The organism is Megamonas sp. (assembly GCF_986095205.1).
Map to the genome: position 1 here is coordinate 1 of NZ_CFQVBI010000072.1, position 57,671 is coordinate 57,671.

Annotated in this window: 58 protein-coding genes, 1 tRNA gene and 1 riboswitch (1 of these 60 running past the window's edge); of the genes, 23 read left to right on the top strand and 36 right to left on the bottom strand. The window is 32.6% G+C overall.

The features are described from left to right. Positions 1-223 precede the first annotated feature (223 nt). Together AC5LAX_RS10620 and AC5LAX_RS10625 are read right to left on the bottom strand one after the other, a co-directional pair. Positions 224-499 (bottom strand): FadR/GntR family transcriptional regulator, encoded by a 276-nt coding sequence (locus tag AC5LAX_RS10620; RefSeq protein WP_240921536.1) that lies wholly within the window; start codon positions 497-499, stop codon positions 224-226. Between the two features lie 38 nt (positions 500-537). Continuing rightward, positions 538-924, bottom strand: a complete 387-nt coding sequence (locus tag AC5LAX_RS10625; RefSeq protein WP_117585228.1) for a FadR/GntR family transcriptional regulator — start codon at positions 922-924, stop codon at positions 538-540. 261 nt (positions 925-1,185) lie between these two features. Here AC5LAX_RS10625 and AC5LAX_RS10630 point away from each other — a divergent pair, with 261 nt between their 5' ends. From AC5LAX_RS10630 to garR, 5 genes are all read left to right on the top strand, one after another. After that, complete coding sequence (locus AC5LAX_RS10630; protein ID WP_117585227.1) at positions 1,186-2,019, top strand: transketolase; 834 nt, start codon at positions 1,186-1,188, stop codon at positions 2,017-2,019. Continuing rightward, positions 2,019-2,957 (top strand): transketolase family protein, encoded by a 939-nt coding sequence (locus AC5LAX_RS10635; RefSeq protein ID WP_117585226.1) that lies wholly within the window; start codon positions 2,019-2,021, stop codon positions 2,955-2,957. The genes AC5LAX_RS10630 and AC5LAX_RS10635 overlap by 1 nt, the downstream gene beginning before the upstream one ends. A gap of 141 nt (positions 2,958-3,098) precedes the next feature. After that, on the top strand, positions 3,099-3,857 hold the full coding sequence (locus AC5LAX_RS10640; protein ID WP_117585225.1) for an SDR family NAD(P)-dependent oxidoreductase: 759 nt from the start codon (positions 3,099-3,101) through the stop codon (positions 3,855-3,857). Positions 3,858-3,982: 125 nt separating this feature from the next. After that, positions 3,983-5,284: an MFS transporter gene (locus AC5LAX_RS10645; RefSeq protein ID WP_167625126.1), complete on the top strand. Its 1,302-nt coding sequence runs from the start codon at positions 3,983-3,985 to the stop codon at positions 5,282-5,284. Positions 5,285-5,324: 40 nt separating this feature from the next. Next, complete coding sequence (gene garR, locus AC5LAX_RS10650; RefSeq protein WP_117585223.1) at positions 5,325-6,212, top strand: 2-hydroxy-3-oxopropionate reductase; 888 nt, start codon at positions 5,325-5,327, stop codon at positions 6,210-6,212. Positions 6,213-6,327: 115 nt separating this feature from the next. On the opposite strand, the gene AC5LAX_RS10655 is transcribed toward garR, so the two are convergent. Further along, positions 6,328-7,023 carry a FadR/GntR family transcriptional regulator gene (locus AC5LAX_RS10655; RefSeq protein ID WP_117585222.1) on the bottom strand — a complete coding sequence of 232 codons (696 nt, stop codon included), beginning with the start codon at positions 7,021-7,023 and terminating at the stop codon, positions 6,328-6,330. A 207-nt stretch (positions 7,024-7,230) separates the two neighbouring features. On the opposite strand from AC5LAX_RS10655, the gene AC5LAX_RS10660 reads away from it, so the two are divergent. The 6 genes from AC5LAX_RS10660 (at position 7,231) to AC5LAX_RS10685 (ending at position 13,999) form a co-directional block, all read left to right on the top strand. Then, on the top strand, positions 7,231-8,880 hold the full coding sequence (locus AC5LAX_RS10660; RefSeq protein ID WP_288909311.1) for a phospholipid carrier-dependent glycosyltransferase: 1,650 nt from the start codon (positions 7,231-7,233) through the stop codon (positions 8,878-8,880). A gap of 28 nt (positions 8,881-8,908) precedes the next feature. After that, a complete protein-coding gene (locus AC5LAX_RS10665; RefSeq protein WP_117585220.1) occupies positions 8,909-10,075 on the top strand; it encodes a DegT/DnrJ/EryC1/StrS family aminotransferase in 1,167 nt (388 codons plus the stop codon). Between the two features lie 10 nt (positions 10,076-10,085). Further along, complete coding sequence (locus AC5LAX_RS10670) at positions 10,086-11,039, top strand: glycosyltransferase (protein ID WP_115152269.1); 954 nt, start codon at positions 10,086-10,088, stop codon at positions 11,037-11,039. Then, on the top strand, positions 11,032-11,949 hold the full coding sequence (locus tag AC5LAX_RS10675) for a formyltransferase (RefSeq protein ID WP_117585219.1): 918 nt from the start codon (positions 11,032-11,034) through the stop codon (positions 11,947-11,949). Before AC5LAX_RS10670 ends, AC5LAX_RS10675 begins: the two co-directional genes overlap by 8 nt. 37 nt (positions 11,950-11,986) lie before the next feature. Beyond that, the gene (locus tag AC5LAX_RS10680; protein WP_022228438.1) at positions 11,987-13,018 is read left to right on the top strand and encodes a bifunctional UDP-4-keto-pentose/UDP-xylose synthase; all 1,032 of its coding nucleotides are present in this window, start codon (positions 11,987-11,989) and stop codon (positions 13,016-13,018) included. An 87-nt stretch (positions 13,019-13,105) separates the two neighbouring features. Further along, the gene (locus AC5LAX_RS10685) at positions 13,106-13,999 is read left to right on the top strand and encodes a 4-deoxy-4-formamido-L-arabinose-phosphoundecaprenol deformylase (protein ID WP_117585218.1); all 894 of its coding nucleotides are present in this window, start codon (positions 13,106-13,108) and stop codon (positions 13,997-13,999) included. A gap of 53 nt (positions 14,000-14,052) precedes the next feature. Here AC5LAX_RS10685 and AC5LAX_RS10690 read toward each other — a convergent pair whose 3' ends face one another. After that, the gene (locus AC5LAX_RS10690; protein ID WP_288909310.1) at positions 14,053-14,619 is read right to left on the bottom strand and encodes a 6-carboxytetrahydropterin synthase; all 567 of its coding nucleotides are present in this window, start codon (positions 14,617-14,619) and stop codon (positions 14,053-14,055) included. Positions 14,620-14,891: 272 nt separating this feature from the next. Here AC5LAX_RS10690 and AC5LAX_RS10695 point away from each other — a divergent pair, with 272 nt between their 5' ends. Next, positions 14,892-15,743 (top strand): HAD-IIB family hydrolase, encoded by an 852-nt coding sequence (locus AC5LAX_RS10695; protein ID WP_117464480.1) that lies wholly within the window; start codon positions 14,892-14,894, stop codon positions 15,741-15,743. A 58-nt stretch (positions 15,744-15,801) separates the two neighbouring features. Here the strand turns inward: AC5LAX_RS10695 and AC5LAX_RS10700 are convergent, their stop codons facing one another. Then, positions 15,802-16,989, bottom strand: coding sequence for a MalY/PatB family protein (locus AC5LAX_RS10700; protein ID WP_204921596.1), 1,188 nt, complete (start codon positions 16,987-16,989; stop codon positions 15,802-15,804). A 205-nt stretch (positions 16,990-17,194) separates the two neighbouring features. On the opposite strand from AC5LAX_RS10700, the gene cbiM reads away from it, so the two are divergent. Both cbiM and AC5LAX_RS10710 read left to right on the top strand, forming a co-directional pair. After that, positions 17,195-18,190, top strand: a complete 996-nt coding sequence (cbiM, locus tag AC5LAX_RS10705; RefSeq protein WP_288909309.1) for a cobalt transporter CbiM — start codon at positions 17,195-17,197, stop codon at positions 18,188-18,190. Then, the gene (locus AC5LAX_RS10710) at positions 18,168-18,950 is read left to right on the top strand and encodes an ATP-binding cassette domain-containing protein (protein ID WP_288909308.1); all 783 of its coding nucleotides are present in this window, start codon (positions 18,168-18,170) and stop codon (positions 18,948-18,950) included. Before cbiM ends, AC5LAX_RS10710 begins: the two co-directional genes overlap by 23 nt. 51 nt (positions 18,951-19,001) lie before the next feature. Here the strand turns inward: AC5LAX_RS10710 and nirJ2 are convergent, their stop codons facing one another. The 6 genes from nirJ2 to AC5LAX_RS10740 form a co-directional block, all read right to left on the bottom strand. Then, positions 19,002-19,988, bottom strand: a complete 987-nt coding sequence (nirJ2, locus tag AC5LAX_RS10715) for a putative heme d1 biosynthesis radical SAM protein NirJ2 (protein WP_008539413.1) — start codon at positions 19,986-19,988, stop codon at positions 19,002-19,004. Next, positions 19,988-21,178: a putative heme d1 biosynthesis radical SAM protein NirJ1 gene (nirJ1, locus tag AC5LAX_RS10720; protein ID WP_288909307.1), complete on the bottom strand. Its 1,191-nt coding sequence runs from the start codon at positions 21,176-21,178 to the stop codon at positions 19,988-19,990. Before nirJ1 ends, nirJ2 begins: the two co-directional genes overlap by 1 nt. A 228-nt stretch (positions 21,179-21,406) precedes the next feature. Then, positions 21,407-22,357 carry an HTH domain-containing protein gene (locus tag AC5LAX_RS10725; RefSeq protein WP_117585211.1) on the bottom strand — a complete coding sequence of 317 codons (951 nt, stop codon included), beginning with the start codon at positions 22,355-22,357 and terminating at the stop codon, positions 21,407-21,409. 90 nt (positions 22,358-22,447) lie between these two features. Continuing rightward, positions 22,448-23,014, bottom strand: coding sequence for a chromate transporter (locus AC5LAX_RS10730; protein WP_008539410.1), 567 nt, complete (start codon positions 23,012-23,014; stop codon positions 22,448-22,450). 43 nt (positions 23,015-23,057) lie between these two features. After that, complete coding sequence (locus tag AC5LAX_RS10735; protein WP_115152279.1) at positions 23,058-23,615, bottom strand: chromate transporter; 558 nt, start codon at positions 23,613-23,615, stop codon at positions 23,058-23,060. Positions 23,616-23,704: 89 nt separating this feature from the next. Beyond that, the gene (locus AC5LAX_RS10740; RefSeq protein WP_117585210.1) at positions 23,705-24,700 is read right to left on the bottom strand and encodes an asparaginase; all 996 of its coding nucleotides are present in this window, start codon (positions 24,698-24,700) and stop codon (positions 23,705-23,707) included. Positions 24,701-24,845: 145 nt separating this feature from the next. Here AC5LAX_RS10740 and AC5LAX_RS10745 point away from each other — a divergent pair, with 145 nt between their 5' ends. Together AC5LAX_RS10745 and cobO are read left to right on the top strand one after the other, a co-directional pair. Beyond that, positions 24,846-25,826 (top strand): cobalamin biosynthesis protein, encoded by a 981-nt coding sequence (locus AC5LAX_RS10745; RefSeq protein WP_117585209.1) that lies wholly within the window; start codon positions 24,846-24,848, stop codon positions 25,824-25,826. Between the two features lie 25 nt (positions 25,827-25,851). Further along, entirely contained in the window at positions 25,852-26,391 is a 540-nt protein-coding gene (cobO, locus tag AC5LAX_RS10750) for a cob(I)yrinic acid a,c-diamide adenosyltransferase (protein ID WP_117585208.1), read from the top strand. A gap of 52 nt (positions 26,392-26,443) precedes the next feature. Here cobO and AC5LAX_RS10755 read toward each other — a convergent pair whose 3' ends face one another. The 9 genes from AC5LAX_RS10755 to AC5LAX_RS10795 form a co-directional block, all read right to left on the bottom strand. Beyond that, positions 26,444-27,181 (bottom strand): ABC transporter permease, encoded by a 738-nt coding sequence (locus tag AC5LAX_RS10755; RefSeq protein ID WP_018998882.1) that lies wholly within the window; start codon positions 27,179-27,181, stop codon positions 26,444-26,446. Positions 27,182-27,183: 2 nt separating this feature from the next. Beyond that, complete coding sequence (locus AC5LAX_RS10760; protein WP_008539403.1) at positions 27,184-28,047, bottom strand: ABC transporter ATP-binding protein; 864 nt, start codon at positions 28,045-28,047, stop codon at positions 27,184-27,186. Positions 28,048-28,066: 19 nt separating this feature from the next. Beyond that, entirely contained in the window at positions 28,067-28,861 is a 795-nt protein-coding gene (locus AC5LAX_RS10765; protein ID WP_288909306.1) for an ABC transporter ATP-binding protein, read from the bottom strand. A 1-nt stretch (position 28,862) separates the two neighbouring features. Next, complete coding sequence (locus tag AC5LAX_RS10770; protein ID WP_018998885.1) at positions 28,863-29,888, bottom strand: FecCD family ABC transporter permease; 1,026 nt, start codon at positions 29,886-29,888, stop codon at positions 28,863-28,865. Positions 29,889-29,900: 12 nt separating this feature from the next. Further along, positions 29,901-30,863: an ABC transporter substrate-binding protein gene (locus tag AC5LAX_RS10775; protein ID WP_167625283.1), complete on the bottom strand. Its 963-nt coding sequence runs from the start codon at positions 30,861-30,863 to the stop codon at positions 29,901-29,903. A 20-nt stretch (positions 30,864-30,883) separates the two neighbouring features. Beyond that, on the bottom strand, positions 30,884-31,591 hold the full coding sequence (gene cobI, locus AC5LAX_RS10780) for a precorrin-2 C(20)-methyltransferase (protein WP_008539399.1): 708 nt from the start codon (positions 31,589-31,591) through the stop codon (positions 30,884-30,886). Between the two features lie 163 nt (positions 31,592-31,754). Beyond that, positions 31,755-32,762 carry a sirohydrochlorin cobaltochelatase gene (locus AC5LAX_RS10785; protein ID WP_018998887.1) on the bottom strand — a complete coding sequence of 336 codons (1,008 nt, stop codon included), beginning with the start codon at positions 32,760-32,762 and terminating at the stop codon, positions 31,755-31,757. A 201-nt stretch (positions 32,763-32,963) separates the two neighbouring features. Continuing rightward, positions 32,964-33,140, bottom strand: a riboswitch (cobalamin riboswitch). Positions 33,141-33,211: 71 nt separating this feature from the next. Next, the gene (locus AC5LAX_RS10790) at positions 33,212-33,631 is read right to left on the bottom strand and encodes an ExbD/TolR family protein (RefSeq protein WP_117585205.1); all 420 of its coding nucleotides are present in this window, start codon (positions 33,629-33,631) and stop codon (positions 33,212-33,214) included. 2 nt (positions 33,632-33,633) lie between these two features. Next, positions 33,634-34,251 (bottom strand): MotA/TolQ/ExbB proton channel family protein, encoded by a 618-nt coding sequence (locus AC5LAX_RS10795; protein ID WP_018998889.1) that lies wholly within the window; start codon positions 34,249-34,251, stop codon positions 33,634-33,636. A gap of 122 nt (positions 34,252-34,373) precedes the next feature. Between AC5LAX_RS10795 and AC5LAX_RS10800 the strand changes: the two genes are divergently transcribed. Beyond that, complete coding sequence (locus AC5LAX_RS10800; protein ID WP_288909305.1) at positions 34,374-34,967, top strand: DUF2284 domain-containing protein; 594 nt, start codon at positions 34,374-34,376, stop codon at positions 34,965-34,967. A gap of 98 nt (positions 34,968-35,065) precedes the next feature. On the opposite strand, the gene araA is transcribed toward AC5LAX_RS10800, so the two are convergent. Continuing rightward, on the bottom strand, positions 35,066-36,550 hold the full coding sequence (gene araA / locus AC5LAX_RS10805) for an L-arabinose isomerase (protein WP_117585203.1): 1,485 nt from the start codon (positions 36,548-36,550) through the stop codon (positions 35,066-35,068). A 462-nt stretch (positions 36,551-37,012) separates the two neighbouring features. Between araA and AC5LAX_RS10810 the strand changes: the two genes are divergently transcribed. After that, positions 37,013-38,416 (top strand): sugar porter family MFS transporter, encoded by a 1,404-nt coding sequence (locus AC5LAX_RS10810; protein WP_117585202.1) that lies wholly within the window; start codon positions 37,013-37,015, stop codon positions 38,414-38,416. Between the two features lie 30 nt (positions 38,417-38,446). After that, positions 38,447-39,025 carry a cytidylate kinase-like family protein gene (locus AC5LAX_RS10815; protein ID WP_117464492.1) on the top strand — a complete coding sequence of 193 codons (579 nt, stop codon included), beginning with the start codon at positions 38,447-38,449 and terminating at the stop codon, positions 39,023-39,025. Between the two features lie 139 nt (positions 39,026-39,164). Here the strand turns inward: AC5LAX_RS10815 and AC5LAX_RS10820 are convergent, their stop codons facing one another. From AC5LAX_RS10820 to AC5LAX_RS10840, 5 genes are all read right to left on the bottom strand, one after another. Then, a complete protein-coding gene (locus AC5LAX_RS10820) occupies positions 39,165-40,247 on the bottom strand; it encodes a GntR family transcriptional regulator (protein ID WP_117585201.1) in 1,083 nt (360 codons plus the stop codon). A 121-nt stretch (positions 40,248-40,368) separates the two neighbouring features. After that, positions 40,369-41,166 carry an HAD-IIB family hydrolase gene (locus AC5LAX_RS10825; RefSeq protein WP_117585200.1) on the bottom strand — a complete coding sequence of 266 codons (798 nt, stop codon included), beginning with the start codon at positions 41,164-41,166 and terminating at the stop codon, positions 40,369-40,371. A 76-nt stretch (positions 41,167-41,242) separates the two neighbouring features. Then, positions 41,243-42,658 (bottom strand): NADP-dependent phosphogluconate dehydrogenase, encoded by a 1,416-nt coding sequence (gene gnd / locus AC5LAX_RS10830; RefSeq protein ID WP_117585199.1) that lies wholly within the window; start codon positions 42,656-42,658, stop codon positions 41,243-41,245. A 204-nt stretch (positions 42,659-42,862) separates the two neighbouring features. Then, complete coding sequence (locus AC5LAX_RS10835) at positions 42,863-44,182, bottom strand: gluconate:H+ symporter (RefSeq protein ID WP_022228344.1); 1,320 nt, start codon at positions 44,180-44,182, stop codon at positions 42,863-42,865. A gap of 31 nt (positions 44,183-44,213) precedes the next feature. Further along, positions 44,214-45,770: a gluconokinase gene (locus AC5LAX_RS10840; protein ID WP_288909304.1), complete on the bottom strand. Its 1,557-nt coding sequence runs from the start codon at positions 45,768-45,770 to the stop codon at positions 44,214-44,216. A gap of 235 nt (positions 45,771-46,005) precedes the next feature. Between AC5LAX_RS10840 and AC5LAX_RS10845 the strand changes: the two genes are divergently transcribed. Together AC5LAX_RS10845 and AC5LAX_RS10850 are read left to right on the top strand one after the other, a co-directional pair. Next, on the top strand, positions 46,006-46,857 hold the full coding sequence (locus AC5LAX_RS10845) for a MurR/RpiR family transcriptional regulator (protein WP_015561873.1): 852 nt from the start codon (positions 46,006-46,008) through the stop codon (positions 46,855-46,857). Positions 46,858-46,993: 136 nt separating this feature from the next. Next, the gene (locus AC5LAX_RS10850; protein ID WP_015561874.1) at positions 46,994-47,833 is read left to right on the top strand and encodes a YitT family protein; all 840 of its coding nucleotides are present in this window, start codon (positions 46,994-46,996) and stop codon (positions 47,831-47,833) included. A 100-nt stretch (positions 47,834-47,933) separates the two neighbouring features. Here the strand turns inward: AC5LAX_RS10850 and AC5LAX_RS10855 are convergent, their stop codons facing one another. The 9 genes from AC5LAX_RS10855 to AC5LAX_RS10895 all read right to left on the bottom strand — a co-directional run bounded on the left by AC5LAX_RS10855 (position 47,934) and on the right by AC5LAX_RS10895 (position 55,205). Continuing rightward, positions 47,934-48,758, bottom strand: coding sequence for an undecaprenyl-diphosphate phosphatase (locus AC5LAX_RS10855; RefSeq protein ID WP_019000075.1), 825 nt, complete (start codon positions 48,756-48,758; stop codon positions 47,934-47,936). Positions 48,759-48,909: 151 nt separating this feature from the next. Beyond that, complete coding sequence (locus AC5LAX_RS10860) at positions 48,910-49,884, bottom strand: ribose-phosphate diphosphokinase (protein ID WP_019000076.1); 975 nt, start codon at positions 49,882-49,884, stop codon at positions 48,910-48,912. A 125-nt stretch (positions 49,885-50,009) separates the two neighbouring features. Then, the gene (gene glmU, locus AC5LAX_RS10865) at positions 50,010-51,380 is read right to left on the bottom strand and encodes a bifunctional UDP-N-acetylglucosamine diphosphorylase/glucosamine-1-phosphate N-acetyltransferase GlmU (RefSeq protein ID WP_288909303.1); all 1,371 of its coding nucleotides are present in this window, start codon (positions 51,378-51,380) and stop codon (positions 50,010-50,012) included. Positions 51,381-51,635: 255 nt separating this feature from the next. Then, the gene (locus AC5LAX_RS10870) at positions 51,636-52,322 is read right to left on the bottom strand and encodes a GntR family transcriptional regulator (protein ID WP_008539373.1); all 687 of its coding nucleotides are present in this window, start codon (positions 52,320-52,322) and stop codon (positions 51,636-51,638) included. A 13-nt stretch (positions 52,323-52,335) separates the two neighbouring features. After that, entirely contained in the window at positions 52,336-53,205 is an 870-nt protein-coding gene (ispE, locus tag AC5LAX_RS10875) for a 4-(cytidine 5'-diphospho)-2-C-methyl-D-erythritol kinase (protein WP_288909302.1), read from the bottom strand. 198 nt (positions 53,206-53,403) lie between these two features. Next, positions 53,404-53,754 (bottom strand): metal-sensing transcriptional repressor, encoded by a 351-nt coding sequence (locus AC5LAX_RS10880; RefSeq protein WP_008539371.1) that lies wholly within the window; start codon positions 53,752-53,754, stop codon positions 53,404-53,406. Between the two features lie 12 nt (positions 53,755-53,766). Continuing rightward, a complete protein-coding gene (locus AC5LAX_RS10885; protein WP_008539369.1) occupies positions 53,767-53,955 on the bottom strand; it encodes a type II toxin-antitoxin system prevent-host-death family antitoxin in 189 nt (62 codons plus the stop codon). A 50-nt stretch (positions 53,956-54,005) separates the two neighbouring features. Next, entirely contained in the window at positions 54,006-54,236 is a 231-nt protein-coding gene (locus AC5LAX_RS10890; protein ID WP_008539367.1) for a hypothetical protein, read from the bottom strand. Positions 54,237-54,251: 15 nt separating this feature from the next. Next, on the bottom strand, positions 54,252-55,205 hold the full coding sequence (locus AC5LAX_RS10895; protein WP_008539365.1) for a magnesium transporter CorA family protein: 954 nt from the start codon (positions 55,203-55,205) through the stop codon (positions 54,252-54,254). A gap of 317 nt (positions 55,206-55,522) precedes the next feature. Here AC5LAX_RS10895 and AC5LAX_RS10900 point away from each other — a divergent pair. Together AC5LAX_RS10900 and AC5LAX_RS10905 are read left to right on the top strand one after the other, a co-directional pair. Further along, a tRNA-Ser gene (locus tag AC5LAX_RS10900) sits at positions 55,523-55,611 on the top strand. A 291-nt stretch (positions 55,612-55,902) separates the two neighbouring features. After that, on the top strand, positions 55,903-57,237 hold the full coding sequence (locus AC5LAX_RS10905) for an MATE family efflux transporter (protein ID WP_115152302.1): 1,335 nt from the start codon (positions 55,903-55,905) through the stop codon (positions 57,235-57,237). Positions 57,238-57,319: 82 nt separating this feature from the next. On the opposite strand, the gene AC5LAX_RS10910 is transcribed toward AC5LAX_RS10905, so the two are convergent. Continuing rightward, positions 57,320-57,671, bottom strand: the end of a protein-coding gene (locus AC5LAX_RS10910; protein WP_117585195.1) for an asparaginase. The gene runs 590 nt beyond the window's last position; only the last 352 of its 942 coding nucleotides appear in the window; the start codon falls outside the window, past its right edge — the gene reads right to left on this strand; it ends in the stop codon at positions 57,320-57,322.

Consider the following 57,671-nt stretch of genomic DNA (forward strand, 5'->3'; position numbering starts at 1 on the left):
ACATTCACGCTTAACTTTATTTCATGTTTACGTTGTAGTTCAGATATCTTTAGGGTTTTCCAGCAATTCAAACAGTATTGGATAGCTCTTTGTCTATCTCTACGTACATATTTCTATATACGCTGACTATTTTATTCGCCTAACTCATGATTAAAATCACAAGTGTGCAGCTCACAATAATCAATAATAAATTTGTCAAAATTTCATCTCCCCAATAAATCATTTAATACATAAATTCATCTAAACTTTTTTTAACTGCATTCATTGCTTCTATTATATTTTTTTGTTCAATTATCTGAATTAAATTTGTATGGTTTTTAATACTCAATGATATGCCATTTTCACTTAATAATACTTTTTTTATAAATGGTTCAAAAATAGTTATAACCGTAGCTAGAATAGTTTCCACTAAATGATTATGTGTTGCCTTTGCTACAGTTAAATGAAATTGCATATCTAATTCTACAAAAGACTCTATGTTATTATGTCCATTTTCCAATAATTCCTTTGTTTTTAATACAATAGTTTTAACCTCTGTTATATCCTCAGCTGTTGCTTTTTTATTGCCATTAAAATTACCATAGTTTCCAATAACACGCGTAACTCATAAATATCTTTTGCACATTTAGGTTCTAAAATTAATTTAAAAATTAATGGGTTAAATACATCATGAGAAATTTCTTTTGCTAAAAATGTTCCTTGCCCTCTTTTGGTTTCCAATACTCCTATAGCATTTAACATTTTAATAGCTTCTCTTAAGGAATTTCTCCCTACACCTAATTTTTCACATAATTGTGCTTCAGATAATAATTTATCTCCTGGCTTAAAATCACCTTCTAATATAGCTTGAGACAACTGAATAATTATTTCATTCACTAAACTTTCTTGATTTTTTATACGAGTTAAAGCCACTAAATTCACCATTCTTTACAATATAATATCTTTTAATTATAACTATATTCTAAAAAAATGTAAAAGCATATATAACAAACTGTTAATAATAAAATTATTATTAATGCATCCATAAGTTCATAATAAACGTAATTTATAAAAATATATTTATTTTAAAAATTATCAAAAAACTATTTACAAAACATAAACAATATGATATATTCTTCTTGTAGGTTGTAGGATATGTGATATTACATAAGGTATATAGGATATTTAATATAAGAAGGTGCAATAATGAAAAATACATCTATTTCTGAATTAAAACAAATTGCTATCGAGCTTAGAAAATCTGCCATAACAATGATTTATGAAGCTCAATCTGGTCATCCAGGTGGTTCTTTATCCGCAGCAGATATCATTACTGCTTTATATTTTAAAGAAATGAATATCGATCCCACTAATCCAAAATGGGAAGATCGTGATCGTTTTGTTCTTTCTAAAGGTCATGTTTGTCCAATTTTATATGCTGCTTTAGGAAAATTAGGTTATTTCCCTAAAGAATATTTACACAAATTAAGACAAGAAGGTTCTATTCTTCAAGGTCATCCAGATATGAAAAAATGTCCTGGTATAGATATTTCCACAGGCTCTCTAGGTCAAGGGTTATCTTGTGCTGTTGGTATGGCTATTGCCGGCAAAAGAGATAATAAAAATTATCGTGTATTTGCTATGCTTGGTGATGGCGAATGTGATGAAGGTCAAATTTGGGAAGCTGTAATGGCTGGTTATAAATACCAATTAAATAATTTAATCGTTTTTGTTGATAATAATAAATTACAATTAGACGGAACTTGTGATGAAATCATGCCAAATATTGATCTCGGTAAACGCTTTGAAGCTTTTGGCTATGAAGTATTTTATATTGACGGTCACAATATGGAAGAAATTGTAGCTACTTTAGATAAAATCAGAGCTTCACACAATAATCTTCCTAAAGCAATAATAGCTGATACTATCAAAGGTCGCGGTGTTTCTTTCATGGAAAATCAATTAGGTTGGCATGGTGTTGCACCTAACGACGAAGAATATAAACAAGCCATGGAAGAATTAGACGGAGGGTTAAAATAATGGATACTACAAAAAAAATTGCTACACGTAATGGTTTCGGAGAAGAAATTGTTGCTCTTGGTAAGCTTAACGATAAAATTTATGTAATTGATAATGATATTGGTAAATCTTGTAAAACTAGCGCATTTATGAAAGAATTACCTCAACAGTACTTAAATGTTGGTATTGCTGAACAAAATGGAGCTGGTATTGCTGCTGGATTAGCAACTTGCGGAAAAATTCCATTTGTAGTAACTTATGCGGTATTTGGTTCTCTTCGCATGTGCGAACAAATTCGTCAAGAAATTTGCTATCCAAATTTAAATGTAAAATTTGCATGTTCTCATGGTGGTGTTACTCCTGCAAATGATGGAGCTAGTCATCAAGCCATTGAAGATATGGGCGTTCTTCGTACCATTCCAAATATGACTGTAATCATGCCAGCAGATTATTATGCTGCTAAAAAACTAGTAAAAGCTGCTGCTGAAATGTATGGTCCTGTATTTTTAAGATTTACTCGTGATAATATTCCTGTTATTTATGATGAAAATACAGAATTTGAAATTGGTAAAGCTGTAAAACTTTCTGACGGTAAAGATGTAGCAATCATTGCTAATGGTGATACAGTTCGTTTAGCTATCGAAGCAAAAGAAACTTTGGAAAAAGAAGGAATTTCTGTTCGTCTTCTTGATATGCATACAATTAAACCACTTGATAAAGAAGCAGTTATCTCTTGTATAAATGATATTGGTAAAATTATTACAGTAGAAGACCATAATATTATTAATGGTTTAGGTAGTGCGGTTTGTGAAGTGGCAGCAGAAATGGGTAAAGGTAAAGTTTACCGTATTGGTATTCAAGACCAATTTGGTCAGTCTGCTCCATATGAAAGATTACTTGCCATGAATGGTATCACTGTAGAAAATATTATCGAACAAGCGAAAGCTATTCAAAAATAAAAGTAGTTAATCTACCCCAGTAGTGTAATATTTTGTATTTATATGGATACGAATTTTAATGATATAAAATATTACACTACTTACAAATTAATTAATTTTTGAAATGAATTTTCATATAAAATAGAGAAGGAGTCTTTAATTATGTTAGATTTTACAAATCAGGTTGTCATCGTAACAGGTAGTGGTTCTCCAAAAGGTATCGGTCGTACTATTGCAAAAACTTTTGCTAATCAAGGAGCAAAGCTAGTTATTGTTGATATTAATGAAGCTGGTGTAAATGAAACAGTTGATATTATTAAACAAAGTGGTCATGAAGCTATTGGTATTAAGACAGATATTACATCTAAAGAATCTGTTGATGCAATGGTACAGACTGTTTTAGATACATTTGGACGTATTGATGTATTGGTAAACAATGCAGGTATTTCTCAAAAAGTAACAGTAGAAGATATGACTTTAGATGATATGAAACGTATTTTTAACGTAAATATGTTTGGCTTATTCTTATGTTCTCAAGCTGTATTAAAACCTATGAAAGCTCAAAAATATGGCCGTATCATTAGCTTATCTTCTGTTTCTGGTAAGCGTGGTGGTGGTATTTTTGGAGGTGCTCATTATTCTGCATCTAAAGCAGCTGTATTAGGTTTCTCTAAAAATCTTGCCCGTGAAGTAGCTATAGATGGTATTACTGTAAACTGTGTATGTCCAGGTCTTATTAATACTGAAATATGGAAGTCTTTACCAAAAGAACAAGCTGATAAAATTATTTCTGATATTCCGGTTGGTCGTCCAGGTGAAACTCAAGAAATTGCAAATACAATTTGTTTCTTAGGTTCAAAAGAAGCATCTTATATTACTGGTGAAGATGTAGATATTAATGGTGGCTCTCATATGGATTAAATAACAGGCTATCCTTGCTATTTTCTTTAATAATATACCCCCATCTTAGAGCAGCAGGATACAACCTATCCTGCTGTTTTTGTTTGTAAGTTTATATGTTCGTATTATTTTAGGAGGTAATTTTTATGGCTCGTTCTATAGCGGAAATTGAGCACAGTACTGTCAGAAAAGTTTCAAAACGCTTAATTCCGTTTCTATTCCTTTGTTTCGCAATTTCAATTTTGGACAGACTCAATATCTCATTTGCAGCATTGCAGATGAATGAAACGCTTAATTTTTCCAATGAAGTTTACGGTCTCGGTGCAGGTATTTTCTTTATCGGTTATTTTCTGTTGGAAGTACCGGGCGGTGCTTTGATGACGAAGTTCGGCGCGAGAAAATGGATTTCCCGCATCATGATTTCCTGGGGTATCATCTCCGGTCTCACGGCATTCGTTACGACTCCAGCGCAGTTTTATGCTGTTCGCTTTGCACTCGGTGTAGCGGAAGCCTCCTTCTTCCCGTGCATGGCGTGGTATCTTAGCCAGTGGTATCAGACGAAACATCATGCCAGAGCACTCGCCGGTTTCATGGCGGCAATCCCGGCGGCATCGGCGCTCGGCTCGCCGATTTCCGGTTATCTGCTCACCTTGGATTTATGGGGCTTTCACGGCTGGCAGAACCTGTTTATTTTAGAAGCAATTCCGTCCGTCATCTTAGGTGTTATTACGTATTTTTATCTCACGGATAAAATTGATGATGCCAAATGGCTGGAAGCTGATGAAAAAGATTGGCTCAAAAAAGTTCTGGCCAGAGAAGAAGCGATTAAACGTAAAAAGAAATCCATTACTTTCATGCAGGCTTTAAAAGAACGCGATGTATTAATTCTGGCATGCGCATATTTCTGCTGGATGGCAGGTTACTACGGTGTAATCATGTTCTTGCCTACATTAATTCACAGCCTGTCCAGCTCTATGGGAACAAGCATGCTCGGCTGGCTTATCGGTTTCATGTATTTACTGGCGGCTATCACTATGGTTTCTGTCGGCAGAAGTTCGGATAAAAGACAGGAACGCCGCTTCCACGTGGCAACTTCTCTCATTGTTTCGGCTATCGGTCTCGTTATTTCCGTATACGTGGCGGAAATTAATACGATACTTGCTATCGTTATTTACACTATCAGCTTGTGCGGTGCATACGGCGCATACACTCCGTTCTGGGCAATTCCTCCATCCTATTTATCGGGCAGCGCTGTAGCAGCAGGTATCGCGCTTATAAACAGTGTCGGCAATCTGGGCGGTTTCTTCGGTCCGTACATCTTAGGCGCTCTGTCTTCTTCGACCGGTTCGTATACAACAGGTATCTTTGCATTGGCCGGATTTATGATTTTAAGCAGTTTAATTGTAATATTTGTCATTAAGCAGACAGGTAAAGTTGTTAATTCATAATAATTTTTGCATTAAAATTTAAAATGCGGGAGTCTTTAACATGAAGATCGGATTTATCGGACTAGGAATTATGGGCAAACCAATGAGCAGAAATCTGCTGAAGGCAGGTTTTGAGCTCATAGTATATGATATAGATGAAACAGCTGTAAAAATTATCGAAAAAGCCGGTGCCAAGCCGGCTTCCTCCCCGAAAGAAGTCGCGCAAAACAGCAATGTTATAATAACGATGCTTCCCAAAGCTTCGATCGGAAAATCCGTGCTTGAAGATGAAAACGGTATTTTGGCCGGTATAAAAGAAAATTCTGTAGTTATTGACATGAGTTCCGTTTCGCCGGTAGCGTCAAAAGAGTTTGCGCAGATGGTGGAAGCGAAAAAATGTAAGTTTCTCGATGCTCCTGTAAGCGGCGGAGAAATAGGTGCGGTAAATGCTACAATGGCAATCATGATTGGCGGAGATGAGGCCGTTGTGGAAAGAGTCCGTCCTATTTTGGAAGCTTTGGGAAAATCCATAACAGTGGTTGGTCCTAACGGCAGCGGTTCCGTTGCTAAACTTGCCAATCAGATTATGGTTAATTTAAATATAGCGGCGGTGGCGGAAGCGCTGGTGCTGGCAACAAAAGCGGGAGCCGACCCGAAAAGAGTATTTGAAGCGGTGCGCGGCGGATTTGCGGGCAGTGCGGTTTTGGAAGAAAAAGCCCCGATGATGTATTCGCGCAATTTCAAAGCGGGCGGACCGATTTACATCAATCTGAAAGATATCACAAACGTCGTGGCGACGGCTGATGAACTTGATGTTCCGCTTATCTTGACACCGCAGCTCAAAGAAATAATGATTTCGCTGAAAGCAACAGGTCATAATAATGACGACCACAGCAGTATTGTTCAATTTTATGAAAAAATTGCCGGTGTAACGGTAAAAGCAAAATAAATAAAAAAAGGAATTGTCGTAAATGGCAATTCCTTTTTTATTTTTAGATGATTTTATGTGCATTTTTCTCTAAATCTAGAGAAGAATGCACATAAAATATAATGGAAATGAAAAATTATTCTTTGGCAAAAGAATCAATGAGTGTAGCTTCGACCGTATCATATACGCGGAGAATATCGCGCTGTTCAATCAAGTCGACGATAGCATAATGGTTTTTGAGGCATAAATCAATGCCGCCTTCTTTTTGCAGTACTTTTTTTATTGACGGTTCAAACATTAAAACGAGCGTTTCAAGGATTGAGGTTATCAATTTATTATGTACGCATTTGGCAATGGCGAGATGAAACTGCATATCGAGTTTTATCAGATTTTCGACAGAGCCCTGGTCCGATTTGGCTACACGGTTTGTTTCGTCGACTAAATCGCGGATGGTTTTGATTTCTTCCGGCGAAGCCTTCTGTATGGCCATGATGACAACGATGGATTCTACCATCACGCGCAGCTCGAAAACATCAGTTGTATTTTTGGGGTCAAGAATTAAACGAAATATGAGAGGATTGAATACTTCGTGCGATATTGTATCTTGTAAAAAAGTACCTTGACCACGTTTTGTTTTAACTACTCCCATAGCATTTAATACACGAATAGCTTCTCTAAGTGAATTTCTACCGACAGCGAGTTGTTCGCATAGTTCAGCTTCTGATGGAAGTTTGTCACCAGGTTTAAAATCACCTTCAATAATAGCTTGAGAGAGTTGTGTGATAATTTCATTTACTAAAGTATCAGAATTTCCAATTTTAGCTAATCCCATAATTTCACCAACTTTTATTATACTTATTCTATATTAATATTATAATATAATCTTAGTATATTTAGAAATATAAACTATCTATTCTATACTCAGAAAAAAATCATTTTAGATATCTATACTATATCTTGATTGTAGAGAAATATAAAAAATAGTATAATTATATAGTTTAAACATATTTTTAAAATCATTTATCTAGGAGGTTTTTTCTTGCGTGATTTTTGTCTAAAAAATAAAAAATTACTGTTGGGAATATTTGTTTTAGCTATTTTCTATCTCTATTTAGCCCATTTAGGCTCTTATCATTTAATGGACCCTGATGAAGGTCGTTACAATCAAATACCTCGTGAAATGTTACTTAGTGGTGATTTTATCACTCCACATTTAAACGGCGTAGAATACTTTGAAAAACCTGCTTTTCAATATTGGTTTACTGCCATCATGATGAAAATTTTCGGCGTTACAGAATTTGCCGGACGTATCTTGCCTGCATTATCAGCTATCGGTTGCGTTGGTCTTGCTGGATTTTTAGGCACAATGATGTATTCTCGCAAAGTAGGTTTACTTGCTAGTGCTATTCTAGCCACATCTTGTTTAAATTTAATCGTTGCCTCAATTAATATTTTAGATATGGCTCTGACTTTATTTATGACAGCCTGCATGGTATTTTTCTATGCTTTTGAACGCACAGAAAAGAAAAAATGGCTTGTTGCCTTTTATATCGCCATGGGCTTTGGTGTTTTAACTAAGGGCTTAGTTGCTATAATCTTACCATTTGGTATTTTATTTTGGTATACAATTTTAACAAAAAGACCTCGTTTATTCTTAAAATTATTTTATCTACCTGGAATTTTAGCTTTTCTCATCGTTACTGTTCCATGGTTTTATCTTGTTTGCCAAGCAAACCATGATTTCTTTTATTTCTTCTTTATTCGTGAGCATTTCTTGCGTTTTACAACTAAAATGCACGATAGATTCCAGCCTTGGTGGTTCTTCATTCCATTTGTAATCATCGGCATGTTACCTTGGACTGGATTTTTATTATCCTTATTCAGTAAAAAAGGTGTTATTCGTAAAACAACATCTCAGCGCAATCGCTTTGATATCATCTTCTTATTATTATGGTTCTTTATTATTTTCATTTTTTACTCTATTTCTGATTCTAAATTAGTACCATATATCATGCCTTGCTGGATGCCACTTGCTATTTTAATTGCAGCTTCCATCAAACGTTTTGAAGATGAAAATTCTTGGCTTAGTCATAGCTTTTTAATCAATAGCATCTTATGCTTAGCTTTTGTTGGAGCTTTAGTTGGCTATGTCTTAAGTTCTAATTATTTGACAATTGATGAATTCATTGCCGAAGGTGGTTTACTCACAGCAGCATTATTCATCGGTACTATTGCTTCTATTTTGGTTTGGATAAAAACAAAAAGATTTCGTTGCACTGTAAGTGTTCTTTGTATCATGGGATTTTTCTTTGGTTTAGGTCTTCATGATGTTCAACAACAAGTCCACAATAATCAATCCGTATATTATGTAAGCCAAAAAATCAATGAATTAAATCCACAAGACGCTTTAATTGTAAATTATGGCGATTTTTATCACGGTATACCATATTACACTAATCAACGAGTTGCTCTTGCTGATTTCAAAGGTGAACTTGAGTTTGGCTCTGAACATCCAAGTGGTGCAGGTTGGTTTTTCAATGGCGAAGAGTTAAATGATTTGTGGAACAGTCAAAAGCGTATTATAATTGTGGTTAAAGAACGTTATAAAGATAAATGTCTCAATGTATTGACTTCTCCAGCGAAACAAGTATTAACTGAAGGGTCATATACTATTTTGATTAATAAATAATAGTTAAATGATTTGGAGGAATATTTCAATGCGTAAAGAATTTTTACCTTTTGCTAAACCTATGGTTAGCGAAGAAGCTATTGCTGATGTAGCAGACTCTATTCGTAAAGGTTGGCTCGCTATGGGCCCTAAAACAGTAGATTTTGAACAAAAATTTGCTGATTATGTAGGTTGCAAATTTGGTATCTCCGTAAACTCTGCTACTGCCGGTTTACACCTCGCTGTAATGGCACTTATCGAGCCTGGTGATGAAGTCATTACTACACCTATGACATTTGCTAGCACTGTAAATGCAATCGTATTTGCTGGTGGTAAACCTGTTTTAGTAGATATTGACCCTCATACATTCAATATTGATATAAATAAAATTGAAGAAGCTATCACACCAAAAACAAAATCTATCATTCCTGTTCATTTTGCAGGTCGCCCTTGCGATATGGACGCACTTGAAGCTCTTGCACAAAAATATAATCTTGGCATTATCGAAGACTCCGCTCATGCTCTTGGTGCAGAATATAAAGGTAAAAAAATCGGCTTTGGTCGTGGTGCTCGTCATATTGCTGTATTTAGCTTCCACCCAACAAAAAATATCACAACTGGTGAAGGTGGCATGATTTGTACAAATGATGAAGAAGCAGCTGAACTCATGTCTATGCAACGTCAAAATGGTATGAGTAAAGGGGCTTGGAACCGTTATCAAGCAAATGGTAAAGCTCATTATGATATTTTCCGTCCAGGTTTAAAATATCAAATGATGGATATTCAAGCTGCTATCGGTCGCGACCAGCTCACTCATCTTGAAGAATTCAATAATCGTCGTCGTGAAATCGTAGCTCGCTATCAAAGAGAATTAAAAGACGTACGTGGTTTAATCCTTCCTCCAGAAATTGAAGAAGGCAATGTTCATTCTTGGCATATATACACACCTCTAATTGATATTGATGAACTCGGTTTTAGTCGTGATGATTTCATGGCAAAAATGAGTGCTAAAAATATCGGTACAGCTTACCATTATCAAGCACTTCATTTATTTACTTGCTTTGGCGAACTCACTGATCTTAAAGCTGGCGATTTACCAAACTCTGAATATGTATCTGAACGTATTGTTTCCTTACCACTCTTCCCTGCAATGACTGATGAAGATGTAACAGATGTTATCGAAGCAATCAAAGAAATCTGTGGTATGAAAGGCTGATAACTAAAAAATGCTAGGAAGTCCTGAAATTTCCATTGTAATTCCAGTTTACAATGAAGAAGAATCTCTCCCTCAATTATTTAAAGAACTCTATCCTGTAATGGAAAATTTACAGCGTAGTTTTGAAATAATCTTTATCAATGATGGCAGTCGTGATAAATCATTTGCCATGCTCTATGACTTTCAAAAAGAGCATGAAAAAACTGTTCGCGTCATTGATTTAAATGGTAATTTCGGTCAGCATATGGCAATCACTTCTGGTTTTGCTAATGTTCGTGGAAAATACATCATTACTTTAGATGCTGACCTTCAAAATCCACCAGAAGAAATCCCTAAAATCATTGCCAAAATGGATGAAGGCTATGATGTAGTCGGCACATGTCGTCAAAATCGTCATGACCCTTTATTTAGAAAAGTAGCTTCTCGCTTTGTAAACAGAATGACTAATCGCATCAGTGGTTTGCATATCAGCGATTATGGCTGTATGCTCCGCGGATATAGTCGTCGTATTGTCGATATCATCGTTCAAAGTCGTGAAAGCACTACTTTCATTCCTGCTTTAGGTCAAAAATTTGCAGTAAATCCTATAGAAATCCCAGTCAATCATCGCGAACGCGAATTTGGCGAATCTAAATATAGCTTTTTCCGTTTGCTTCGCTTAAATTTTGACTTAATGACAAGCTTTTCTATAGCTCCACTACAAATGGTTACAATGAGCGGTATGGGTATCTCCCTTTTAAGTATTATCTTTTTCTTATATTTGATTTTACGCCGTATCATTGTCGGACCAGAAGCTGATGGTGTCTTCACTTTAATGGCTGTAAACTTCTTCTTGATCGGTGCAACTATTATGGCACTTGGTATCATTGGCGAATATACTGGTAGAATTTATAAACAAATTCAGCAACGACCACATTATATAATCAGAAAAATATATGAGGACGGTGCTAAAGAAGATGAATAGACCTTCTATCGTTGTATTTGCCTATAGTGAACCTGGATATACTTGTCTTAAAGCTTTAATAGAGGCTAAAGCTAATATTTTAGCTGTATATACCCATCAAGATGACCCTGATGAAGAAATATGGTTTCATTCTGTATATGATTTAGCTAAGGCTAATAATATACCTGTATTTAGACCAAAAAAAATAGATGAAGAAGCTACTAATTATATCTTAAATTTAAATCCAGATATAATCTTCTCTTTCTATTTTCGCCGTTTAATTCCTAATGAAATCATTTTAAAACCTCGTTTAGGTGCTTATAATCTTCACGGTGCTCTATTGCCTAAATATCGTGGTCAAACATGTATCAATTGGGCTGTAGTAAATGGTGAAACACGCACTGGTGCCACACTTCATCTCATGACAGAAAAAGCCGATGAAGGTGATATTGTAGACCAGCGTGGATTTGATATAGCATTTACAGATACATCTTTAGATGTTTTCATCAAAGTTAGTAAAATCGCTAGTGAAATCATCAAAGATTGTTTGCCAAAAATAGAGGCAGGTACTATTACTTTGACACCACAAGATGATACACAAGCCACAAAATTTGGCAGACGTCGCCCTAAAGATGGTTTATTAGATTTTTCTAAAGACGCCATTAGTTTATATAATCTCATTCGTGGCGTTACACATCCTTTTCCTGGAGCTTTCACCTATGTAAATAATAAAAAATTATTCATCTGGTGGGCAAAACCAATCGAAGGAACAGGAAATATTGGTGAAATTGTAAGCACTAATCCACTTTGCATTGGCACTGGAAAAGGTCTACTTCAATTAGAAAAATTACAATTTGAAAATGAAGCTGAATTAGATGCTAAAGCATTTACTGATTTATTGCCAATCGGTACTAAATTCGAACTTGAATAAACTATTATAAATAAAGATAGAAAGAAGTATTTATCATATGAAAATTTTTGTTACTGGTGTAAACGGTTTTATTGGCTCTCATTTCCTTGAAATGGCACTTGCTCAAACAGATTGGGAAATTCAAGGTTTTGACTTAGCAGATAATAATATCACTCAATTCTTAGATAATCCTCGCTTTTCTATGAAAAAAGGCGATATCTTCAAAGAAGAAGCTTGGCTCAATGAACAAATTAAAGAATGTGATGTTCTTTTACCATTAATCGGTATCGCTCGCCCAGCTTATTATATAACTCGTCCACTTTGGACATTCGAACTTGATTTTGAACAAAACTTAAAAATGGTTCGTAAATGTGCTGAATATGGTAAACGCGTTATCTTCCCTTCAACTTCTGAAGTATATGGTATGCCTGACCCTAACAATAAAGTCATGGACGAAGACAACAGTAATTTAATCTTAGGTCCTGTATCTAAGAGTCGTTGGATTTATAGTTGCAGTAAACAAATGATGGATAGAGTAATCTTCGCTTTTGGTCAAGAAATGGGACTTAAATTCACTTTATTCCGTCCATTTAACTGGGTAGGACCTCGCCTTGATAGCTTCAAAGATGCAAGCGAACATAAAGGTCGTTCCATCACTCAATTCATCTATGATGTTTTGTACACTGGCAAAATAACACTTGTAAACGGTGGTGCTCAACGTCGTAGCTTTACTTGGGTAGGCGATGGTGTACAAGGTTTAATCGATATCATCACTAATAAAGATAATCAAGCAGAAGGACAAATCTTCAATATTGGTAATCCTGAAAACAATTATTCCATCAAAGAAATGGCTGAAATCGTTGTTGATGAAATGAAAAAATTCCCTGAATTCAAAGATAAAGCCGATAAAGTAGAATTTATCGTTATGGACTCCGATAAATATTACGGTAAAAATTATGATGATATGCAAGATAGATTGCCATCTGTGAAAAAAATGGAAACTCGCCTCGGTTGGAAACCAAAAGCTACACTTCGCGAAGCAATCCACTATACACTTGAATGGTATGCTAAAAATTTAGATAAAGCTTAATTATTATTTATAAAAATCAAAGCCATTGCCTCAGCATTTGCTAGTGGCGATGGCTTTTTAACTAAAATATAAAATTTGGAGGATATTATGGCTAAAAAAATTGCTATAAAAATTGATGTAGATACAAAACGTGGCTATGATGAAGGCGTACCTCGCATGCTTGATGTCTTTAAACAAGAAAATATCAAAGCTACTTTCTTTTTCTCCATGGGCACAGATAATTCTGGTAAAGCTATTCGCCGTATCTTTCGCAAAGGTTTTTTAACTAAAATGCTACGCACTAAAGCACCTAGTACTTATGGTTTTAAAACTATGATGTATGGTACTCTTTTACCTGCACCTCATATCGTCGAACCAAATCCTTTGCCATTTCTTCGTGCTATTAAAGAAAATCACGAATGTGGCATTCATTGTTGGGACCATGTTTATTGGCAAGATAAATTGCCTTTCCTATCTGAAGATACTATAAAAGAAGAATTGACCAAAGCCATTAATCTCTTTGAAAAAATCGCTGGCTTTAAAGCTAAAGCTTGTGCTGCTCCTGGCTGGCAAGTAACTCCTCGTAGCTTAAAAGTTCAACAAGAATTAGGTTTTGATTATTGCAGTGATGTTCGCGGATATTATCCATTTTATCCTATCATGAATGATAAAAAATATTTGCCACTACAAATTCCAGGAACATTGCTCACTATGGATGAATGTTTAGGTAGCACTTTAGATGATAAATTAATCACTGAAGAAAATATCAATGATTATTGGTTAAGTCATTGCGATCAAGAATTTAATGTTTTAACTATCCATTCGGAAATGGAAGGTTTAAAACAATTACCTATTCTTCATGATTTCATCAAAAAAGCCAAAAAGCTTGGTTATGAATTTGTAAAATTAGAAGAAGGTAAACATGTTCCTAATATTAAAGAATGTGAAGTTTATCATGGATATTTACCAGGTAGAGCAGGAACAGTTGCTCGTCAAAGATAATTAGATAAAAAAGCCACAGCAATATGCTGTGGCTTTTTTATCTATAAATATAATTATGGTTTCTTATAACCGCATTTTGGGCAAACGCCATCTTCATTCAATGCAATACCACATGATGGACAACGATCAACTTCAAGATGTGGTTCATATTCTTCAGATGCCAAATTAACTCCACTAGAGAAAGTGAGTTTTACAATATTCAATTTATCTTTTAAAAGCTCATAAACAATTTTTATCATACCTTCAACTGTCATTGTTTCTTTTGTAACAACAAGACGACAATCTGGATATGCAGTAGCAAGTTCTGTTTTAAAAGCAGGCCCTTTCATTATATTATTCGGTGCACCATCTTTTATGCCTTGCTTTTCATAAACACCTAAAATAGCAGGAAGTAATGGATCATCTTCACGCAAAATTAAAGCATGATCAAAATTTTTCAAAACTTCCCATGCAGTTTTTTGAATTTCATTACAAGGGAATACCATATTTACGCCAGAATTAATAGAACCTTCTACTTCAATAGTAAGAACACCTGTATGCCCATGAAGATATTGTGCTTCGCCCTTGAAACCATAAAAACGATGTGCATACTGTAAATCAAGTTTTGTAATACTTCTCATAAATAACATCTCCTTTGTAATTTTTATTAATTAATAATTTTTATCCATTAATATTATATCAACGCTTCTAAAAAATATCAATATTTTTTAGAAATTTTTATTATTTTTTTACATTTACTTCATTATCCTTTAAAATATCCCATTTATAATAAAAGCATATCAGTTAGGAAATAGCACCTCTGGTTATTAGATACATTTGTAGAAGAAGAAGACTTGCTATGCGTGGTAGCTTCTATCTTCTACAAAATTAACTCCATTTTGAGGTAATAATTATGACAGATTTTAGTAATGTTTTCTTAATCAGTGATATGGATGGCACATTAATTAATTCTAAATCGCAAATTTCCACTATTAACAAATATGCTTTAAATGAATTCACTAAAGCCGGTGGTACATTTGCAGTAGCTACTGGAAGAACCCTCCACAGTTGTAAACAATATATTCCAGAGCTTCCTATAAATGCACCTAGCATATTTTATAATGGCACAATCTTGCAAGACACGAATAATAATGTAGTCTTAAAAACATTATCACTGCAAACAAAAATTCTTTTCAATTTTCTCAAACAATGTTTAATTCATTGTCCTAACACTTGTATAGAACTTCATACTAAAGATACTTTTTACATCATCACTAAAGAAGAATTTGATGACCCTGTTATCAAACGTGAAAATTTATCTTATATCAGAAGTAATCTAGATGACCTTTATGATTTAGATATCTTAAAAGTCCAATTCTATACAACAAATACTCATACGATATCATGGCTCCATAATTTCGCCAAATCTATGGAGATGGATAAAATTGCCAAATATTTTACTTCTTGGTCTAGTTATTTTGAATTAATTCCTAAAAATGCTTCTAAAGGTATTATGTTGGATAATTTACGCAAAATGCCTATGTACAAGGATAAAATATTTATCGCTGTTGGTGATTTTGACAATGATATAGAAATGCTTCTCTTTGCCGACTACGGCATTGCTGCTCAAAATGCTACGCAAAACCTTAAACAAGTAGCAGACATTATCGGCGTAAGCTGTGATGAACACCTTCTTTTTCATGTTATCAACAAAATTATTCCTAATTTGGATAAACTGATGATAACAACTCTTCAAACTGCATAAGAAAAACCTTCTATGTATAGCCCTAACATAGAAGGTTTTTCTTTTTTTATCTATAAATTTATTTCACAGCAAACTCTTTATAAGCCTGATATAAACGCTCTAATGCCCAATGAATATATTTTGTTGGACAAGCCAAATTCCAACGTTCAAAGCCACTACCTGCTTTGCCAAAAATATAACCTTCATCAAAATAAAGGCACGCTTTTTGGCGATTGCGCATTTCTAATTCTTCATTAGTTAAATTAAATGCTCTAAAATCAAGCCATAATAAATATGTCGCTTGAAGCTGTGTTATTTTCACTTGTGGAAAATACTCTTGCATAAAATCCATGATTATTTTTTTATTTGTATCAATGATATTTATGACCTCTGTCAACCATTCTTCGCCATATTCATAAGCTAAACGACAAGCTTCATAACTTAAAATACTACAAGCAAAATCTGCATCAGTTGCTTGTTCTGCTTTAAATAGATTGCGATAATTTTCATTAGCTATAAATACATTAGAAAGTTGCATACCTGCTAAATTAAATGTTTTACTTGGTGCTGTGCAAATAATTGAATGTTCTAATGCTTCTTTAGAAATCGTACCATAGGAAACATGTTTAAATCCTGGCATGATTAAATCAGCATGAATTTCATCTGCTACTACTAAAATATCATTTGTTAAACAAATTTCACTGATTTTGGTTAATTCTTCTCTTGTCCAAATGCGACCGCAAGGATTATGCGGACTACAAAGTATCAACATTTTTGTATCTATTGCTTTAGCTTTTTTTGTAAATAAGTCCCAATCAATATCATATGTCATACCATTATTAATCAAAGGTATTTCCACTAATTTTCTTTGATTGATTTCTATAGCTTTATACATAGGATAATAAACAGGTGTAAATAACATCACACCATCGCCTTTTTGCGTAAATGCTTTTACAGCAGTGAAAAAAGCATTTACTACACTATGTGTTTCTACAAGCCATTTTTCATCAACTGTAAAATCATGATGCTTTTGTTGCCATTTACAAACGCTTTCACGATATTTTTTATTCGTGCCTGCATAGCCTAAGATATTATCATCTATAAATTTCTTTAATCCTTCTGTGATTTCTGGGGCAAGTTTAAATTCCATATCAGCTACAGAAAAAGGAATTACTTTTTCATCTACTAAAGGATTATTTTTCATTTCCTGCCATTTTTGACTGCCAATGCCAAAGCGAGCATTAATATTTTCTAAATCGTATTTCATAAAATACACCTCGTTCATTTTTAATTATCATATTCCCCCATACCCCCATATAAAAATATTTTCACTTTCCTAAATTATAGCTTAATGCTTTGATATCCATGATTTTATTTTAATTTTTATTTCTATCCTATACATAGGCTTATATTTATCATTTATAAATAATATAATGATGGCAAATAATATTATTTATAAGGAGGATTTCATCATGCATATTCCTGATAATTATTTAAGCCCTTCTACTTGTGCTACTTTATTTGTAGCTATGACACCTATCTGGTACTATTCTATCCGCAAGATAAATAAAACTTTATCTACTGATAAAATTCCTTTAATTGGTATAAGTGGCGCATTTGCTTTTATCTTGATGATGTTTAATCTGCCCATTCCTGATGGCACTACAGCCCATGCCGTTGGTGGAACACTCATTACTTTACTGATAGGGCCCTATGCCGCCTGTATAGCTATCAGTGTAGCACTTTTCATTCAAGCTATAATCTTTGGTGATGGTGGTATTTTATCTTTTGGGGCTAATTGTTTTAATATAGCATTTATTTTACCTTTCACTGGCTTTTTTATTTATAAAATTTTAAATAAAATTCATCTATCTCCGTTTTATCATAAATGCACTATTTTTCTATCTGCCTATATCAGTATAAATTTAGCTGCTTTTTTCACAGCTTTAGAACTTGGTATTCAGCCATTATTATTTGTAGATAATTTAGGTCAACCGCTTTATTGTCCTTATCCTCTTTGGATATCCATACCTGCCATGGCTTTATCTCACTTGACGATTGCCGGCATAGCAGAAGGTTTATTTACTTTATCTTTATATCTTTTTATCCTCAAGACATCTCCAAATATAATTTATGATAGCCAACAGATAAAATTAAATTCTATTTTTTCTTTATTAGTATTTTTAATTATCATTTCTCCAATTGGACTCATAGCTGAAAGCACTGCATGGGGTGAATGGGCTCCAGAAGAAATTATAAATGATACTTCCTCGGGGGTTCCTCTTGGATTTATTCCAGAAAAATTATTAAATGGATTTAATTATGAAGCTTTTTTCCCTGATTATACTATGAGTGGGACAACTGATATTTTAGCTTATATAGCTTCAGCTATTATTGGTGTCGCTCTCTTAATCATCATCTTTAAAATACTGGGAAGTATTATTTATGCAAAAAAACAATCACTTTGATAATTCTGCTAAAATTCCTAAATGGCTTTTAACTACAGATGAGTACACACCCCCAAAGGATAAAGATAATTTTTGGCAAAAAACTTTATTTTCCATTACTACTAAATTAATTTTTCTTCGCCATCATAATTATCCCCATAAAAACAGTTGGCTAAATCCCAGTGAAAAATTATTACTCATTTTTTTCACCATAATTTTAATAAATTCTGCACAAAAAATATTTTTTCCTTTAATTATTTTAGCTTTTAGTCTAATTTATCTATCAACTTTAAATACTAAACTCATCATTTCTATATTAAAACCGACTTTGATATCAACTTTATTTTCTTTAATAATAATTTTACCTTCTCTATTACTAAATAATACTCGCCTTTTCTATCTGCCTTTTAAAATTTTTATAACTGTTCTTTTTTTAGCCTATATCGCTCAAACTATCCCCTTTTATAGACTAATTGACATACTCCCCATGCCTAAAGGCAGGGGGAGTATGTCAAAAGATAGACCACCTTATCATCTAAGTGGTGGTGAACAGAAAAAAGTGGCTCTTGCTGCAATCTTAGCTCTAAATCCAGATGTACTTATGATTGATGAACCTTTAAATGGGCTTGATAATAAGACTAGACAATGGTTTAAAGAATTTCTCCTAGATTTTATCAAAGCTAATAAAACTATTTTGATTTCCACGCATGAACAAGAATTATTATCTCTACCTCATAGTCGCATTATAAAATTTAATGATAAACATACAATTTTAAATTAAAATCAACTAAAAAAGTGTTGTATATAGCCTAGACCATATACAACACTTTTATTATTTATGACTATATAGACACCATGGTTCTTCTGCCATATAATTGCCATCATTATAATAAGCAGCTCTAGCTCTACAGCCACCACAGCTGAATTTATATTTACATTTACCACAATTGCCTTCAAATTCAAAAGTACGCAATTTATTCAATACTTCGCTGTTTTTCCAGATTTCATCAAATGGAGTTTTGCGAACATCACCAAGCTCCATATTTAAATAAGCACATGGCTGTACTTTTCCGCGAGGGCTGATAATGCAATAAGATGTACCAGCCAAGCAACCACGGCGGAAACGAAGTTTCATGCCCATCTGGTCAGCTATACGCATAAATTGAGGTGCGCAAGTAGGTTTTAATTCAATATCCACTTCTTGCTGTTTTTTCATAATTCTTGTGATAACATCTTCATATTCTTTAGCGCGAAGTGTTTCTGCTTCGATATTTTTTCCTCTACCTGTTGGCACTAAAAAGAAAATATGGTGAGCTACAGCGCCTTCTTTAACAGCAAAATCTGTTAAAGCTTCCAATTCATGTTGGTTCCAATCCATCACTGTTGTATGAATTTGAAATGGCAATCCTACTTTACGACAATTTCTCATACCACGAACAGCGCCTTCCCAAGCATTAGGGAATTTACGGAAATTATTATGCTTTTCTGCATCCATGGAATCAAGAGAAATTCCCATGCCCATAGCACCAGCATTTTTTAATTTTAAAGCCATTTCTTCTGTGATAAGCGTGCCATTTGTACCAAATACAGAGCGAAGACCTAATTTTGTAGCGTATTCCACAAGTTCTACGATATCTGGGCGCATAAGTGGCTCTCCACCAGAAAAAATCATGATTTTAAAGCCAGCTTTTGCAATCTGTTCTAAAAGCGTTTTCGCTTCTTGCGTATTTAATTCTTCATCTGCTTTACAACCAGCATCACGATAACAATGGTCGCAAAACATATTACAAGCATTTGTTGTATTCCATGAAATAATCATTATTTTTCAGCTCCTGTAATACCAATTTCTTCATCAGTTAAATAACAAGAAGGGTCTGATTCCCAAAAATCTCCAGTGCGAGCTTCAGCACGTGTTCTGAAATTACCATTACAATTATCTAAGAATTTGCATTTACTGCAACGACCTTTTAATAATGGTTTTCTATCTTTCAATCCTGCCATAATAGGATTTGTTGTATCTTGCCAAATATCACCAAATTTACGTTCACGAACATTGCCAAAAGTATGATGTTGTGTAAATTGGTCAGGATGTACATATCCAAGTGGGTCAACTTCGGCAAAAGCCATACCAGAACGGTTACCACCATTCATAGCAATATATTTTTTAATCTGCTGAGCAAGTTCATCTTTGCCTTCTTGAAGTGCTTTTAAATACATATATACACCATCGCAATGGTTATCTACAGTCAAGATTTCTTTTTTCAAACCACGTTCTTCAAAATCACGAGTGCGACGAATGATTATATCCATAGCACGGCGAGATTCTTCAGCTGTTACATCTTCATCCATCATTTGATTGCCACGACCAGAATATACTAAATGATAGAAGCACACACGATTGATATTTTCTTCTTCAATGAAATCAAAGATATTTTCTAATTCTTGGATATTGTGATGATTAATAGTGAAGCGAAGCCCTACGCGTTGGTCAACTGCTACACAGTTTTTAATACCATTCATAGCAGCTTCAAAAGCTCCAGCTTTCCCGCGAAATTTATCATTTACTTCACGAAGACCATCTAAAGAAATACCCACATAACCTACACCAATATCTTTGATTTTGCAAGCTACTTCTGGTGTAATCAAAGTACCATTAGTAGATAATGTAGGACGTACACCTTTTTTCGCTGCATAGTCTGCAAGTTCAAAGAAATCTGGACGAATTAATGGTTCTCCACCAGAAAATAATAATACTGGCACATTGAAATCTGCTAAATCATCAATGAATTGTTTTGCTTCTGCTGTAGTCAATTCATTTTGATATTTTTTAGCATCAGAACTCATATAACAATGGCGACATTTTAAATTACATGTACGTGTAGAATTCCAAACTACTACTGGTCCCATGCCTTCTCTTACGCCATTTCTTGCTTTATGAGCATTATCTGTATAACGAAGAGAGTCTCCAAAATATTCTGTTGCAAATAATAATTTCGTTACGCTTATCAAGTTATTTCACCTATTCCTTATTTTAATTCTAGTTTATACAAGCAAATATTTATATATTCAATATATGTATAAGTAATTATGAACGACATTCACATTTACAATATATTTATAATAACAATATAAAGGTTAAAGGTCAATAAAAAGCTTTTATAATAATTTTTCTATTTTGACCAAAAAAATATCTTTTTATCCCCATATATTCTACAGAGATAAAAAGATATTTATATCTTAATAATTTATTCTTTTTTTACCAGCGACTAAACGTTTTAAAGAATTTACTTCACGTGTAAGTCTATTGATAGCTTTTACTAAAGCAGCTACAGGATTTGCTTGTTCTACAGTTTCTATTTTTTCCACTTTTTCTACTTTAGAAATGCTTTCTTCTTTTGCTTTAACTACTGGTTTTACTTCGATATTTTCTTTTTTCTGTACTGGTGTTTCATCTACATTTTGTACAATTTTACGAGGACGACCTCTTCTTTTCTTTGCTACTTGTTCATTTGCTTTTACTTGTGTTTCTACTTTTTCTACCTTAGTTTCCACTTTTGTTTCTACTGCTTTTTGTGCATTTTTTGGTGGACGGCCTCTTCTTTTTTTCTGTGGTGCTTCTTCTTCTTTTACTTCTTTTTTAACCACAGGTTCAGCTAATTTTATATTTTGCGCCATAGCAGCAATTTTATTTACACGTTTTTTAACTGTTTTTGCTTTATTTTCTGTAGTTTCTACTTGTGATACAACTTCTGGACTTTTACGAGGACGACCGCGTTTTTTCTTTGGCATATCCACTGTATATTCTTCTTTTTTTGTTTCTGCTACTGTTTCTACCACAGGATTTTTACGAGGACGACCTCTTCTTTTTTTTGTTGGTTCACTATTCATTATTTTTTCTTCCTTTGTTTCTACTGATATATTTTCTTTAGTATCTATGATTAATTGACCATCAGCATATAATTTTCTCCATCTTGCTGAAGCTCTTTCTATGCGTTTATTGCCTAAAATTGATGGGTCAAAACCTGCTTCAATAAAAATTTCTGTAGGTTTTTTCCCTGCTAAATAATTTTTTACATAATAAGATTTAAATGCTTCTGTATAAATAATTCGTGTTTTTTCTACTGACTCTACATTAGGGTTTTTACTGAGAATTTTTCTTTGTTCTTCGGTAAATACTTTTGCTGCCAATTCATTTCGCCTCTTTCATATGTATATATCTTATTTATAATCATAATATATACCATTGATAAATTCAATATATTATGCTAAAAAATCCCCCTAAAATTTTCCGATTAGTCCTAAAATAAGTCCTAATACACCAGAACCAGCCAAAATTTTTATAATTCCCACTTTTTTTCTAACAGCAATAAAAGCTACAATTAATACAAATAAACCTAAATAATCAATATCTGCTACATTTATTGGCATTTTTTCTGTATTGAACAAAGCTAAAAATATAAAACTCATACCAGCAGAACAAATTAATGCTACAACAGCTGGTCTTAAGCCATTTAATATACCTTTAATCACCCCAATATTTCCATATTTAAAAAATAATTTTGCTAAAATAATACCTAAAATAAACGATGGCGTTACAAATCCCAATGTTGCCACAATAGCACCTAAAAACCCTGCTACTTTCATGCCGACAAAAGTCGCTGCATTAATACCAATAGGGCCAGGAGTCATCTGAGAAATTGTAAAAATATCTATAAATTCACTCATGCTAAGCCAGCCATGTACATCTATTACTTGTGCTTGGATTAATGGCATAGAAGCATATCCACCACCAACACAAAATAAACCTACTTGAACAAAGCTCCAAAATAATTCTAAATAAATCATGGTAAAAATCCTTTGCTATTTTTCTATCACTAAATTAATTATTTTAATTATATTTTTTATCCCTCATTAAAATTAAACCAATAATTCCATCAATAACGATTAAATACATTACATTTATATCCGTAAAAAAACTCATGCCAAAGGTAAAACAAATAATAAATAAGGATAATATATATTTTTTCTTTAATTCTTTTTTCAATAAATCATATGCTACATTGATAATCAATGCTGTAGCACCACATTGCATACCTTTTAATAGCAATTTCACATATGGATTTGTAGCAAATAAATTATAAAAAATACAAATTAAAGATAAGGTGATAAGCGGTGGCAATACAGTGGCTAATAAAGCTGTCAAAGTTCCTTTTACACCACGCATTTTATATCCTAAAATTACAGCAGAATTAATCGCCACTACCCCTGGCATAGATTGAGCTATAGCTACTAAATCCAAAGCATCTTTTTCTCTTATCCATTTATATTCATCAACATATTTTGCCTTCAATAGCGGTATGATTACAAAACCGCCACCCACAGTAAAAGCACTGATAATAAATGTGGATTTAAATAATTTCCAATAAAAATTCTCTGCTTTTTCCATTTCAACATTCCTTTTACATAAAATAAAGAAATCACTATTATCGATTGAATATACAATAATAGTGATTTCAAATTAACTTAAAATACTATTTAAAAAACAGCTTTAATTTCACCAATGATATCGCCACGATGATTTTTCAATACAGGTGGATACATTGACAATAATTTATTATATTCTTCTTCATTAATATAATTAAAATGTTTGAGCATTACAATTACCATTGGAGTTACTGCTGCATAGCTTCCATCTTCGATTTTAAAAGCCATACCAGATTTTAATTCACGAGAAGCTAAGCAATATACTGCATCTGCACCAATTTTAGCCAATACTCGTCCATTTGTTACTTCTGCTACTGCTTTATCAATTCTACCTGTTCCAGAAACCATCTGCGGATATGCACACATAGCATCACGAATTTTTATCGCAGCTTCTGTATATTCGCCCCAATTTCCTTCTTCTGCATTCATCAAACGAGCATAAGCATATGCCATTTTATCAAGTGGTAAATAAAATACAGGCACACCACAGCCATCAATACCAATATCTAATTCATCTTCAGGAATACCAGCTGACATAGCTACTATTTGATGAATGATTTTTTGAGCTTCATGGTCTGGTTTTATATAATCTTCCACTGGTATATTCAACAACTGACAAAGAGCGATAATTGCTGAATGTTTACCAGAACAAGGATTATGCAATGCTGATGGTTTTAAATTATTTTTTACTAATTCTTTGAAAGCTTTTCCACTCATAGGACGAGCAGAACCACAGTTTAATACTTCTTCAGTTAAACCTAATTTATGCAAAATAGATTTTACTGTTTCTACATGAATATCTTCACCGCTATGAGAAGAAGCAAGTATTGCTAATTCTTGTTGTGTTAAATTATATTTTTCAATACCACCTAATTTTACAAACTGTAATAATTGAAAAGGTTTCGCTGCACTGCGCCAAAACATTGGTAGGTGAGCATTGCCTACTTTATCAATAATATTGCCATCAACGCCAACACAAACAGCATCGCCTCGATGAATATTTTCTACATATTTACCTCTTGTATAATGTAATAATTCTACACTCATTTTCTCACCTCAATAATAAAATCTTTAGATTATCTTTTATCATACCATAGCACTTTATTTTTTTGTAGTAATTTATTGATTTTAAAATATCTAGCTTCTATAATTAATATGCATAGAAAAATTTTAAAAATGTGAGTTGAATGTAATGGAAATAGCTTTAATTGCTTTTTTAGCCTTCGTCATTGATTGCATAATTGGCGACCCTAATTCTAAATATCATCCTGTAGCTTTGATGGGAAAATTAATTGATATCCTCGATAAATTATTGCGCAAAGATAATGCTACTGAACCTACAAAATTAGTCTGTGGCTTTATTTTAGTAGCTATATTATTGAGCTTTAGCTATGGCATAACTTATGGCATAATCACACTTCTTGATGTATTTAATTGTCCTAATTGGCTCAATATCTTTATCCAAGCTGTAATCTTAAGCTTTATGATTTCACCAAAATCTCTAGCTAAAGCAGGCAAAGATATTTATGATGAATTAATCAATCACAATCTTGATGAAGCTCGCAAAAAAGTAAATTATATCGTAAGTCGCGATGCCAATCGCATGAATGAACAAGATATCACTCGTGCCACTGTAGAAACGGTAGCGGAAAATATTGTAGATGGTATTATCTCACCTTTATTTTATTTCTTTATCGGTGGACTACCACTCGCTGTACTTTACCGCATGAGCAATACCATGGACGCTATGATTGGCTATAAAAATGATAAATACATTTATTTCGGCAGAACAGCTGCCCGCATTGATGATGTTTTGAATTTCATTCCTGCACGCATAACAGGACTTTTATTAATAGTTGTAGCCTTTTATTCCAAATTAAATGCCAAAGGCGCTTTAAAAATGATGATGCGTGATGCTAAAAAACATCCTAGCCCTAATGGTGGTTATACAGAAGCTACAGTAGCTGGCGCACTAGATATTCGCCTAGGCGGTATAAACTATTATTTTGGTCGTCAATCATTCCGAGCTTACATGGGCGAAGCTATCAATGAATTAAATGCTCGACATATTCAACAAACCATAAAATTAATGTACAATGTTTCTACTTTATTTTTAATCATTATGTGCATTGGTTATATCATAATCACAAAATATCAAGAACTTAGTCTCTAAATCATAAGTAGGTGAATAATAGATAATGCAAGATACTCAATATAAAAAAGGATTAGTAATCGTTCACACTGGAAACGGCAAAGGAAAAACTACAGCAGCTTTAGGACTTGCAATCCGTGCATGGGGCGAAGGCTTAAAAGTTTTAATTCTCCAGTTCATCAAAGGCAGTTGGAAATATGGCGAATTAAAAGCTTTAGCCAAATTTACTCCAGATATCACAGTGAAACAATGCGGTGAAGGTTTTACTCGCCGAGGCAATACAGATATAAAAATCCATCAAGAAGCTGCTAAAAAAGCACTTCAAGAAGCAAAGATGGAAATGATGAGCAATAAATGGGATATGATTATCTTAGATGAAATAAATTATGCTATTGATTTTGATTTAGTTGATTTAAAAGATGTCTTAGATTTAATCGCTGAAAAACCTGCTGATTTACATCTCGTTATGACAGGACGAAATGCCAAAGAAGAAATCATTCAAAAAGCTAATTTAGTAACGGAAATGAAAGAAATCAAACACCCTTATAAAGAAGGCATCAAAGCCCAAAAAGGTATTGAATTTTAAATTTAAATAAAAATGCACTCCAATGGGAAAAGTTTTCATTGGAGTGCATTTTTTAATTTTTTATCTTACCTAAAATGCGATTGCAAATAATAAATAATACAATCATATATAAACATAAAATACCAATAGATACTATAGAAATTTCTTGATTATGTGTGATAGCACGTAACAAAGTCGATGTATGCGTCAATGGCAAAGCTTCAATAAAATAATGTAGTAATAATGGCAATTTATCCGTAGAGAAAAATGTGCCACATAAAAATGACATCGGCAATAAAATATACGTATTAAATCTTGCCATATCTTCAAAAGTCTGTACTGTCATTGCTGCTGAAAAACCAATTTCAGCAAAGATGATACAATTTATAATCAATATAATTATAAATAATGGTGTAATCGCAAATTTCGCACCAAATAAATAAGCTAAAACAACGATAATCGCTGAAGAAATCATGCCACGAAGCACAGCAGCCAAAATCTTTCCTGCTACAAAAGCTATTGGTCGAATAGGCGATACTAAATATTCCTCTAAAGATTTATGATATATACGTTCTGCATGTACAGGAGTTAAACTATTAAAAGCTATATTCATGGAATTTAAAGCCAAAATCCCTGGAACTAAAAAATCTAAATATGAACCAGTCCCTGTATTAATACTTCTACCTAAGCCCCAGCCAAAAGCCACCATATATAAAATAGGTGCTACCATACGGCTTAAGATGAATTTTATCATGCGATGTTTCAATACTACCCAGTCTCGCCAAAAAACAGTCCAAATATCATATAGCATAATCAGCTCACCGTCCTTCCTGTCAATTCTACGAAGACATCTTCTAAATTGGAATGACGTATAGTTGTCGCTACATCTAAAGTTCCAGCAAAATCAGCACATTCTTTACGAGAATTAAAAAATTTATACTCTCTAGACTCTTCGCTATCCCATTCTACAACATATTTGCCAATTTGCTCACAAAGAGCCTTTGGCGTATCCAATTTTATTAAACTACCTTTATTTAAAATAGCCACTCTATTACATAGATTTTCTGCTTCTTCAATGTAATGTGTAGTCAAAACTACAGTAACACCATCTTTTGGCAATCGACGTATTAAATCCCAAATACGTCGGCGCACCTGTGGGTCTAAAGCCACCGTTGGCTCATCTAAAAATAAGATTTTAGGATTATGCATCAAAGCTCGCACAATCAATAAACGTCTTTTCATACCACCAGATAAACTTTTTACTTTATCATTAACTCTATCTTGAAGCTCTACATAATTTAATAATTCTTCAATGCGAGCATGGCGCTCACTTTTGGGAATGTGATGCAATCTTCCATGTAATTCCATATTTTCCCAAACAGTCAAATCCTGATCAAAATTTATATGTTGCGGTACTACTCCTATATATTTTTTTACATTTAATTCGTCGCTGAATATATCTTTTCCCTTATATAAAATTTCTCCAGCTGTAGGCTTTGTAAGCATGGTAAGCATGCGAATAGTTGTCGTCTTACCTGCTCCATTTGGCCCTAAAAGCCCAAAGATTTCACCTTCATCAATCGTCAAATTTAAATCTCTTACAGCCGTTTTTTCTATATTTTTACCTTGTTTATTTTTAGAAACAAAATTTTTCTTTAGGGATTTTATTTCAAGCATATTTATTCCCCTTATTATATTAATTTTTAACTAAAGATACTGGAAAAATTATTTTATCTTCTGGATTTTGACAGTTTTGATACATCTTAGCATTCACACCAAATACTTTAGCTAAATTTTCTACATCAAGTACAGTATTTGGCTCACCTTGCTCAAATACATGTTTATCTTTCAAGATAACTATATCATCAGCATACATACGAGCATGATTTATATCGTGTAAGACCATAATCACTGTCATTTTTTCGCGTTTATTCAATTCATCTACTATCTGCATGACTTCTATTTGATGAGCAATATCTAAATAAGTAGTTGGCTCATCTAATAATAAAATCTTTGGCTGTTGAGCAAGTGCCATTGCAATCCATGTACGCTGTCTTTCACCGCCAGATAAAGTGCTGACTAAGCGATGAGAAAAAGATGTAATATGTGTTTTTTCCATTGCTTCTTCAATAATCGCTTGCTCTTTTTTATTATTCAATGATTTAAATATAGAGCGATAAGGAAATCTACCATAACTCACAAGCTCTTTTACCGTCAAATCTGTTGGTGTTGTCGCTCCCTGTGGTAATATTGCCATTTTCTTCGCTAGATTTTTTCTGGATAAATGCAAAATATTTTCTCCATCAATCAAGATTTCGCCTTTATACTGACGATTTAATCCTGAGATAGCTTTTAATAAAGTCGATTTACCACAACCGTTTGGCCCTATGATAGCTGTCTTTTTTTCAGCTTTAAAATCAATATTAATTCCATCTAAAATCAATTTATCATATATTTTTATCATTAAATCAGATACTTTTAAATTAACCATATCAAAGCTCCTTTCTAAGTAAAAATAAAAAGAATGGAGCTCCTAATATCGCCATGAAAATTCCCACAGGCAATTCCAGTGGAGCAAATGCTACACGGGCGAAAGTATCACTATAAGTAACTACAGCTATTCCCAAAAGTGCTGACGAAGGTATCAAATAGCGATAATCTGAACCTACAAGCAAACGAGCTGTATGTGGCACTATAAGCCCTACAAAACCTAATAAACCTGCTACAGATACAGCACTTGCTGCCAATAATGCTCCTATAGCAGTCAAATAAATGCGTGTTAATTCTACATTAACCCCTAGAGCCTTTGCTATATCATCACCCAATTGCAAAATATTTAAATGGCGTGAACCCAACATTGCTAAAATAAATCCAATTAAAGCATAAGGCCAAATAATATCTACATGTGGCCATGAACGAGCCGATAAGCCCCCTACCATCCACATCAAAGCACCATGTATTCTATCACTATATAAAACTAAAATAGCGGAAATACCTGCACCTAAAAATGCTGATACTGCCACCCCTGCTAAAATAATACGCAACGGTCTTATACCATTTTTCCATGCCAATAAATAAATGCAAATAGCTGCAATCATAGCACCGACAAAAGCTATAGGCGTTATTAGATATTCCATAGCAGGAAATAATACAATCACTAAAATACCTGTAAGCCCTGCCCCTGAAGAAATCCCTATGATATGTGGATCAGCTAAAGGATTTTTCATCACAGCTTGTAAAATAGCTCCTGCCATAGCCAAATTCATGCCTACTAATCCTGCAACTATCGTTCTTGGCAATCTAATATTATATAAAATCTGTTGGTGAGGACTACTTACACCATCAATAAAAATATTTTTCAATTCGCTTATTGGAATAGCTACTGCTCCACTTATTATACTGCATATAATGCCCGAGCAAGCTAAAATGGCGAATACTATCATCATTAGTATTCGCCATTTATTAATCGCTATGCCAAATTTTGTAGTTTGTAAAACTTCTTGTTTTTGCATAGTCATATCAATTCACCATCAATTAAATTTATCTGGATAAACAAGCTTAGCCATAGTTTCAACCGCTTCTGGATAATGAATGCCTGGACTTAGTAAAAATAATTCCTGTGGCAAGAAATATACTTTCTTTTCTTTTACTGCTGGAAGAGTCTGCCATGCTGGATTATTTTCTACATTCTCCATCATAGATTTCTTTATAGTTTCTAGTTTTCCCATACTTGTAACAAAGATAACATCTGGATTTGCTGATACTAATGTTTCCAAACTATATGGCGCAGAAGTTGGATTGCTTTCTAATGGAGTCAATCCCTTAGCAATATTTTCAAATTCCAAAATCTCTGCCGTTGAACCTGCAATACTACCTTCTAACTGTACAGTTACATTTTGAGCTGTACTATGTAGTATTGCTATACGTTTATGTTCATTTGGCAATTTGTCTTTTATTTCTGCTATTTTATTATCCATATCTTGTATCAAAGTTTTTGCTTTATCTGGATTTCCTGCAATCTGCCCTAAAACATCTACAGTATGTTTTACTTGGTCATACGTACGCATTTCAAGAACAACTACAGGAATACCATTTTCTTCAAACGTAGATACAAATTTATCATTCATACCCTTATAAGCAATTACTAAATCTGGTTGAGCTTCTATTACTTTCTCAATATTAATATTATAGACATTTCCTACTTGTGGTAGATTTTCATCTTCTTTGGGAATACCTGTTTTTGCTGATACCCTAGCCACTATTTTTCCATCAACAGCATGAAGTGGCTCTAAAAAAGATGCTGATAATGGTACTATTCTCTCTGGTTTTTTCGTCAAAACTACTTGTCTATCAGCATCATCTGTAATAGTTAAATAACTATCAGTTCCACTCGAAGCATTTTTTTCCTCTGTTTGACTACCACAACCAACTAATATTACTGAAAAACATATTACTAAAGCTAATATACAAAACAAACCATTTAATTTTTTCATAGTAACATTATCTAAGGCAATTAAATACCTTTACTCCTTCTAGTCAAAATAGTTGATAAATAATTTAATTTTTTATCTTTTTGAGCTTGTAAATCATTTATAATTTCTTCATCTGGAAGACCACAACGGCTTACAAGTACAGCATTATCCACCATATCATTTTCAGCTAAAGCATCTACTACTTCAGGATAATTTTTATAAACTTTCATCATTACCACATTATTAGAAACAGCTAAAGCTTTATCAATAGTTTCTTTATCAGCAGTTGCTGGAATTACACTGATGATATCATTGCCTTCAACTAAAGGATAACCTAATTTACTACCAATCGCACAAAATGCTGGCACACCTGGGATAGTTTCAATATTTATATCTTTTTCTTTTGCTAAAAGACGATATACATAAATATATGTACTGTAAAACATTGGATCGCCTAATGTTAAAAATACTACATTTTTTCCAGCTTGTAATAAAGCTAAAATTTCTTCTTTATTTTTCTGCCATGCATCAGTAGTTTCAAAATTAACTACCATTGGAAAAACTTGATATACAATTTCAATATCATCTTTTAAATAAGGTTTAGCTATGCTTAAAGCTACGCTACCATCTTTTTTTTCTGTTTTTGGTGCAATGAGTACATCAGCTTTTTCAATAGCTTTAATAGCTTTCATTGTCAATAATTCTGGGTCTCCAGGACCTACACCAATACCATAAAAAGTTCCTGCCATGATTAAAAATCCTCCTGCATAAAAAGGTATGTGACAAAATTTGCCACATACCTTACTGTATTACATTTTGCATATTTTAGTAGAAACTAAATTACTTAATAAAATAATGCTCTTGTTTATTTTACACTTGCCATATAAAAGCGTCAAGCTTAGGCCACACAGCTTATTTATCTGCTTGCAATGCATCAAAAGCTTCATTTGCTCTATCCACAAATAATTGGCGAACATTTTCATTTTCACCTAAACCGTGAAGATAAGTATCCACTTTGAAACCTTCTTTTTCTAAAATAGATTTATGTGAATCTTCTTCTTCTCCTGCCATATCATTATTAGCATGGTCACCTGCTACCATCATAAGTGGCATTAAAGTTACATTTTTGATTTTCTTAGCTTTTAACTCTTCAATGACATCTTCTAATCTTGGATTACCTTCAACTGTATAAATCAAAACTTTGCCATCATAAAGTTTATTTAAACGATCTTGCATTACAGCATAATATGCATTTGATGGATCTGGTGTACCATGAGCCATAACAAGTACTGCATCTTTTTTACCTAATTTAGGCATTTGAGATTCAAGTGCTTTCATAGCATCTTCTACATCATCTCTTTGATTTTCTTGTCCCATCCAATACATAAGAGGTGTACCAATAGTCATTTTCTTAAATTGAGTTTTGTAAATATCATAAACAGCTGTTTTATAAGTATATTCAATACCAGGAATAACATCTAAAGAAGTGAGTGCAATGCGATTATAGCCTTCAGCTTTTAGTTGTGCCAAAGCTTCTTCTGGAGTTGGAATATTAATACCTTCTTTAGCTTTAATGCGGTCAATAATAATATGTGAAGTAAATGCTAATACCACTTTAGTATTTGGATGTGCTTTTTGAATTTCATCTACAGTTGCTTCAATTGTTTTTGCACGAGTATCTTTAAAAGTAGTACCAAAACTCATCACTACAATAGCATCTTTATTTGGTGCCTTCATTAGCTGTTCATCTGTTGTATTATAAGTACGTAAACCAATTTCTGTTGCTTTTAATAAAGCTGGAGTTGCAGTCTTTACTTCAGAGCTCAACTCATAACCAGAAGCAAAAGATGTTGCAGATACGCCTGTTAAGGCTACACATGCCATAGATGCCATTAAAATTTTTTTCCATTTAGCTTTCATATTGTTCTTTCCTCTCTTAGCTGAGTTATCCCCTTTATCCTACAATTTTCTTTTAAGCTAGGTTAAAAGTCATAAAAAAAATGAACCTTCTGCGCGCTCAAAGGTTCATTTCTAGTATAAAAAATCTCTACATGGAATTATACCGATGTAGAGATAGCCTTATACTGTAATAAATCTCCTACCTATCTCTCGCAGGTCATAACGGTGATTGACAAATAGGCAGTTCTTCTGACTCAAGTTCATCGCTTCTTCAAGCCTTCCCAAGAAAATCTCAGTGACATATTTTTGAAGTTGCTCACTTTCACAGCGGCGGGACCGTAGTAGCTTTTACTACTTTATCTATTAAGTCCTAGGGACACCTATTCCACTCAATATAAATTATAAATAAAATTAATTAAAAAATTAATTCTATTTTTACCATAACATTTAGTAATAAATATGTCAAGTCATTATTGCGACTTTTGTACTATCGTTTCTGTCGCTAAACCAAATTTAGTTATACCAATAGCCTTGAATTTATCTAATAAAGCCATTATTTTACCATAATCAATGCTTTCATCAGCACGAATAACTACAGCAAAATTATTATTTTCTTCATATTTTTCTTTTGCACCTTGAAGTAATGTATCTTCATCTATCAATTTATTTTCTAAATACAAAGTGCCATCAGCTTTCATCGTAACTAAATAATTAACATTTGTTTGACTTTGGGCATTTTGCACTTTAGGCATATTTACAGGAATAGTTTTTAAATCCACCATGTACAGTGTGCTGAGCATAAAAAATACCAATAAGAAAAACATAATATCAATCATTGGTATAATCATGACCTCAGGCTTAGAAAACGCTCTTCTATCTTTTAAACGCATTGTCATTCACCTCTAGTTATATAACCTTCAATTAGTGAAAAAGCCTGTTCCATATCAGTTACGATACGGTCTATTCTCTGCACAAAATATGCATGAATAGCCAAAGAAACAATAGCTACACAAAGTCCTGTAGCTGTTGCGATTAATGCTTCACCTACACCCCCAGTGATAGCAATAGCTTGACCTTCTTCTAAATTAAATACGCTAAAAGCTGAAATCATACCAATTATTGTCCCCAATAAACCTAATAAAGGAGCCATAGTAACAATTACATTTAAATAATAAAGTCTTTCTCTAAATTTAGAAATACTTATCCCTGATTGAACTTCCAACAACATCATCAAATTGATATTTTTATTTTGCATTTTATTGAAAGCAAAATCGACTAAAGAAGCTAAATCCCCCTTGCTATTTTGTGCTAAATTTCTAGCCTCTTCAATTTTATTATTAATCATCAATTTATAAAAATTTTGTGCAAAAGCTCTTCCCGAATCAGCTTTCATAAAATATAATAAGCGTTCTATACCAATAGTGATAATAAAGATTGAGCATATTAATAATATGTACATTACTAATCCGCCCTTATGAAAATACTCTACACCTTGCATCAATAAGTCCATGAAAAGACCTCCTATAAAAATCTCACTTCTTGTATTATAATTTATTCATACTAATAATAAGCTTATCAAATATAGCTGTCAAACCTAAAATCAAAAAACTTAACAATTAAGGAAGTGCTTTTATGTTTACTACAAAAGTTCAAGTCGCCCATCATGATATGCAGGATTTTATTTCTAATTATCAAGACATAGACAAATTTTTGACTTATTGCCAACAATGTAATAATTATAAACATAAATGGTCTTGTCCACCACTTAGCTTTAATCCTAAAACTTATTTGAGCCAATATAAATCTATTTATTTAGTAGCTGTACAAATAAATTACAGTGAAGATACTATAAATAGCTTAACTACTAAAGAAGAAATTAGTACATTTACTCGCAAAACTTTGCGCAAACTAAAAAATGAAATAGCTACTGCTCTACTAAATTTAGAAAATGATAATACAATTTCTCTATCTTCTGGTGGCTGTAGTTACTGTTGCAAATGCAGTAGAACTGTTAATCAGCCTTGTAAAAAACCAGATAAAATGCGTCATTCTCTTGATTCTTTTGGCGTAGATTTAGGAAAAGTAATGGAAGATATATTTAATATAAAATTACTTTGGGGCTTAGATAAATTACCAAAATATCACGTATTAATTCATGCTTTAATCTCTAACGAAACTATTTCTGCTACAACTATATCTGACATAATAAGCAAAAACAGCGTATAACTATAATAGTTATACGCTGTTGTTTTAAAAAATATTCTTTCCCCCTCAGTTAAGGGAAAATATATAAAGTTATGGGGGAAAGAGAGAGAGTTAACAAATTATTTTAATTTCCACATAATGTCGGAAAGCATGAGCTGATCTTTAAATTTATCCATATCTAAATCTTTAGTGATATGAACGAATTCAATACCCATCATATTAGCCCAATCGCGAAGTTGTTCAGCAGTTACAGTGTAGCTGATAACGCTATGATGTGCACCACCTGCTAAAATCCAAGCTTCACCAGCTTCTTCAAGGCTTGGCATTGGTTTCCACATTACGCGAGCTACAGGAAGATTTGGCATTGGCATAATAGGTTTTACGCATTCTACATCGTTAACGATAAGACGCATTCTACCACCCATATCTACAAGAGTAGCTACAATAGCACTGCCTGCTTTACCTTCAAATACAAGACGAGCTGGAGCATCTTTGCCACCAATTCCAAGTTCATGAACTTCAATTTTTGGAGTTCCTTCTGCAACGCTAGGGCAAACTTCAAGCATATGTGCACCAAGGTTATAGCTATCTTCGCCATCTTTACCGAAATGATAAGTGTAGTCTTCCATTAAAGCAGTACCTTTATCAATGCCCTGTGCCATAGTTTTCATAACTGCAGTGAGGCAAGCAATTTTCCAATCGCCTTCTGGACCGAAACCATATCCTTGACCAGTTAAATCTTGAGTTGCAAGACCTGGAAGTTGATCCATACCATAAAGGTCTTCAAATGTATTTACAAAACCATCTGCTTTGTTATCTTCTAAGAATTTTTTGATAGCAACTTCAACTTTTGCTTGATAACGTACAGATGCAATATTATCTGTATTCATTTCATATTTAGTTTGATATTCAGCAACTTGAGCATCAATTTGTTCTTCAGTTACTGCGTTGATGTACTGTACTAAATCTCCTACTGCATGAGTATTTACAGACCAACCAAATTTGATTTCTGCTTCTACTTTATCGCCTTCAGTAACAGCAACATTTCTCATGTTATCGCCAAAGCGAATAACTTTTAAATCAGCACTAGCGATTACGCCAATTGCAGTACGCATCCAAGTTGCGATTTTGTTTTGAACAGCTTCTGTTTCCCAATAGCCAACAACAATTTTACGAGCAAGACGCATACGAGTACCAATGAAACCATGTTCACGGTCACCATGTGCAGACTGATTTAAGTTCATGAAATCCATATCGATTTCTTCATTTGGAATTTCTCTATTATATTGTGTATGAAGGTGAAGATATGGTTTTTGTAATTTTTTAAGACCTCTAATCCACATTTTAGATGGGGAGAAAGTATGCATCCATGTGATAATACCAGCACAAGTATCATCATAGTTTGCATCCATTACAAATCTGTCAATTACTTCAGCAGTAGTACCTACAGCTTTAAATTCAATTTTTGCAGGAAGTTTGCCAGAAGCATTTAAACCTTCTACCATTTTTTTTGCGTCTTCTTCAACAGCTTTTAAAGCTTCTGGGCCATATAAGAACTGGCTACCTACGATAAACCAAAATTTGTAGTCTTGTAATTTTTTCATAAAAAACAACTTCTTTCTTTAAAAATATAACTTATATTATTACTTGCAAATAATTCTATTATAACTGTTGTATATTTAATATTACCATTTATTTGAAAATTATAATATATAATTGTCATACAACATGGTCTTATTATAGCATGTATGTTATACAAATTTCAATAGGCAAAAACATAAAATTTATAAAAATTTTTTCAATCTTTCTAACAATTACACTATATAAATAATTTTTATAGTAATCTTTATCTATATAAAGGAAATTATTTTTTATTAATCTTTTTCCTAAATAAAAAAATTCAAAAAAATTTAAAATTATTTGCAATAAGCACTTGTCAAATAAAAAAAACTATAGTACAATTCTTCTTGTCAACATATCATACAACTTTATTAAATTGTTTAAATTAGTATGATATTTATAATTGTCTGTTAATTTTATAATAAAGAAAAGGTAGGTTTTATCTCATGTCCACAGCTATTGACACTGAAGCGCTTGAACAAAGTAAACGTATGCGCAAATTAGTATCTGTTGCAGCCGGTATGGCTGGTTTGTTGTTTGGTCTTGATATTGGGGTAATCGCTGGTGCATTGCCATTCATTACAGACCAATTATCACTCACAAGCCAAATGCAAGAATGGATCGTAAGTTCTATGATGTTTGGTGCGGCTATTGGTTCTATTATTACTTTATGGATTTCATCTAAATTAGGTCGTAAAAAATCTATTTTAACAGCAGGTCTCTTATTTATTATTGGTTGTTTTGGTTCTTCATTCGCTCCTAATTATGAAATTTTATTAATCTCTCGTATAATCTTAGGTTTCTCCATTGGGGTTGCTTCTTATGTAGCACCACTTTATCTTTCTGAAATGAGTGAAAAAGAACATCGTGGTCGTTTGATTTCCATGTATCAGCTCATGATTAACTTCGGTATCGTTATCGCATTCATCTCTGATACACTTCTTGCTCCAACAGAAAGCTGGAGACTTATGCTTGGTATCATCAGTATCCCTGCATTCTTATTAATAATCGCTGTTGCTAAATTACCAGATAGCCCACGTTGGCTCGCTTCTAAAGGTTTTACAACTGAAGCTCAAAGAGTACTTAACGTTCTTCGTGGTAACAAAGAAAAAGCTCATGAAGAACTCCAAGATATCACAGATAGCTTAAAAGTTAAACAAGCTGGTTTCTCTTTATTCAAAGCAAACAAAAATGTTCGTCGTGTTGTTTTCCTTGGTATGTTCTTACAGTTCATGCAACAATTCACTGGTCAGAACATCATCATGTATTATGCTCCAAAAATCTTCAGTCTTGCTGGTTTTGAAAGCCACACAGACCAAATGTTTGCTACTATCTTAGATGGTATGACATTCGTTATCTTCACTTGGATTTCCATGCAGTTCATCGATAAAACTGGTCGTAAAATCGCACTTAAAATTGGTTTCGGTATCATGGCTTTCGCTCTTATCGTTCTTGGCTGGTGCCTCATGCAGTTTGAAGGCGGAAATACAGCTCAATGGATTTCTTACACTGCTGTTGGTATGACAATTCTTTCCATCGCTGGTTATGCTATGAGTGCTGCACCTGTTATCTGGATTTTATGCTCTGAAATTCAACCTCTTAAAAGCCGTGATTTCGGTATAGCTTGCTCTACTACTACAAACTGGGTATCCAACATGATTATCGGTGCTACATTCCTTTCCCTTCTCGAAGGTATTGGTTCCGCTCAAACATTCTGGTTATACGGTATTTTGAACGTAATCTTCATTTTCTGCACAATTTACATTGTTCCAGAAACAAAAGGTGTTTCTCTTGAAAAAATTGAAAGCAATCTTATGGAAGGTAAAAAACTTCGCGATATTGGTTGCTAATAATGAGATAAGTTCAAGGAGGAAATTATTATGTTAATTACAATAGGTCGTCAATATGGTGCTGGCGGACGTGAAGTAGCTGAAATTTTAGCTAAAGAACTTCAAATCCCTCTTTATGATAGAAAATTAGTTGCTTTGATTGCTGAACATCTTGAAAAAGGTTGTAAATTAGAAGAATTAAATCTCACTTATACTAATCTTTATGGTGATGAATCTCCATATGAACATATCTTTGATAATGTTGTTCAAAATGATGATATGTTTATGTTTAAACCTCAATCTAACGCTATAAAACAATTAGCTGATTACTATAAATCTGGTATTTTTGTAGGTCGTTGTGCTAATTATATCTTAAATGACTATAATGCTTATAGCTTCTTTATCGTTGCTGACGATGATTTCAGAACTACTAGAGGTCAACTTGTTTATCATAAATCTTTATCTGAATTAAAAAAAGAAGACCAAAAACGTGCTTCTTACTATAATTACTATACAGGACTTAACTGGGGCGAACCTAAAGATTATGATTTAATAATCAATGTAGCTCGTACAGGTATTGAAGGTGCTGTAAAAGTTATTAAAGAATATGTTGCTAATAATCCTAAATAATCTTGCTTAACATCAACACTTCTTTTATGTTAAAGTATCACAATTCTAACATAAAAGAAGTGTTTTTTCTTTAGTATCATTACTATTCTCTTATATTTTATCTATTACTTTATAAAAAAAGCGAGTCATATGACTCGCTTTAAAATGTTTTTACAGATTCTCTTTCTACTAGATTTGGTGGGAATTTCACACTGACATTTAAGCTTGGATTTTCCATCAATTTCAAAAGTTGTATAGCCACTGTTTTTCCCATTTCTTTCTTAGGATGAGCAAAAGTTGTTAAGCCAATAGCTGACTCTAATTCCAAATCATCAAAACTTATAATTGAAATATCATCTGGTATTTTTTTATCAATTTTAGTAAATAAATCGACTAAATATCTTGCTATCTGATCATTATAACAAATAATGGCTGTAGCATCATTTAGACGTCTTAATATTTCACGGTCTAATTCACCATTCATAATAAGTTTGATATCTTCTGTTGTATACCAAAACATATTTTTTTCTGATTGCAATAAATTATGTTTTTTCAAAGCATTGATCGCACCTGAATAACGCAATTGACCTTGCATATCATCAGATTTAAAAATACCAGCAATCTTTTCATGTCCATGTTTTATGAGGTATTCACCTGCCGATTGCCCTGCTAGATAATCATCCATACGCACGCTTGGTATATTCATTGGCGGATTAGTATCAGCATGAATAAACACACATGGTATTCCTGCTGATTTTATTTTTTGATAAAAATCTGTATTGATATATGGTATACCACTTTTTGCTGGCTCAATAATTAAACCATCAATATTATTCTTCAACATAGTATCTAAAATATATGCTTCTTTTTCCACTCTATTATAGGTAAAAGCTAACTGCATAAAATAACCATTTTTAGTCAATACTTTCTCTATCCCTTGTACAATACTTGGAAAAATATAATCATCTAAATAAGTCAAAACAACACCTATATTTCTTGTTGTTTTCTTTATTGCTGATTTTGAAGCAGATACATATGTTCCGCTACCACGTCTTCTCTCTAGTAAGCCTTCGCTTTCTAGTACGCTAGTTGCCTGTCTTACAGTTTGGCGACTAATTGAGAATTTTTTCCCCAATTCATTTTCAGAAGGCAATCTCATGCCTACACTGAATTCTCCGCTTAAAATTTGCTCTCTTATCCAATTCATTAAATCTATATATTTCGGAGCATCTGCCGTTGCCATTTTTACACCGTCCTTCCTTTTATAAATATAACAATCTCTTTTTTATATTTATATGTGTATCTATATAGTTTACCAAATAATATATATATAATACAACTAATATACAAAAATACAACTTTTATTACTTCATATTATCAAATAACATTTCACCTACACTATCATACAATTTTGTTGCAATATTTTTAGCATGTATAGTTGCTGAATTTAAACTATACCCTTCAAATTCTTTTATCATAGGCACATCATTTTGAGCATCACCAATTGTTAAAACCTGTTCAAAGCATTTATCTTTTTGTAAATTTAATAATTCTTTAACTCCTTGAGCTTTATTTATCCCCTTAGCACATATATCTATACAATTTAAATTCATATTAGCTAAGAAAGCTCCTTCAAATTCATTATTTATGCGTTTAGCATAATTATTAGCAATTTCTTCTGTTTCATAGGCTAAACTAATTTGTATTACATTCATTTCAGATAAAGCTTGCTCTACAGTTATTTTTTGAATGATATCTTGATTTTTATATTTTTCAGACTCAAAATACTTTAACAACTGTGATTTAGGGCTATTTATCGTTGTTCTCATTTTTTCTGCTGATGAAAATAAAATATGCCAACTTTCTTTGGCAATATCACTATGAACAAGTTTTTCTAATTGTATTTCATCCAATGGAAAAGATTTTATTAATTTCAAATTCTTATCAAAAATTGTTCCACCATTATTACAAATTACAAAATCATAAGTAAGCTCTTGATTATTTACTTCATGCATTAAAGAATGAACATCTCTACCACTACATAAAACAAAGATATTGCCTTTACTTCTCCATTCATTTACAGCTTCTATATTTATTTGCGGTATGATATCTTCATGGTGAAAATATAATGTCCCATCAAAATCACTAAATGCAATTTTCATCAAAAACGCCTCTCTTCTATTCATCTCAATATCTTATATTATAAAAAAAAAGCAGACAAAAGTCTGCTTTTTCTTATTATCTATCAAAATGTTTTTGCCATTGATGATGGAAAGTACCTTCTCTATCAATGCGTTTATACGTATGAGCACCAAAATAATCTCTTTGAGCTTGAATGAGATTTGCACCTACAACTTTTGTACTCAAACCATCAATATAAGAAATTGCATTGGCAAAAGCTGGTACTGGTACACCTGCTAAAATAGCTTTAGCTACAATTTTTCTTAAACATTGCTGATTATTTTTTACTTTTTCAGCAAAGAATTCATTTTCAATTAAATTATCTAAATTAGGTTCTTGCTGATAAGCATTAGTTATATTATTTAAAAATCTCGCTTGAATGATACAACCAGCTCTAAAAATAGAAGCAATATCACCTAAGTTTAAATTCCAATCGTATGTTTCAGAAGCGCTTTTATAAAGAGCAAGACCTTGAGCATATGCTGCAATTTTAGCTGTATATAAAGAACGTCTTACATCTTCTACAAAATCTGCATCAATTTCTACAGGTAATACTTTTTTCAAACCACTTGCTGCTAATTGTTGACGTTTTTCATAGAAAGAACTGATATTTCTAGCATTGCAAGCACTTGTCATAATAGATGTATTCACACCTTGTTCTAAAGCAGCTAAGCTTGTCCAACGACCTGTACCTTTTTGCCCTGCACTATCTAAGATTTTATCTACTAATTCGCCTTCGCCTAAATCATCTTTTTCTTTAAAGATATCTGCTGTAATACCAATTAAGAAGCTATTTAATTCACCTTGGTTCCATTCATTGAAAATATCTGCAATCTGGGAATTTTCATATCCACCAACATGTTTTAATAATAAATAAGCTTCAGCAATAAGTTGCATATCTGCATATTCAATACCATTATGCACCATTTTTACATAATGACCTGCACCATTTTCACCAATATATGTGCAACAAGGTTTACCATCTTCAGCTTTAGCGGAAATAGCTTCTAAAACTTCTTTGATTTCTTTATAACTTTCTTTATTACCGCCTGGCATTAATGCTGGACCATTGAGTGCTCCCTCTTCACCGCCAGATACACCAACACCAAAATATTTAAATCCTTTAGAAGTTACATATTCATATCTTCTTTGTGTATCTTTAAAGAAGGAATTGCCACCGTCCATGATGATATCTTCTTTATCTAAATAAGGTAAAAGACTTTCAATTACACTATCTACTGCTTTACCTGCTGTTACCATGATAAAGAATTTACGAGGACGAGTCATACCTTCCACTAAAGATTTTACATCATAAAAAGCTGTTATATTATCATGTGGATGATTTTTAACAAAAGCTTCTGTTAAATCTGGAGTGTAATTATATACGGCTACTTTGAAATTATGATTTGCCATGTTTAAAGCTAAACAGCTTCCCATTACACCCATACCAATAACTGCTATATTTGATTTCATAAATTTTATTTTCCCCCATTAAAAATTAAAAAAATATATCTATATTGTACAACTGTCTATCAAAAAAAGCTACCAATAAGGTAGCTTTTTTATTTTTCTCGTACAATATATTATCGCATGTCTAAAATTCAGCTACTAAATTATTCATAAAATACAATTATCTTCTTTATTTATAATTTATTTGCATAAAATCTTCAAAAACTATCAAAATAAGATTGCATTTAAAATCATTACACCAATAATACCTGCAACGGAAATAATAGTTTCTAAAGCACACCATGTGCGAATTGTTCCCTTTATAGTTAAGCCAAAGAACTCTTTAAATAACCAAAATCCTGGGTCATTTGGTGGACTGAAAATTACACTACCTGCACCAACTGCTAATACCATAAGTTCTGGGCTTACACCAGTGAGTGGAATTAATGGTGCTACGATGCCACCTGCTGTGAGTGCTGCTACTGTTGCAGACCCAACAGAAGTTCTGATAACAGCAGCAATCAACCATGCCATCAATAATGGAGACATATCTGAACCATGAATTAAACTACCGATATATGTTCCCAATCCACTATCAATTAAAATCTGTTTTAAAACACCGCCACCTGCAACAACAAGTAAAATCATCGCAATAGTTTTTACTGCATCTTCTACACTTGTCATTATTTCTTTCATGGATTTTCCACGATTTAAGCCAAAAGTAAAAATGGCAATGATTACAGAAATAGTAAGCGCTATATCTGGATTTCCTAAAAATACTAAAATATGATAAATACTATACGTATCATCTAAAGTCATCTTTACAATAGCAGAAGCTGCCATCAATACTACTGGTACTAATGCAGTAAAAATACTAATTGCAAAAGAAGGCATTTCATCTTCTTTGAAAATTTTAGGATTGTATAAACCTTTTGGAATTTCCGGTTTCAAATCTTTAACAAAATTATAATAAAGTGGTCCTGCTAAGATAACTGTTGGCACTGCAATGATAAAGCCATAAATCAAAGTAGTACCTAAATCTGCATTAAAAATAACTGCAATCGCTGTTGGCCCTGGATGTGGTGGTAAAAATCCATGTGCCACAGATAAAGAAGCTGCCATTGGAATACCAACTTCTAAAAGATTAACCTTTGCTTCAGCTGCAATCGTAAATACTAATGGAATTAAAAGTACAAAGCCAATTTCATAAAAAAGTGCAATACCTACGACAAAACCTGTTAAGCAAACAGCCCAACGAACATTTTTTACCCCGAACATAGAAATCAATGTAGTGGCAATTCTTTGTGCTCCCCCACTATCAGCCATCAATTTACCAAGCATAGCCCCAAAACTTACGACTATTGCCAGACCTCCTAATGTACCGCCTAACCCCTTAGTTATAGATGGTACGATAGCATCTACTGGTAAACCTAAAGCAAAGCCCATAAAAATTGCTACAAAAATTAAAGATAAAAAACTATTTAACTTACACTTTACAATAAGTATAAATAAAATAATAATCCCCACAGCCAATATAGCTAATGGCATAATCAAAACCCTCTCTCTTTATATATTTTTATTATTTATACATTTTATTTTGATACGTAGTTATGCGTGCAAAATCAGGTTGTAATTTTTCATATAAACTGCTATAGATATCAAAAAGTTCTTCATAGACTTCTTTATTTTCTGCTTGTGGTTTATATACTTTCTTCGGTTTAATTAAATTTGCAGTATCAGAGATATCTTTCATCTCACCACTAGCTATGAAACCTAAAACAGCTGCCCCAAAAGCTGCTCCCTCACTATTTTGAGGTAAAGTTATATGTTCGCCAAAGATATCAGCCATAATTTGTAACCATAATGGTGATTTTGTAAAACTACCACTGACGCGAATATCTTTTACCTGACCAAAATCTTTTAAAGCACTTAGTACACAATTTAAACTAAAACATATACCTTCCATGCCAGCTCTAATCATATGCGAACGACTGTGATTTAAAGATAAGCCAAAAAACATTCCACGAAGCTCAGAATTCCAATATGGTGCACGTTCACCTGTAAAAAATGGCAACAACAATAATCCTTCTGCTCCAGCTGGAATTTTAGAAGCTTTAAGCGTCATTAAATCATATGGGTCAATATCGATATCTTCTAAACGATGATTGCTATAATGGCAGACTTTATCGCGAAGCCATCTCATGATGATGCCACCATTATTTATAGCACCACCTGCAACCCACATATCATCAGTCAAGTTATAACACCATGTGCGTCCTAAGTTATCCACCTTCGGTGTTTTTGTAAGCATTCTAATTGCTCCGCTTGTACCGATTGTCGCACTTAACTGACCATCTTCAATAGCACCAATTCCCACATTTACCAATACACCATCAGTAGCACCAATAACTACAGGTAAATTTTCTGGTAAATTCAATCTTTGCGCTGCACTATCTGTCAATTTACTCTGATAAGTTGTAGATACAACAGGTGGTAATTGTTCTCTTGTTATTCCCGCATAATTTAAAATTTCTTCATCCCAATCCATTTTATGAGCATTATATAAACCACTTGCAGAAGCTGAGGATTTATCAACTACCCATTCACCTGTCATTTTTTCAAAAATATAATCTTTTAAAGAATAAATATATCTCATTTTGGCAAATACATCAGGATAATTTTTTCTCACCCATAAGATTTTCAAAAATGGATAACAAGAATGAGTTGGACAACATGTTCTTTCATAAAAACCTTTTACTAAGGCTTCATCTTTTTTTAATTCATTAACAATACCTACTGAACGACTATCTGCCCAAGTTATCATATTGCTCAATAATTCACGATTTTCATTAGCCGGTGCAAAGCTATGCATAACAGTACTAATAGCTATACCAGATACATTTTTACCTTTATAAATTAAAGTATTAGCTACTTCACGTACAACTTTTTCAATTGCTTTATATATAATCTCAGGATTTTGCTCAGCCCAATCTGGATATGGTGTTTCTAACGGATAAAATTCATCTGCACTACATAAACTCAATCCATCTTTTTGATAAGCAATCGCTCTAACTCCTGTAGTACCTACATCTACCCCAATCCAAATACAACTTCTTGTATTACTAAAATCCAACATTAAAACCGCCCTTTCCCTAAACCATTATAAATAAACTGAAAAATCATTAATTTATGTAATTTCTTTATTTACTAACACAAGCAAATTATAACAAATAAAACTTTATTATGCAATATATTTTTCATTTTATTTTTTATTTTTGATATTTTTATATCATTTTTTATCAATCTTATTCTATACTATCACTATATTTTGTTGTTATAATTACATTAAGAAAGATTTTGAGGTGAATATCATGGAGACAAATACATCTATCTTAACATTAATGCGTAGCAATTATAATAATATGACGAAATCAGAAAAACGCATCATAGATTATATCCTTGCTAATTTAAAAACTGTCATGAGTCAAACTATCTCCGATTTAGCCAGCAATACTCAAAGTTCGGAAATTACTATTTCTCGTTTTTGTAAAAAATTAGGTTTTAGCGGTCTACAAAGTTTAAAAATAGCCTTAGCTAGTGAAGTATATAGTCAAGATGAATTAGTATCTCAAGAAATAAATCCCAATGATTCCTATAAATTAATTGCTGAAAAACTTTTTTCTTCCATCACTGATGGACTGCAAGACACTTTAAAATTAATTGATTTTGAACAATTAGAAAAAGCTGTTCAGTTAATAAAAAATGCCCATCAAATCTGTGTATATGGCTTTGGTAATTCTTTTACAGTTTGCCAAGATATCGAAACACGTTTTATGCGTTTTGGTATTCCTATAAAAGCCTATAATGATTTGCATATGCAAGTTACAGCGTCTTCTCTACTCACAGAAAAAGATTTAATTATCTGCGTATCTCATACAGGCGCCAACATTGACCTTCTACAAGCTATAGAATTAGCTCACAATAATAATGTTCCTATAATTGCCATAACAAGTTATATGAACTCTCCTCTTTGTAAATTAGCTGATGTTGTTTTGCATGGTATGGGTCGCGAAATCGCCTATAAATCTGAAGCTGTTGCTTCACGATTAATACACATGGCCATAGTAGATATTCTATATATGGGTGTATATCAAAAAAATGTTACAAAAAACTTCACTAATATCAAAAAAATGCGTAATGCTATAGCTAAACGCAGATTGTAATGTACATTTACTTACACTTTTTCCTGAAAAATTTTATAAAATATGTAAAATAATAAAAAAACTACTTGCTAAATACCTAATTTGCTATATAATGTTGAATATTGATTTAGATTTTATATTATTTTAGAGGTATTTTATGAAAAAATATATTATCCAGTATGCAATGATCGTCATTGGTGCTCTTATTTCTGCCATATCATGTAATTTGTTCTTAATTCCTAATCATTTTCTCTCTGGCGGACTTACAGGGATTGCCATTATTCTCCACTATTTATTTGATTTACCTATCGGTATTCAAAATATCATCTTCAACATTCCAATTTTATATATTGCCTATCATTTTTTTGGAAGACTATATTTTTTCAACACAATATTAGGTACAGGTCTATATTCATTCTTCATTGATTTAACATCATTCTTAACACCATATACTCCACTACATAATAATCCTATGTTATCAGCTATCGTTGCTGGTGTAGTTTCTGGTATTGGCTTTGGTCTTATCTTACGTGCAAATGCTAATACTGGTGGTGCCGATGTAATTGCAGCTTTAATCAAGAAACTCTATTCTTATAATATCGGTACAATGATTTTCGCTTTAAATTGTATCATCGTACTTTGTGGTCTTTGTCTATTCAATTTTGAAGTAGCCATTTACACTTTAATCTACATGTATATCATGGGTGAAGTTGATAACCGCATTGTTACTGGTTTCAATAAACGAAAATCCATCATGATTATTTCCGATAAGTCTGAACAAATTGCAGGGCTTATCATGCTTGAATTAGGACGTGGTGTTACCTTAATCAATGGTGAAGGTGGCTATACACATACTAAAAAGAAAATACTTTATATCGTAGTAAATCTTACGCAATTAAGTAAAATTAAAGAAATAGCTTTAAATATAGATAAAAAAGCCTTCTTTATTATCTCTAATGCTTCTGAAGTAAATGGTAAAGGCTTCTCTTACCATTAAATAATAAATAATGACAAAATAAAAAGGATAAGAATTGATTTACTTCAACTCTTATCCTTTTATTTATATTCGCTCTTATGCTTAAAAAGAAATTATCCTTTTATCCTTGGAAATAAAAATATGCAAATACGATTAGACCTAAAATTATACGATACCAGCCAAATGCTTTAAAGTCATTTGTTCTTACATAACGAAGTAAGAATTTAATAGAAATAATAGAAACTATAAAAGCTACTACCATACCCACTAATAATAGAATAACTTCTTCAAAAGTATAATTAAAACCGAATTTAAATAGTTTTAATGCACTAGCACCAAACATAACAGGAATAGCTAAAAAGAATGTGTATTCTGTAGCTACCACACGAGAAGTTCCAAATAAAATACCACCTAAAATAGTGGAACCAGAACGAGATGTACCTGGCACTAAAGACAATACCTGAAAGAAACCTATTATCAATGCTGTTTTATAATCTAAATAGTCAATATCTTTGATGCTTGGTGTTCTATGTTTATTATAATTTTCAACTATAATAAATAATACCCCATATAAAATCAAAGTGAATGCTACTACTTGTGCATTCATAAAATGCTCTTCCATATAATCATTAAAAGCTAAACCAATTACAGCAGCAGGAATACAGCCAACGATTACTTTTCCCCATAAAGAAATGGTTTGTCTTTTTTTCAAATATGTTTTTCTTTTTGAAAATGGATTTAGTCTATCAAAATTTAAAGCAACTACAGCTAAAATTGCACCTAGCTGAATAACTACTAAGAACATATCCATAAATGCTTTACTTACATTTAAAGACATAAACTCATCAACTAAAATCATATGACCTGTACTACTTACAGGCAACCATTCTGTTAGACCTTCAACAATCCCTAAAACAATAGCTTTTATAATCTCTAGGGTAAACATAAATTATAAAATCCCTCCTATTTGTTCATTATTTTTCCAATATAAAATTTAAAACTGAATTTAAGCTGAAACAACCAAATGATTAAAAATTTATCCTAATTCGCAAAAGAGGTCTCTTTGTAGAGACCTCTTTTATATTTTTATTTGATTATCAGCCTTTACCTTTTACGATATCAATTGCATCGAAAAGTTTACTTACAGATTTTTTCTGATAAATACGAGAAATTACTTCACCTATAGGTGGAGCCATAGATACAGAAACAATTTTGCTAGAATGTTTTTCTTCAGGTAATGGAATAGTGTTTGTAATAATTAACTCTTCCATTGGAGAATCTTCAATACGCTGAACTGCTGGATCACTTAAGATACCATGAGTACAACAAGCATAAACGGATTTTGCACCATGTTTAACAAGTGCTTTAGCACCTTCACATAAAGAACCTGCTGTATCTACGATATCATCAATGATAACGCAATTCTTATCTTTTACTTCACCAATTAAATTCATAACTTTAGCGCAACCTGGCATTGGACGGCGTTTTTCAATAATAGCAATAGGTGCTTTTAAACGATCTGCTAAAGCACGAGCGCGTGTTACACCACCAAGGTCAGGAGAAACAACTACTACATCTTCAAGATTTTTAGCTTGGATATAAGCTGCAAGAAGTGGAGCTGCTGCAAGATGGTCTACTGGGATATCAAAGAAACCTTGGATTTGACCTGCATGTAAATCAACAGTGATTACACGGTCAATACCAGCTGTAGTCATAAGATTAGCTACTAATTTTGCAGAAATAGGTTCGCGACCACGAGTTTTACGGTCTTGACGAGAATAAGCATAATATGGTACAACCGCATTAATGCTCTGTGCAGATGCACGACGGCAAGCATCAGCCATAACGAGTAATTCCATAAGATTGTCATTTACTGGTTGGCTAGTTGGCTGAATAATAAATACATCCTTACCACGAATACTTTCACTAATCATTACTTGAGTTTCACCATTATTGAAGTGACCTACAAAAGCATGACATAATTCCACACCGATATACTGTGCTACTTCTTCTGCTAATTTTGGATTTGCATTACCAGTGAGAATACATAATTTTGAGGTATCGAAGTTCATTTTACTCCTCCTGAAATCTGTTAAAAATATAATAAATAATAATAATATATATAGAAATGTAGTTATGCTACATTGCTACCAAAATAAAATATAAATTAAACTATTATACTAACTAAATTTCTTAGTTATTTTCTTTTGTCTTTCCAGCCTTCAATATTTTTCTGTCTTTCACGTGCGATTGCAAGTGCGTTTTCTGGAACTTCTTTAGTAATTGTAGAGCCTGCACCTACATAAGCACCATTATTTACTTTAACTGGAGCTACAAGATTTGAGTTGCAACCAATAAAGCAATCATCACCTATTATAGTACGGAATTTATTTTTTCCATCATAATTTACAGTGATTGTACCACAACCCATATTTACACCAGAACCCATATCAGTATCTCCAATATAGCTCAAGTGAGGTAATTTAGAGCCTTCACCAATATTAGAATTTTTAACTTCTACGAAGTTACCAATTTTTACTTTATGTGCAAGTTTTGTATTTGGACGAATGTGTACATATGGTCCCATTTTTACATCATCTGCGATTTCACAGTCTTCAGTAAAACTAAACATAGCTTCTACATTATCGCCCATAACTGTATTTTTGAAATGTGAATTTGGTCCAAGTTTGCAACCTTGTCCAATTTTACTATTGCCTTCAATCCAAGTAGATGGATAGATTATAGTATCTTGTCCAATTTCAACGTCAACATCTACATAAGTGGTATCAGGATCCATCAAAGTTACTCCTTGAGCCATTAATTCTTTATTTTTGCGTTGACGAATGATTTTTTCAGCATTTGCCAATTGTTCACGAGAATTTATGCCCAATGTTTCTTCATAATTTTCAGCAATAGTAGCATTTATTTTCTGTTTTTCTCCACGTAAAATGGATAAAACATCTGGTAAATAATATTCGCCTTGAGCATTATTATTATTTACTTTTTTCAAGCTAGCAAATAAAGCTTCGGCATCAAAACAATAAATTCCTGTATTGATTTCATTGATTGCAAGTTCACGTTCGCTAGCATCTTTTTGTTCTACGATTTTTTCTACAGAACCATCTACTAAACGAATTACACGTCCATAGCCAAATGGGTCTGGCATAAATGTTGTAAGTACAGAGGCTTTAGCTCCTGATTGTACATGTTCTTCATAGAATTTTTTTAATGTAGCACCTGTAACAAGTGGAGTATCGCCACATAAAACCATTATAGCAGTATTTTTATCTTTGATTAATGGTTCTGCCTGCATTACAGCATGACCTGTACCTAATTGTTCTTCTTGTAAAACGATTTCAGCTTTATCGCCTAAAACAGCTTGTACTTGTTCACGACCAAAGCCTACTACAACTATATTACGTGTGGAACCAGCATTTTTAGCAGCATCAAGTACATGTTCTACCATTGGCTTTCCACCTGCACAATGGAGTACTTTTGGTAATTTAGATTTCATGCGAGTGCCTTTACCTGCGGCTAAAATTATGGTAATTAATCCTTCTGATTTCACCTTAAAATTCACTTTCCTTTATTGTATATGTGATGTATTTCTATCTCATTTCATTTGCAATTATAAAATAGAAACTTCTTGATGTTTTCATATCAAGCAAACCCCATGCATCCCATGGTTTATTATCTATAAAATTCATTTTGCTATTATCTTAGCAAAAAATCTTATACTGTATATCAAATAAAAACTTATCTAAGTTTATTATATCATATATAAATCATATCTAAAAAAAATCTTTAGCATTTATTTTTTATTTTACATATTGCCATCTTTATCTTCCATACTAAGCAATAAAGTATGTTCAGAACGTTCCATGTGATATTCAGAAGCTTTTTGTGCAGCAACTGCATCACCTTGAGCAATAGTATCTACTATACGACGATGTTCTTCTAAAGTTTCTTCCAAACGACCAGGATAAGCCATGGATTTTGCACGGAAACTTGTCAATTGTTCGCGTAAATTATAAATAATACCTACTAAACGATTATTTCTGCTTGCTTGATATAAAATATCATGGAATTTCGTATCAGCTTCAACGATTTTTTCCATATTTTTTTCTTTTATAGCTTCACCAATGACAACTAATAATCTTTGTAAATGTTCAAGTTCTTCATCAGTGATACGTTCAGCAGCAAGTCCACTAGCTAAAGAATCTAGTGAAGTTCTAATTTCAAAAACTTCATTAATATCTTTAATGGATAAATTGGATACATATGTACCACGGCGAGGCATCATAATTACATAGCCTTCTAATTCCAATTTACGAATTGCCTCTCTAACAGGAGTACGACTAACACCTAGTTGTTCAGCTAAATGAATTTCCATTAAGCGTTCGCCTGGTTTTAAAATACCTTTTCTTATAGCATCACGCAAAGTTTCAAAAACTACTTCACGTAAAGGTTGATAACTATCTAACTTTATCGGTGTAAGTTTATTGCTCATGTTTATTCCTCCATTAAAAATTTTTTTCTGCTGTTTCTACAGCAAATACATCTGCATCAAAATCCAACTGTATTTTACTTACTATATCTTTTGCTTTTTGACTATCTTCTACAATGGCAAAGACTGTTGGACCACTGCCAGACATCATTGCAGCCATTGCTCCATAATCAGAAAGTTTTTGTTTTATTTTAGCTATCTCAGGATATTCTGGGATAGTTACATATTCTAAGACATTGCCTAAAGCTTTACAAATACCTTGTAAATCTTTTTTTATTAAAGATTTGCGCATTGCTTTATTATCAGGATGAATTACACTATCTTGTACTTTATGATAATTTTTATATACCCATGCTGTAGATACATCTACTTTTGGTTTTACTAAAACAATATTTGTCTTTGGCATAGCTGAAATTTCTTGTAAAATTTCGCCTCTACCAGTCGCTAACATTGTTCCACCCATCAAGCAAAATGATATATCTGAGCCTAATTGTTCTGCCATCTTACATAAAACATTAATGCCTAAATTCATTTCAAATAATTCATTTAATCCTCTAAATACAGCAGCAGCATCGGTGCTACCACCAGCTAATCCAGCAGCTACGGGTATTCTTTTGATTAAATTAATTTCTACACCACTGTTTATCTTATATGTATCTAAAAATAATTTTGCTGCTTTATAAATTAAATTATCTTTTGGCTTTGCTACACCTTTGACATCACCATGAAGTATAATGCCTTCTTCTGCATCAAGTTTAGTAAAAGTCAATGTATCAAATAAATTAATAGATTGCATAACCATACTAACTTCATGATAACCATCTGTTCTTTTGCCTAAAATATCCAAAGTAAGATTTATTTTCGCATTTGCATTTATTGTTACCATCTTATTCATCCTATCAATATCTTGTACTTAAAATACATTACTCATTCTTAAAAGATTTTATCATTCTATCAATAAAAAGTCTACTATCTCATATATTATTGTTAATTCTATCAATTCAAAAATCTTTTTTCCACTTGTACACGAATGTACTAAAAGTACAAAAGGCAAATATTTACCTTCATAAATACTTGCCCTTGCTTATTTTACAAATTTATCAATCGCTTCTTTTAATTTATCAATTGCCTCTTGGTCATTTTCTTTTACCGCTTCTACTAAACAATGTTCTATATGGTCCTGCAAAATTATCTTAGAAACATTTTTTATCGCAGAATTAACAGCTGATAATTGGATTAATACATCACTACAATCTCTATTTTGCTCCACCATACGTTTTACTGCACTTAAATGACCAATAGCTCTTGATAAGCGATTTAATACAGCTTTTGTTTGCGTATGCGTGTGTGTATGTCCATGATGAGCATGTACCGTTCCGTCTTCATGAACATGCCAAGCTGAATTTATTTCCTTATCATTATCATTTATTTCCATTTAGCAAAAACCTCACTTTTTTTCTTGAGCATTCTTTGCCAAAAAAATCTCTTTTTGTAATTCGTTAAATTGTTCCATAGACATTACTACAATGTTTTTACCACTACTGCGCTGTACAATCAATGTTTCTTTTTCATCAACAACTTTATCAGCATAAATAGTAAATTCATTTAATAAATCAGAAGATGATATAGCCATCATATATATCACATCCTTTCCAACTAAAATAATAAAATATAACACAATTTATATTAACAAGAAGAAATTCCCAATCTAGGGTGCTTCACAGGTTTTAAACTGCGTTTGCGAATAATCGTTAAAGCCTCACTCATAGAAATATCTTCTCGTGAAGAATTTTCTTCAAAAACACAAATAGGATTTTTCACACCTATCTCTGAAGCTGGCATATATACATATTCTAAATTGACATTATCTCCATAGATAACGCCATCACATAAATTAGCTTCAATCAAAGTTCTCATAAAAACCTCTTTACTCTAAAACATATTCTTTCGCCACAATACTGTCGCACAGATACCAGCTAAAAGCACAGCTAAAATACAAATATCCAAAAATGCCAATGGATTTTCTGACATAGGCACTTCCACATTCATACCAAAAAAGCTAGAGATTACAGTCGGTATAGCTAAAATAATTGTCATAGCAGCCAAAAAACGCATTACTAAGTTCAAGTTATTCGACATTATCGAAGAAAAGGTATCAGCAAGCCTAGCCAAAATTGTACTATACATCTCAACCATTTCACGAGCCTGTTTGTTTTCAATAATTACATCTTCTAGTAAATCTTCATCTTCTTCATATAACTTTATGATATTTTGCAAACTGTGATTAGAGCGCAAGCGCATGAGTTTTTCAAGCACTGCACCATTAGAACGCAAAGAAGCATTAAAATAAGTAAGTGCTTTTTGTAATTCCAATAAACGTAAAATCTCTCTATTTTCAGTGGACTCACGCAACCTAGCTTCAATTTCATCAGAAAGTTTATCTATTTGACGAAGATATTTCAAATAATATGTAACAGATTTGTACAAAATTTGAAATAAAAAGCGTGTTTTCTTGAAGGTGCGAAAAGAACGATATGTTCTTTCATTAAAATCTGAAATCACAGGCGTATCTTCTAAGCATACAGTGATAATATAATCTGGAGTCAAGATAATCGCTAATGGCAAAGTATCATAAGATTCAAAGGTTCTCATCACTGGCACATTAGTCAAAATCATAATCGAATTATCTTCTATATCTGTATGTGAACGTTCCTCATTATCTAGTGCTGAACGCAAAAAATCTGGTTCTACTTGAGTTAAATTACCTACTACTTTCAATTCATAAGGAGTAGGCGCAACTATATTTATCCATGCTCCTTTTTCTAATGATTTTAATGTCAATTCCTTTAAAGGACCTGTTTCCATGGATTTATAGATTTTCAACATTGCGATAGATTTCTCCCTTCTCTAAAAAACCTACCACAATTTATTATTTAACTAAAAATTTTGTAATATCTTTGATAAATAATCGGGTAGGTATCCTCTATATTTATTTTCTTGATAATTTAACTTGTTACTCTCCGGATACTCGTCCATAATTATTCACCAACCTTTGTAATTTAAGATATTGCATAATTAAGTATAATTCATATGATATAACTTATCAAGCATATCAATAACTATAGTTTTTCCTCTTACTTAACTTTTTAAATTAATAGTTGACAACTATAAAAAAAACTTGCTATACTTATATAGCAACTAATGGAGAGGTGTCCGAGTGGTTTAAGGAGCTGGTCTTGAAAACCAGTGATTCCGAAAGGGACCGTGGGTTCGAATCCCACCCTCTCCGCCATTAAATTAAATGATACAGGGAAATATTTCAAAGTGTTTCAAAGTCTTGATAAATCTAGTATTTAAAGGCTTTTTAGTAGTTTGAAGTATTTCCTTTTTTTATTGCTTTTAAAAAGTTTGCCCCTTTTTTAATAGACTCTTATCATTTAAAAATTTATATAATACAATCATTAATTATAGAATTAAACTTATTGTACAAAAATAGATAAAATCTTTTTCTAAAAACAGATTGACTATAGGGCGACACTATACTTTATAATAGAAAAAAATATTTCAAACCGAGGTTTTTTCTATGTTAAACTTACGTACAATGTATAGATTACGCCGACTTATTAATGTTATGTTACCTGTATTAGCTACGCAATTAGCAATCATTGGCATGAACTTTTTTGATGCTACAATGTCTGGTCATGCTGGTGCAGAACAACTCGCTGGTTCGTCTATAGGTGGAAGCCTTATGATGCCTATTATTGCAAGCTCTACAGGTATTTTAATGGCTGCTACGCCTATAATCGCCCATTTAATTGGTAAAAATGAAAAAGATGGCATAGCTACCGTTATTCATTCCGGACTGATTTTATCTATTATTATCGAATTGATTTTACTTTTAGCTTATTTCTTCTTTATTGATGATATTTTAGCTATTTTAACACTTGAACCTGATGTATATTATATAGCTAAATACTATATGTTAGCTTTAATCATTGGTTTAAGTGGTGGCTTATTGACTTTCCCACTTCGTTCTTTAACAGATACTGTAGCAGGCACTGCTGTTTCCATGAAAATTTATCTATTAGCATTACCTATCAATGCCTTTTTAAACTATTGTTTCATCTATGGTAATTTTGGTGCCCCTAAATTAGGCGGTATCGGTGCAGGTGTGGCAACTGCTATCACTTATTATATTTTACTATTTATTTTTATCGCTATAATTATCAATAATCCTCAATTTAAAAATCTAGCTCTATTCAATTTTAAATTTTCCTTAAAAAGTATCAAAGAATATTTAGGCATTGGTATTCCTAATGGCATGGGTATTTTTATGGAAGCTAGTTTATTTGGTTTTATCATCATCTTTATCAGTAAATTCGGTACAAATTATATAGCGGCTCATCAAGCAGCTATGAGTTTTTCTAGTGTTTTATATATGTTGCCATTGAGCTTTTCTCTAGCTTTAACAATTATTATTGGTATTGAAGTAGGAGCTAAGCGATACTTAGAGGCTAAAAAATATGCTTATCTAGGTTTGATTGTATCCTTCCTTTGTGTATTATCAATTGTTGGCTTAGTATTTTACTTCCGTGATTATATAGCACTTTTATATGCTACAGATACTACTTTATTGACATATATTGCTCATTTCTTAATTTATACGGCAGCATGGCAATTATTCGACGCGATTGCTTGTCCAATCCAAGGTATCTTGCGTGGTTACAAAGATGTAAAAGCTGCTTTTTATGTAAGTATGCTTGCTTATTGGGGTATTTGCTTACCTTTAGGTATGTTTCTTGATTATTTCATGACTCAAGGGGCATTTGCTTATTGGCAAAGTATGGTACTTGGTGTTGCTACTTCTGCTGTATTATTATTTTTTAGACTTCGTTACATTGAAAAACGATTTATTTAATGATCATATAAAAAAGGAGAAATTGAATTTAAATTCAATTTCTCCTTTTTTATTTTATCTTTTATATCTCTTATTATATCTCTTATTTTTTTGCTAAATCTACCATTAATTTTACTGTAACTGCTTCTACTGATAATTTTCCTGCTGGTATTACACCTGCCTTACAAGCTTTTATACCAACTTCATATCTATCCATATGCACTCCATCAAATAAACATTGTGTAGTACAAACAATTTTTACACCTTGTTTACTAAGCTCTTCAATAGCGCCTACAATATCTCTTTGTTTATCTTTGGCAAAAGGTATTCCACCTGCACCATATGCTTCGATAACTATACCTTTATAACCCATTTTAACTAAATTAAATAAAAGTTCACTATCTAATCCTGGCATGATTTTTATTTGTGCTACTTTTAATTCTAAATCACTATGA

Bases quoted from the DNA above. Each gene is read 5' to 3' on its own strand.
- AC5LAX_RS10625 (WP_117585228.1), bottom strand. From the start codon at position 924: ATGGTGAATTTAGTGGCTTTAACTCGTATAAAAAATCAAGAAAGTTTA.
- AC5LAX_RS10630 (WP_117585227.1), top strand. From the start codon at position 1,186: ATGAAAAATACATCTATTTCTGAATTAAAACAAATTGCTATCGAGCTT.
- AC5LAX_RS10635 (WP_117585226.1), top strand. From the start codon at position 2,019: ATGGATACTACAAAAAAAATTGCTACACGTAATGGTTTCGGAGAAGAA.
- AC5LAX_RS10640 (WP_117585225.1), top strand. From the start codon at position 3,099: ATGTTAGATTTTACAAATCAGGTTGTCATCGTAACAGGTAGTGGTTCT.
- AC5LAX_RS10645 (WP_167625126.1), top strand. From the start codon at position 3,983: ATGGCTCGTTCTATAGCGGAAATTGAGCACAGTACTGTCAGAAAAGTT.
- garR (WP_117585223.1), top strand. From the start codon at position 5,325: ATGAAGATCGGATTTATCGGACTAGGAATTATGGGCAAACCAATGAGC.
- AC5LAX_RS10655 (WP_117585222.1), bottom strand. From the start codon at position 7,023: ATGGGATTAGCTAAAATTGGAAATTCTGATACTTTAGTAAATGAAATT.
- AC5LAX_RS10665 (WP_117585220.1), top strand. From the start codon at position 8,909: ATGCGTAAAGAATTTTTACCTTTTGCTAAACCTATGGTTAGCGAAGAA.
- AC5LAX_RS10670 (WP_115152269.1), top strand. From the start codon at position 10,086: ATGCTAGGAAGTCCTGAAATTTCCATTGTAATTCCAGTTTACAATGAA.
- AC5LAX_RS10675 (WP_117585219.1), top strand. From the start codon at position 11,032: ATGAATAGACCTTCTATCGTTGTATTTGCCTATAGTGAACCTGGATAT.
- AC5LAX_RS10680 (WP_022228438.1), top strand. From the start codon at position 11,987: ATGAAAATTTTTGTTACTGGTGTAAACGGTTTTATTGGCTCTCATTTC.
- AC5LAX_RS10685 (WP_117585218.1), top strand. From the start codon at position 13,106: ATGGCTAAAAAAATTGCTATAAAAATTGATGTAGATACAAAACGTGGC.
- AC5LAX_RS10690 (WP_288909310.1), bottom strand. From the start codon at position 14,619: ATGAGAAGTATTACAAAACTTGATTTACAGTATGCACATCGTTTTTAT.
- AC5LAX_RS10695 (WP_117464480.1), top strand. From the start codon at position 14,892: ATGACAGATTTTAGTAATGTTTTCTTAATCAGTGATATGGATGGCACA.
- AC5LAX_RS10700 (WP_204921596.1), bottom strand. From the start codon at position 16,989: ATGAAATACGATTTAGAAAATATTAATGCTCGCTTTGGCATTGGCAGT.
- cbiM (WP_288909309.1), top strand. From the start codon at position 17,195: ATGCATATTCCTGATAATTATTTAAGCCCTTCTACTTGTGCTACTTTA.
- AC5LAX_RS10710 (WP_288909308.1), top strand. From the start codon at position 18,168: ATGCAAAAAAACAATCACTTTGATAATTCTGCTAAAATTCCTAAATGG.
- nirJ2 (WP_008539413.1), bottom strand. From the start codon at position 19,988: ATGATTATTTCATGGAATACAACAAATGCTTGTAATATGTTTTGCGAC.
- AC5LAX_RS10730 (WP_008539410.1), bottom strand. From the start codon at position 23,014: ATGATTTATTTAGAATTATTTTGGAGCTTTGTTCAAGTAGGTTTATTT.
- AC5LAX_RS10735 (WP_115152279.1), bottom strand. From the start codon at position 23,615: ATGGAAAAAGCAGAGAATTTTTATTGGAAATTATTTAAATCCACATTT.
- AC5LAX_RS10740 (WP_117585210.1), bottom strand. From the start codon at position 24,700: ATGAGTGTAGAATTATTACATTATACAAGAGGTAAATATGTAGAAAAT.
- AC5LAX_RS10745 (WP_117585209.1), top strand. From the start codon at position 24,846: ATGGAAATAGCTTTAATTGCTTTTTTAGCCTTCGTCATTGATTGCATA.
- cobO (WP_117585208.1), top strand. From the start codon at position 25,852: ATGCAAGATACTCAATATAAAAAAGGATTAGTAATCGTTCACACTGGA.
- AC5LAX_RS10755 (WP_018998882.1), bottom strand. From the start codon at position 27,181: ATGCTATATGATATTTGGACTGTTTTTTGGCGAGACTGGGTAGTATTG.
- AC5LAX_RS10760 (WP_008539403.1), bottom strand. From the start codon at position 28,047: ATGCTTGAAATAAAATCCCTAAAGAAAAATTTTGTTTCTAAAAATAAA.
- AC5LAX_RS10765 (WP_288909306.1), bottom strand. From the start codon at position 28,861: ATGGTTAATTTAAAAGTATCTGATTTAATGATAAAAATATATGATAAA.
- AC5LAX_RS10770 (WP_018998885.1), bottom strand. From the start codon at position 29,888: ATGACTATGCAAAAACAAGAAGTTTTACAAACTACAAAATTTGGCATA.
- AC5LAX_RS10775 (WP_167625283.1), bottom strand. From the start codon at position 30,863: ATGAAAAAATTAAATGGTTTGTTTTGTATATTAGCTTTAGTAATATGT.
- cobI (WP_008539399.1), bottom strand. From the start codon at position 31,591: ATGGCAGGAACTTTTTATGGTATTGGTGTAGGTCCTGGAGACCCAGAA.
- AC5LAX_RS10785 (WP_018998887.1), bottom strand. From the start codon at position 32,762: ATGAAAGCTAAATGGAAAAAAATTTTAATGGCATCTATGGCATGTGTA.
- AC5LAX_RS10790 (WP_117585205.1), bottom strand. From the start codon at position 33,631: ATGCGTTTAAAAGATAGAAGAGCGTTTTCTAAGCCTGAGGTCATGATT.
- AC5LAX_RS10795 (WP_018998889.1), bottom strand. From the start codon at position 34,251: ATGGACTTATTGATGCAAGGTGTAGAGTATTTTCATAAGGGCGGATTA.
- AC5LAX_RS10800 (WP_288909305.1), top strand. From the start codon at position 34,374: ATGTTTACTACAAAAGTTCAAGTCGCCCATCATGATATGCAGGATTTT.
- araA (WP_117585203.1), bottom strand. From the start codon at position 36,550: ATGAAAAAATTACAAGACTACAAATTTTGGTTTATCGTAGGTAGCCAG.
- AC5LAX_RS10810 (WP_117585202.1), top strand. From the start codon at position 37,013: ATGTCCACAGCTATTGACACTGAAGCGCTTGAACAAAGTAAACGTATG.
- AC5LAX_RS10815 (WP_117464492.1), top strand. From the start codon at position 38,447: ATGTTAATTACAATAGGTCGTCAATATGGTGCTGGCGGACGTGAAGTA.
- AC5LAX_RS10820 (WP_117585201.1), bottom strand. From the start codon at position 40,247: ATGGCAACGGCAGATGCTCCGAAATATATAGATTTAATGAATTGGATA.
- AC5LAX_RS10825 (WP_117585200.1), bottom strand. From the start codon at position 41,166: ATGAAAATTGCATTTAGTGATTTTGATGGGACATTATATTTTCACCAT.
- gnd (WP_117585199.1), bottom strand. From the start codon at position 42,658: ATGAAATCAAATATAGCAGTTATTGGTATGGGTGTAATGGGAAGCTGT.
- AC5LAX_RS10835 (WP_022228344.1), bottom strand. From the start codon at position 44,182: ATGCCATTAGCTATATTGGCTGTGGGGATTATTATTTTATTTATACTT.
- AC5LAX_RS10840 (WP_288909304.1), bottom strand. From the start codon at position 45,770: ATGTTGGATTTTAGTAATACAAGAAGTTGTATTTGGATTGGGGTAGAT.
- AC5LAX_RS10845 (WP_015561873.1), top strand. From the start codon at position 46,006: ATGGAGACAAATACATCTATCTTAACATTAATGCGTAGCAATTATAAT.
- AC5LAX_RS10850 (WP_015561874.1), top strand. From the start codon at position 46,994: ATGAAAAAATATATTATCCAGTATGCAATGATCGTCATTGGTGCTCTT.
- AC5LAX_RS10855 (WP_019000075.1), bottom strand. From the start codon at position 48,758: ATGTTTACCCTAGAGATTATAAAAGCTATTGTTTTAGGGATTGTTGAA.
- AC5LAX_RS10860 (WP_019000076.1), bottom strand. From the start codon at position 49,884: ATGAACTTCGATACCTCAAAATTATGTATTCTCACTGGTAATGCAAAT.
- AC5LAX_RS10870 (WP_008539373.1), bottom strand. From the start codon at position 52,322: ATGAGCAATAAACTTACACCGATAAAGTTAGATAGTTATCAACCTTTA.
- ispE (WP_288909302.1), bottom strand. From the start codon at position 53,205: ATGGTAACAATAAATGCAAATGCGAAAATAAATCTTACTTTGGATATT.
- AC5LAX_RS10880 (WP_008539371.1), bottom strand. From the start codon at position 53,754: ATGGAAATAAATGATAATGATAAGGAAATAAATTCAGCTTGGCATGTT.
- AC5LAX_RS10885 (WP_008539369.1), bottom strand. From the start codon at position 53,955: ATGATGGCTATATCATCTTCTGATTTATTAAATGAATTTACTATTTAT.
- AC5LAX_RS10890 (WP_008539367.1), bottom strand. From the start codon at position 54,236: ATGAGAACTTTGATTGAAGCTAATTTATGTGATGGCGTTATCTATGGA.
- AC5LAX_RS10895 (WP_008539365.1), bottom strand. From the start codon at position 55,205: ATGTTGAAAATCTATAAATCCATGGAAACAGGTCCTTTAAAGGAATTG.
- AC5LAX_RS10905 (WP_115152302.1), top strand. From the start codon at position 55,903: ATGTTAAACTTACGTACAATGTATAGATTACGCCGACTTATTAATGTT.